Source organism: Salinibaculum salinum (genome assembly GCF_037645885.1).
In the GTDB taxonomy this organism is placed as follows: domain Archaea; phylum Halobacteriota; class Halobacteria; order Halobacteriales; family Haloarculaceae; genus Salinibaculum; species Salinibaculum salinum.
In genome coordinates, this window is sequence record NZ_JBBENW010000022.1 from 1 (window position 1) to 57,671 (window position 57,671).

The 57,671-nt window shown below is 51.3% G+C and carries 46 protein-coding genes, 7 tRNA genes and 8 pseudogenes; 31 read left to right on the forward strand and 30 right to left on the reverse strand.

Going from position 1 to position 57,671, the window contains the following annotated elements; translation table 11 throughout:
* Nucleotides 1-1,087: 1,087 nt before the first annotated feature.
* Complete coding sequence (locus tag WDJ60_RS16095) at nucleotides 1,088-1,402, reverse strand: hypothetical protein (protein ID WP_340101698.1); 315 nt, start codon at nucleotides 1,400-1,402, stop codon at nucleotides 1,088-1,090.
* Nucleotides 1,403-1,493: 91 nt separating this feature from the next.
* On the reverse strand, nucleotides 1,494-2,405 hold the full coding sequence (locus WDJ60_RS16100) for a hypothetical protein (RefSeq protein ID WP_340101700.1): 912 nt from the start codon (nucleotides 2,403-2,405) through the stop codon (nucleotides 1,494-1,496).
* Between the two features lie 2,208 nt (nucleotides 2,406-4,613).
* On the opposite strand from WDJ60_RS16100, the gene WDJ60_RS16105 reads away from it, so the two are divergent.
* Together WDJ60_RS16105 and WDJ60_RS16110 are read left to right on the forward strand one after the other, a co-directional pair.
* Nucleotides 4,614-4,850 (forward strand): hypothetical protein, encoded by a 237-nt coding sequence (locus WDJ60_RS16105; RefSeq protein WP_417750471.1) that lies wholly within the window; start codon nucleotides 4,614-4,616, stop codon nucleotides 4,848-4,850.
* A complete protein-coding gene (locus WDJ60_RS16110; RefSeq protein ID WP_340101703.1) occupies nucleotides 4,847-5,200 on the forward strand; it encodes a type II toxin-antitoxin system PemK/MazF family toxin in 354 nt (117 codons plus the stop codon). The genes WDJ60_RS16105 and WDJ60_RS16110 overlap by 4 nt, the downstream gene beginning before the upstream one ends.
* 235 nt (nucleotides 5,201-5,435) lie before the next feature.
* Here WDJ60_RS16110 and WDJ60_RS16115 read toward each other — a convergent pair whose 3' ends face one another.
* Together WDJ60_RS16115 and WDJ60_RS16120 are read right to left on the reverse strand one after the other, a co-directional pair.
* Complete coding sequence (locus WDJ60_RS16115; RefSeq protein WP_340101705.1) at nucleotides 5,436-5,849, reverse strand: DUF7970 domain-containing protein; 414 nt, start codon at nucleotides 5,847-5,849, stop codon at nucleotides 5,436-5,438.
* Nucleotides 5,846-6,715, reverse strand: a complete 870-nt coding sequence (locus WDJ60_RS16120; protein ID WP_340101706.1) for a ParA family protein — start codon at nucleotides 6,713-6,715, stop codon at nucleotides 5,846-5,848. The genes WDJ60_RS16115 and WDJ60_RS16120 overlap by 4 nt, the downstream gene beginning before the upstream one ends.
* 954 nt (nucleotides 6,716-7,669) lie before the next feature.
* Here WDJ60_RS16120 and WDJ60_RS18860 point away from each other — a divergent pair.
* The 9 genes and pseudogenes from WDJ60_RS18860 to WDJ60_RS16170 all read left to right on the forward strand — a co-directional run.
* Nucleotides 7,670-7,966: pseudogene (locus tag WDJ60_RS18860) on the forward strand (Cdc6/Cdc18 family protein); the annotation flags it as partial.
* 26 nt (nucleotides 7,967-7,992) lie between these two features.
* Nucleotides 7,993-8,928, forward strand: a pseudogene (locus WDJ60_RS16135) (Cdc6/Cdc18 family protein); the annotation flags it as partial.
* A gap of 354 nt (nucleotides 8,929-9,282) precedes the next feature.
* Nucleotides 9,283-11,091, forward strand: coding sequence for an ABC transporter ATP-binding protein (locus WDJ60_RS16140; RefSeq protein ID WP_340101709.1), 1,809 nt, complete (start codon nucleotides 9,283-9,285; stop codon nucleotides 11,089-11,091).
* A 43-nt stretch (nucleotides 11,092-11,134) separates the two neighbouring features.
* Nucleotides 11,135-12,163: an SDR family NAD(P)-dependent oxidoreductase gene (locus WDJ60_RS16145; RefSeq protein WP_340101711.1), complete on the forward strand. Its 1,029-nt coding sequence runs from the start codon at nucleotides 11,135-11,137 to the stop codon at nucleotides 12,161-12,163.
* On the forward strand, nucleotides 12,160-13,104 hold the full coding sequence (locus WDJ60_RS16150; protein WP_340101713.1) for a dTDP-glucose 4,6-dehydratase: 945 nt from the start codon (nucleotides 12,160-12,162) through the stop codon (nucleotides 13,102-13,104). Before WDJ60_RS16145 ends, WDJ60_RS16150 begins: the two co-directional genes overlap by 4 nt.
* Nucleotides 13,105-13,107: 3 nt before the next feature.
* On the forward strand, nucleotides 13,108-14,295 hold the full coding sequence (locus WDJ60_RS16155) for a DegT/DnrJ/EryC1/StrS family aminotransferase (protein WP_340101715.1): 1,188 nt from the start codon (nucleotides 13,108-13,110) through the stop codon (nucleotides 14,293-14,295).
* Nucleotides 14,296-14,334: 39 nt separating this feature from the next.
* Nucleotides 14,335-15,390: an N-acetylneuraminate synthase family protein gene (locus tag WDJ60_RS16160; protein ID WP_340101717.1), complete on the forward strand. Its 1,056-nt coding sequence runs from the start codon at nucleotides 14,335-14,337 to the stop codon at nucleotides 15,388-15,390.
* A gap of 39 nt (nucleotides 15,391-15,429) precedes the next feature.
* On the forward strand, nucleotides 15,430-16,674 hold the full coding sequence (locus WDJ60_RS16165) for a sulfatase family protein (RefSeq protein ID WP_340101719.1): 1,245 nt from the start codon (nucleotides 15,430-15,432) through the stop codon (nucleotides 16,672-16,674).
* Entirely contained in the window at nucleotides 16,671-17,390 is a 720-nt protein-coding gene (locus WDJ60_RS16170) for a WbqC family protein (RefSeq protein WP_340101721.1), read from the forward strand. Before WDJ60_RS16165 ends, WDJ60_RS16170 begins: the two co-directional genes overlap by 4 nt.
* 36 nt (nucleotides 17,391-17,426) lie before the next feature.
* Here the strand turns inward: WDJ60_RS16170 and pseG are convergent, their stop codons facing one another.
* The 4 genes from pseG to WDJ60_RS16190 all read right to left on the reverse strand — a co-directional run bounded on the left by pseG (nucleotide 17,427) and on the right by WDJ60_RS16190 (nucleotide 21,956).
* Nucleotides 17,427-18,419, reverse strand: a complete 993-nt coding sequence (gene pseG, locus WDJ60_RS16175; protein WP_340101723.1) for a UDP-2,4-diacetamido-2,4,6-trideoxy-beta-L-altropyranose hydrolase — start codon at nucleotides 18,417-18,419, stop codon at nucleotides 17,427-17,429.
* Complete coding sequence (locus tag WDJ60_RS16180) at nucleotides 18,419-19,165, reverse strand: glycosyltransferase family protein (protein WP_340101725.1); 747 nt, start codon at nucleotides 19,163-19,165, stop codon at nucleotides 18,419-18,421. The genes pseG and WDJ60_RS16180 overlap by 1 nt, the downstream gene beginning before the upstream one ends.
* 750 nt (nucleotides 19,166-19,915) lie before the next feature.
* Nucleotides 19,916-20,803, reverse strand: coding sequence for a hypothetical protein (locus WDJ60_RS16185; protein ID WP_340101727.1), 888 nt, complete (start codon nucleotides 20,801-20,803; stop codon nucleotides 19,916-19,918).
* A gap of 262 nt (nucleotides 20,804-21,065) precedes the next feature.
* Nucleotides 21,066-21,956 (reverse strand): putative nucleotide-diphospho-sugar transferase, encoded by an 891-nt coding sequence (locus tag WDJ60_RS16190; protein ID WP_340101729.1) that lies wholly within the window; start codon nucleotides 21,954-21,956, stop codon nucleotides 21,066-21,068.
* 208 nt (nucleotides 21,957-22,164) lie between these two features.
* Here WDJ60_RS16190 and WDJ60_RS16195 point away from each other — a divergent pair, with 208 nt between their 5' ends.
* Nucleotides 22,165-23,070 (forward strand): NAD-dependent epimerase/dehydratase family protein, encoded by a 906-nt coding sequence (locus WDJ60_RS16195; RefSeq protein ID WP_340101731.1) that lies wholly within the window; start codon nucleotides 22,165-22,167, stop codon nucleotides 23,068-23,070.
* Nucleotides 23,071-23,104: 34 nt separating this feature from the next.
* The gene (locus WDJ60_RS16200; protein WP_340101733.1) at nucleotides 23,105-24,337 is read left to right on the forward strand and encodes a glycosyltransferase family 61 protein; all 1,233 of its coding nucleotides are present in this window, start codon (nucleotides 23,105-23,107) and stop codon (nucleotides 24,335-24,337) included.
* Between the two features lie 128 nt (nucleotides 24,338-24,465).
* Here the strand turns inward: WDJ60_RS16200 and WDJ60_RS16205 are convergent.
* A pseudogene (locus tag WDJ60_RS16205) lies at nucleotides 24,466-25,112 on the reverse strand (IS630 family transposase); the annotation flags it as partial.
* Between WDJ60_RS16205 and WDJ60_RS16210 the strand changes: the two are divergent.
* From WDJ60_RS16210 to WDJ60_RS16235, 6 genes and pseudogenes are all read left to right on the forward strand, one after another.
* Nucleotides 25,103-25,558: pseudogene (locus WDJ60_RS16210) on the forward strand (IS1595 family transposase); the annotation flags it as partial. The pseudogenes WDJ60_RS16205 and WDJ60_RS16210 sit on opposite strands and share 10 nt — an antisense overlap.
* A 105-nt stretch (nucleotides 25,559-25,663) precedes the next feature.
* Nucleotides 25,664-26,530: a UTP--glucose-1-phosphate uridylyltransferase GalU gene (gene galU, locus WDJ60_RS16215; protein ID WP_340101735.1), complete on the forward strand. Its 867-nt coding sequence runs from the start codon at nucleotides 25,664-25,666 to the stop codon at nucleotides 26,528-26,530.
* Entirely contained in the window at nucleotides 26,527-27,465 is a 939-nt protein-coding gene (locus WDJ60_RS16220; RefSeq protein ID WP_340101737.1) for a UDP-glucuronic acid decarboxylase family protein, read from the forward strand. Before galU ends, WDJ60_RS16220 begins: the two co-directional genes overlap by 4 nt.
* 1,136 nt (nucleotides 27,466-28,601) lie before the next feature.
* Nucleotides 28,602-30,347, forward strand: a complete 1,746-nt coding sequence (locus WDJ60_RS16225) for a hypothetical protein (RefSeq protein WP_340101739.1) — start codon at nucleotides 28,602-28,604, stop codon at nucleotides 30,345-30,347.
* Nucleotides 30,328-31,305 (forward strand): polysaccharide deacetylase family protein, encoded by a 978-nt coding sequence (locus WDJ60_RS16230; protein ID WP_340101741.1) that lies wholly within the window; start codon nucleotides 30,328-30,330, stop codon nucleotides 31,303-31,305. The genes WDJ60_RS16225 and WDJ60_RS16230 overlap by 20 nt, the downstream gene beginning before the upstream one ends.
* 469 nt (nucleotides 31,306-31,774) lie before the next feature.
* Entirely contained in the window at nucleotides 31,775-32,065 is a 291-nt protein-coding gene (locus tag WDJ60_RS16235) for a hypothetical protein (RefSeq protein ID WP_340101743.1), read from the forward strand.
* A gap of 350 nt (nucleotides 32,066-32,415) precedes the next feature.
* Here WDJ60_RS16235 and WDJ60_RS16240 read toward each other — a convergent pair whose 3' ends face one another.
* Complete coding sequence (locus WDJ60_RS16240) at nucleotides 32,416-33,801, reverse strand: hypothetical protein (protein WP_340101745.1); 1,386 nt, start codon at nucleotides 33,799-33,801, stop codon at nucleotides 32,416-32,418.
* Nucleotides 33,802-34,033: 232 nt separating this feature from the next.
* On the opposite strand from WDJ60_RS16240, the gene WDJ60_RS16245 reads away from it, so the two are divergent.
* Together WDJ60_RS16245 and WDJ60_RS16250 are read left to right on the forward strand one after the other, a co-directional pair.
* On the forward strand, nucleotides 34,034-35,071 hold the full coding sequence (locus WDJ60_RS16245) for a glycosyltransferase family 4 protein (protein ID WP_340101747.1): 1,038 nt from the start codon (nucleotides 34,034-34,036) through the stop codon (nucleotides 35,069-35,071).
* Nucleotides 35,072-35,108: 37 nt separating this feature from the next.
* On the forward strand, nucleotides 35,109-36,641 hold the full coding sequence (locus WDJ60_RS16250) for an alkaline phosphatase family protein (RefSeq protein WP_340101749.1): 1,533 nt from the start codon (nucleotides 35,109-35,111) through the stop codon (nucleotides 36,639-36,641).
* On the opposite strand, the gene WDJ60_RS16255 is transcribed toward WDJ60_RS16250, so the two are convergent.
* The 3 genes from WDJ60_RS16255 to WDJ60_RS16265 are packed head-to-tail and all read right to left on the reverse strand — an operon-like array spanning nucleotide 36,642 to nucleotide 38,729.
* Nucleotides 36,642-36,824 carry a hypothetical protein gene (locus tag WDJ60_RS16255; RefSeq protein ID WP_340101751.1) on the reverse strand — a complete coding sequence of 61 codons (183 nt, stop codon included), beginning with the start codon at nucleotides 36,822-36,824 and terminating at the stop codon, nucleotides 36,642-36,644.
* A 25-nt stretch (nucleotides 36,825-36,849) separates the two neighbouring features.
* Nucleotides 36,850-37,614 carry a polysaccharide deacetylase family protein gene (locus WDJ60_RS16260; protein ID WP_340101753.1) on the reverse strand — a complete coding sequence of 255 codons (765 nt, stop codon included), beginning with the start codon at nucleotides 37,612-37,614 and terminating at the stop codon, nucleotides 36,850-36,852.
* Complete coding sequence (locus tag WDJ60_RS16265; protein ID WP_340101755.1) at nucleotides 37,611-38,729, reverse strand: glycosyltransferase family 4 protein; 1,119 nt, start codon at nucleotides 38,727-38,729, stop codon at nucleotides 37,611-37,613. Before WDJ60_RS16265 ends, WDJ60_RS16260 begins: the two co-directional genes overlap by 4 nt.
* A gap of 221 nt (nucleotides 38,730-38,950) precedes the next feature.
* On the opposite strand from WDJ60_RS16265, the gene WDJ60_RS16270 reads away from it, so the two are divergent.
* Entirely contained in the window at nucleotides 38,951-40,057 is a 1,107-nt protein-coding gene (locus WDJ60_RS16270; RefSeq protein WP_340101757.1) for a glycosyltransferase, read from the forward strand.
* An 8-nt stretch (nucleotides 40,058-40,065) separates the two neighbouring features.
* Here WDJ60_RS16270 and WDJ60_RS16275 read toward each other — a convergent pair.
* A pseudogene (locus WDJ60_RS16275) lies at nucleotides 40,066-40,700 on the reverse strand (IS6 family transposase).
* A 66-nt stretch (nucleotides 40,701-40,766) separates the two neighbouring features.
* Nucleotides 40,767-41,013, reverse strand: a pseudogene (locus WDJ60_RS16280) (GDP-mannose 4,6-dehydratase); the annotation flags it as partial.
* Nucleotides 41,014-41,233: 220 nt separating this feature from the next.
* On the opposite strand from WDJ60_RS16280, the gene WDJ60_RS16285 reads away from it, so the two are divergent.
* The 3 genes and pseudogenes from WDJ60_RS16285 to WDJ60_RS16295 all read left to right on the forward strand — a co-directional run bounded on the left by WDJ60_RS16285 (nucleotide 41,234) and on the right by WDJ60_RS16295 (nucleotide 45,476).
* Nucleotides 41,234-41,857: a DUF4330 domain-containing protein gene (locus WDJ60_RS16285; protein ID WP_340101780.1), complete on the forward strand. Its 624-nt coding sequence runs from the start codon at nucleotides 41,234-41,236 to the stop codon at nucleotides 41,855-41,857.
* A gap of 76 nt (nucleotides 41,858-41,933) precedes the next feature.
* Nucleotides 41,934-42,539, forward strand: a pseudogene (locus tag WDJ60_RS16290) (RNA-guided endonuclease InsQ/TnpB family protein); the annotation flags it as partial.
* A gap of 1,431 nt (nucleotides 42,540-43,970) precedes the next feature.
* Nucleotides 43,971-45,476: a Cdc6/Cdc18 family protein gene (locus tag WDJ60_RS16295; protein ID WP_340101759.1), complete on the forward strand. Its 1,506-nt coding sequence runs from the start codon at nucleotides 43,971-43,973 to the stop codon at nucleotides 45,474-45,476.
* A 223-nt stretch (nucleotides 45,477-45,699) separates the two neighbouring features.
* On the opposite strand, the gene WDJ60_RS16300 is transcribed toward WDJ60_RS16295, so the two are convergent.
* The gene (locus tag WDJ60_RS16300) at nucleotides 45,700-46,014 is read right to left on the reverse strand and encodes a DUF6788 family protein (protein ID WP_340101761.1); all 315 of its coding nucleotides are present in this window, start codon (nucleotides 46,012-46,014) and stop codon (nucleotides 45,700-45,702) included.
* A 320-nt stretch (nucleotides 46,015-46,334) separates the two neighbouring features.
* Between WDJ60_RS16300 and WDJ60_RS16305 the strand changes: the two genes are divergently transcribed.
* The gene (locus WDJ60_RS16305) at nucleotides 46,335-46,727 is read left to right on the forward strand and encodes a hypothetical protein (RefSeq protein ID WP_340101763.1); all 393 of its coding nucleotides are present in this window, start codon (nucleotides 46,335-46,337) and stop codon (nucleotides 46,725-46,727) included.
* Between the two features lie 2 nt (nucleotides 46,728-46,729).
* Nucleotides 46,730-47,287: a hypothetical protein gene (locus tag WDJ60_RS16310; protein WP_340101765.1), complete on the forward strand. Its 558-nt coding sequence runs from the start codon at nucleotides 46,730-46,732 to the stop codon at nucleotides 47,285-47,287.
* A 92-nt stretch (nucleotides 47,288-47,379) separates the two neighbouring features.
* Here WDJ60_RS16310 and WDJ60_RS16315 read toward each other — a convergent pair whose 3' ends face one another.
* The 10 genes from WDJ60_RS16315 to WDJ60_RS16360 form a co-directional block, all read right to left on the reverse strand.
* Complete coding sequence (locus WDJ60_RS16315) at nucleotides 47,380-47,673, reverse strand: hypothetical protein (protein WP_340101767.1); 294 nt, start codon at nucleotides 47,671-47,673, stop codon at nucleotides 47,380-47,382.
* Between the two features lie 58 nt (nucleotides 47,674-47,731).
* A tRNA-Gly gene (locus WDJ60_RS16320) sits at nucleotides 47,732-47,804 on the reverse strand.
* Nucleotides 47,805-47,831: 27 nt separating this feature from the next.
* Nucleotides 47,832-49,361 (reverse strand): TROVE domain-containing protein, encoded by a 1,530-nt coding sequence (locus WDJ60_RS16325; protein WP_340101769.1) that lies wholly within the window; start codon nucleotides 49,359-49,361, stop codon nucleotides 47,832-47,834.
* A 113-nt stretch (nucleotides 49,362-49,474) separates the two neighbouring features.
* Nucleotides 49,475-49,606, reverse strand: a tRNA-Arg gene (locus WDJ60_RS16330).
* A gap of 481 nt (nucleotides 49,607-50,087) precedes the next feature.
* A tRNA-Glu gene (locus WDJ60_RS16335) sits at nucleotides 50,088-50,163 on the reverse strand.
* A gap of 208 nt (nucleotides 50,164-50,371) precedes the next feature.
* Nucleotides 50,372-50,512, reverse strand: a complete 141-nt coding sequence (locus tag WDJ60_RS16340) for a hypothetical protein (protein ID WP_340101770.1) — start codon at nucleotides 50,510-50,512, stop codon at nucleotides 50,372-50,374.
* A gap of 2 nt (nucleotides 50,513-50,514) precedes the next feature.
* A tRNA-Ser gene (locus tag WDJ60_RS16345) sits at nucleotides 50,515-50,601 on the reverse strand.
* Between the two features lie 4 nt (nucleotides 50,602-50,605).
* A tRNA-Pro gene (locus WDJ60_RS16350) sits at nucleotides 50,606-50,678 on the reverse strand.
* A gap of 251 nt (nucleotides 50,679-50,929) precedes the next feature.
* Nucleotides 50,930-51,003, reverse strand: a tRNA-Asp gene (locus tag WDJ60_RS16355).
* Nucleotides 51,004-51,006: 3 nt separating this feature from the next.
* Nucleotides 51,007-51,082, reverse strand: a tRNA-Gln gene (locus WDJ60_RS16360).
* Nucleotides 51,083-52,027: 945 nt separating this feature from the next.
* Between WDJ60_RS16360 and WDJ60_RS16365 the strand changes: the two genes are divergently transcribed.
* Both WDJ60_RS16365 and WDJ60_RS16370 read left to right on the forward strand, forming a co-directional pair.
* Nucleotides 52,028-53,320 (forward strand): RNA-guided endonuclease InsQ/TnpB family protein, encoded by a 1,293-nt coding sequence (locus WDJ60_RS16365; protein WP_340101771.1) that lies wholly within the window; start codon nucleotides 52,028-52,030, stop codon nucleotides 53,318-53,320.
* Nucleotides 53,321-53,414: 94 nt separating this feature from the next.
* Nucleotides 53,415-54,431, forward strand: a complete 1,017-nt coding sequence (locus tag WDJ60_RS16370; protein ID WP_340101772.1) for a DUF6036 family nucleotidyltransferase — start codon at nucleotides 53,415-53,417, stop codon at nucleotides 54,429-54,431.
* A gap of 162 nt (nucleotides 54,432-54,593) precedes the next feature.
* On the opposite strand, the pseudogene WDJ60_RS16375 reads toward WDJ60_RS16370, so the two are convergent.
* A pseudogene (locus WDJ60_RS16375) lies at nucleotides 54,594-54,944 on the reverse strand (PadR family transcriptional regulator); the annotation flags it as partial.
* On the opposite strand from WDJ60_RS16375, the gene WDJ60_RS16380 reads away from it, so the two are divergent.
* Both WDJ60_RS16380 and WDJ60_RS16385 read left to right on the forward strand, forming a co-directional pair.
* On the forward strand, nucleotides 54,940-55,137 hold the full coding sequence (locus WDJ60_RS16380; RefSeq protein ID WP_340101781.1) for a hypothetical protein: 198 nt from the start codon (nucleotides 54,940-54,942) through the stop codon (nucleotides 55,135-55,137). The pseudogene WDJ60_RS16375 and the gene WDJ60_RS16380 sit on opposite strands and share 5 nt — an antisense overlap.
* Nucleotides 55,112-55,483, forward strand: coding sequence for a hypothetical protein (locus WDJ60_RS16385; protein ID WP_340101773.1), 372 nt, complete (start codon nucleotides 55,112-55,114; stop codon nucleotides 55,481-55,483). Before WDJ60_RS16380 ends, WDJ60_RS16385 begins: the two co-directional genes overlap by 26 nt.
* A gap of 7 nt (nucleotides 55,484-55,490) precedes the next feature.
* Here the strand turns inward: WDJ60_RS16385 and WDJ60_RS16390 are convergent, their stop codons facing one another.
* The 3 genes from WDJ60_RS16390 to WDJ60_RS16400 all read right to left on the reverse strand — a co-directional run bounded on the left by WDJ60_RS16390 (nucleotide 55,491) and on the right by WDJ60_RS16400 (nucleotide 57,469).
* Nucleotides 55,491-56,657, reverse strand: a complete 1,167-nt coding sequence (locus WDJ60_RS16390) for a hypothetical protein (protein ID WP_340101774.1) — start codon at nucleotides 56,655-56,657, stop codon at nucleotides 55,491-55,493.
* A 331-nt stretch (nucleotides 56,658-56,988) separates the two neighbouring features.
* On the reverse strand, nucleotides 56,989-57,282 hold the full coding sequence (locus tag WDJ60_RS16395) for a type II toxin-antitoxin system RelE family toxin (RefSeq protein ID WP_340101775.1): 294 nt from the start codon (nucleotides 57,280-57,282) through the stop codon (nucleotides 56,989-56,991).
* Nucleotides 57,275-57,469: a hypothetical protein gene (locus WDJ60_RS16400; protein WP_302080722.1), complete on the reverse strand. Its 195-nt coding sequence runs from the start codon at nucleotides 57,467-57,469 to the stop codon at nucleotides 57,275-57,277. Before WDJ60_RS16400 ends, WDJ60_RS16395 begins: the two co-directional genes overlap by 8 nt.
* Nucleotides 57,470-57,671 lie beyond the last annotated feature (202 nt).

The window sequence follows — 57,671 nt, forward strand, 5'->3', positions numbered from 1 at the left end:
ACATTGCGCAGATGACAACGACTCAAACTCGTCGAACACGTGCGTGCACGACAAGAAGTCCGTAATCGGCATCATCCGTGTTCGCTACCGCCTACGTCACGCTCCTACTTCAACGTTCAAAGCTGAGTACACTAAGTGAGCTCATATCTGTGGTGAATGATACGTGCTATATCGACCGTTCACTAAATCTGCTCATTCACCATCCCCGGGAATAGATATTTCTTCACCAGCTCTTCCTATATTGGACCAGAGCGACCCGTCGGCTTGGACGACGAACTCGAATTGTAGGTCATGGGATGGCGCTTCGTCTTTATGCGAGTTGTACGCCAAGAAGGCATCACTACCATGATTTTGGGACTCAGCATGGATATTGTAGAAACCAGAGCCGTCATCTTGTTCTACGATTTGGAGCTCACCTGATGCATGTGCATCGTAGAAGGCTTGTGATTGTACAGCTGAGTCGTTCCGGGGCGCGTACGTAGTCAGAATGCGGATTGGTTCTGTTTCGCCAGTATCAGAGCGCAATACGAGACGTTTGACCGTCGGTGCTGAACCGTCCAGTACATTAGAGCATCCAGCAAGTCCGACAAAGAGCGCCGCACCGCTTGCGCGAAGCACGCTTCTACGTGACAGCGGGGCCATATAATTAGAACCCCGGTCTGTCGTAAGTGTCTTGTGACAAATAGTCACTATTTCTAACCACTGTATTGACCGCTCAGTAAGGTTGCGGACTGAGTAGACTGGTTTGATGATTAATTGCGAGTTCGCAAACTCGCCGTTCGCAAACTCAAAATTACTATTACAAGGATGGACACTGGAAAACTGATGAAAAAGAGCGGTGAACTCGCAATCCATGCGATCTCAAAGAGTATCAGAGACAGTAGAACGGTGATGAGAGTTAGGAGACTTTCAGTGCTGAAGGGGCTATTATTTTCATCTGCCATCATATAGCAGCTATCAGATAATAGACTAAATATATTATGGACTACACTGTTAACTTATCTATCTGTATCGAGGAGATGTCCGTATCTGTGCCGAGAACCGGACACTTGTTCTGTTCAGTAAGCGTGCAGATTGTTCGTGTAGGCTACACAGGTGCAGAGTTTGTTAGCCGAGGCGTGCCCGACGAGACACCGTCAACGACCAATGCCATGCCAGCCACCAGTATCGAGGGAGTGAGGAACAAAAATCCAATACCGAACAGCAGGAAGCCGGTTATAGCGCTAACCAGTGGAATGTCACGCATCAGCCCGGCAAGACCGAGGAATGCGAGGAGAATCACACCTGCGACGAAAAGTAGATCTGGATCTCCCCCGGTCCCTGCAACCAATTGACCCATCCTGTAAGTGAGGCCCATCACGGCAAGAATCGTAACTCCACGAACCGCCTTCTCAAGGGCCATACGATATATGGTCTGTGGACAGCAATTAATGTTCCCCGCTAAGTGCTTCACTTGAATCCAGCGAAGGAGTTGCTGGAGTCATATTATTACGTCATCGTTCGGCTTCGAATGTCGTTGTCTGACGATAATCCTCAATCTCTTCGCCGTGTTCTGCCTCGGCGTGTTCACCGATAGCATCAACCAACTCTTCTGCGGCTTCGTAGTGCAAATTGATGCGACGTTCGATGTTGATCGTATCGCCTTCGACTTTCTCGTAGTGGCGATCCGCACCTTTCCTGTACCCGTCGGGGCCGTAAGTGTCGATGTCGGATTCGATGACGGTCACTTCTTCCAAGCCGACACTCAACGTCATCTCTGTACTACCCGTGTTCTCGTCGAGGAATTGGGCGTAGACGAAAGGAAGTGAGAGGTTGTGCTGCGCATACACTCTGAGCCCTATTATCAACCGTTCTTCGTCCTCGAATTCTTCCTTCGCCTCCTCTACGGGGCCGTCGGTCGGGATGTTTGGCTCGATCGTTTGGAGGATTTGATTGAAGCTGTAGGCACTCGCCATGTAGTTATGGACGTCAGTGTTGACCCGTCGGTCAAACTCTGCTCCTTTGCCGTCTAACCCTTCGTCTCGGAAGGTATCGCAAGCATCGTGGATGCGATCTCTGTTCTCCCATAGGATGGCGAGTGCAGCGTTGAGTTCACCGAAGCCCTCTACTAGTTCTCTAATAACGTGCGTTTGTCTGTGGAGTGATTCTTTCCGTGAACTGGAGAACATGTTCAGGTGGTCATCATCCTCGTTGAGTCGGTTGGCTTCGTAGCTGAGGATTTGCCTGTCGTTCTCCACGGTAATTTCGTACTCGGCTTCGCATCCGGGACAGGAATGTGGGGTGGTGTACAGACCATCTTCCTCTCTAGTGAATCGGTTTGCCTGGATGACGAATTCTGTTCCGCAGTTGTAGCAGGCAATGTCGGCGAGAAGACAGTCTATCAGGCGTTCTAGTTCAGCGTCCATGGTTGTGGTTGAATTACCTGCAATTTAGTTTTGGTTGGTTGACCCGTTTTTATGAGGTACTATATCCGAGTGGCGGACGCCGGTCTCAATAAAACCGTCCGGAATCTCATTTGCGTCCCCTATCTTGCACGGGACTCCGACAATCATCAGAAGCTGATAGGACTTGCAGCGGTCGTTTTGGGAGTTTGGTGAGCGGACGGTTCAGCGTGAGAAAGGTGAATCAAAACGAGGCGTAGCTGCAGTCAAGCTCTAAGTCTTTCACTTGGTTTCTGACAAGATTCGGGTAGATCAACTGGCGTACTGGTACGGGAGTTTCCTCTATCGACCGTTCTCTAAGCGTACGAAGTGAGCGGTGTATTTGAGAGCGTGGTCAATGGGTTGCCCTACGCTTCTTTGATGAGCGTCACTCGGTATGTTTCATTGGTCGTAGAGAGATAGAAGTTAGCTGCGCCAACATCATCACGAATTGCGTGCGCGGTCTCGGGGCTAATCGCCCGTGACATACCCGATTGCGGTGTCTGCATTGCCACCTCCTGCAACTCATCATGTTCCGCAAGGAGTGCTGTGCCGTTTTGTATTACCGGCCCATCGTCACCGGTCTCATTGACAGGGATGACCCGTATCGTGTGGTCAGACGTGGGGGTATCCGATTTCTCTGTTGACGGTGAGGCAGTAAGGCAACCAGACCCCGCCAGCGCAAGCATCACACAACAGATCAAGAGTATTGTGCGGTACGCCATCATATCATTCCACCAGATCTTTCGGTAAGTACTTTCTCTCTGTCAGTTGTTCAGATGTGGGGCCTCTATGCTGTGTGCTTCTCAGCGCTTGATTGTTGTCTGGTCTACTGAAGTCGCCATTGGAGCAGGGTCCCGGCTGGTCAAACAATAGCTTGGGAGTCGTGCTTGCGTACGGTTCCATACCAGTGTAACTTGATCACCAGCGGTGAACGATTCTTCGTCGAAATCTCTTGCAGTAACTGAAAACTCTTCATTGCTGGTGATAGGGAACTCATTTGAGGCGTTAGCTATCGTGTACCGGGTGGGTTCTTCTGACGAGTCGTGTTCTAGCATCAGATACAGCGAAATAGTCCGTTTGCCCGAAGACCGGTCGGAGTCCGGATACTGAACCAGTGGCTGGTCGCCAGTGTACGTCACAGTGAGCGTATTCGTTGTATTATCAGTGGAGAGATTGAGCTCGGGGGGCGGACTCGTAAACGCGAGGTTCTCATTACAGGACGTTCCTGGTGCCCCTGTGATCACCGCACCTCCGATGAGTCCGAGAACGCAGAGGCCGACGACACCAATGAGGACACGAGTTCTATAATCTAACATTTTCCTAAGCGCTACGCTGAATTACGTTGTTAGGTCGATAGATTACGATATAGTACATTATCGGAATCGCAACCACGAAAGTAAGTACTGCGGTCCCTGCCCGTGAGATCGGAACTGACGATGCCGATATCAACCCAAGACTCGTTGCGAAGATACTACTGCCTGCAAACATCGCTGCGACGTGCTCTTTGCGCGACGGTGGGTTCTCCCGATCACTTTCTCGGTAGAAATAAATGAGATAGTACACACCGATTGGCCAGAAGACAACCCACGAAGTTGCCCACAGTAAGGGGTACGAACTGCCGCGTGCCTTGGAATCAACATACAGCCAATAGCCGCCAGACAACCATGCGATAATAAACAACGCGAGGAGAACATAGTAATCCAGATAAACAAAAGTTGACTGCGACATGATTACAAGTCAGTTCACTAAAATAAACATCTTGTGTAAACCGTTAGAGTTCACTATACCGACTGGATTGAAAGCACGCTACGTTTGCTTACTCTCCGACCTTCTATGATAACTTTCTGATATAGTTGTCTTAGATAATTCCGAGATAGATAGTACGAATACATCCCGTGAACGTTTCGTGTCGTTCGTAACTTAACTGGAGCCTGGTAAAGTTGAGACTACACGGGCTATTGCCCTGGCAGAATGTACGATATTGGGCGAACTGCGTCACCGAACCTCTCCTATATCAGGAATTCTTCGTCCATTTCACCGACTCGTTCCGAGCCTGATCGATATACCACAGCTTGACCGCGGACCGACATAGTGCTGCTCACGAGGTCGCTGCTCGACCGATAGAGAGTGTCTGATTAATGGGTAATGGTGGGTAAGGTTGATATGGGCGTGGGCAGTAGTGGGTACGAGATGAAAGTTGACGCCGACAAACTCCAGACGAACGAGACTGATGACCGGGGACGGGTGTATCTCGGCACCGAGTACGCGAACAAGCGCGTCACAGTGGCTGTCGTCGAGGTTGAATCTGAAGCTCCCGACGAGGAGGAACTAGCCGCCGCGTATCGTGAAGCGTCGGAAAGTGCCAGCGACATTGCCGACGAGTGGGGCGGGGCTTCGGACGAGGCGTGGTCGGGACTTGATGAATGAGCGACGACACCGAGATTCGGCGCGGTGATGTCGTTATCGTTCAACTCGATCCTGCCGAAGGGCACGAAATGCGGAAAACACGGCCTGCAGTGGTGGTCCAGAATGATATCGGGAACAGAAACTCTAATACCACAATCGTCGCACCTGCGACGGGAACGTACCGAGGCTATCCCTTTGAGGTACTCGTGGAAGCATCGGACTCACCGTTCGAGAAAGACTCCTCTGTGCGGCTTGATCAAATTCGAGTTGTCTCTGTCGAGAAGCGAATCCATTCGGTGGCTGGCAGTCTCGACGATTCAACAATGGGCGAGATCGACGACGCGCTCAAATTGAGTCTCGGACTCGACTGATCGGCGAAACTCTTTGCGAAGAAATCAGTATCAGATTCGTATGCATTGAGACAGCCAGTCTCAACTACTGCGAGGCATGGGAGAGATGCTACCCAAGTATAATGTAGTAATCTCCAGAAGTATTCACTCATACTTCACACCAGATCTCCGAGAACCAACAAGATACGCCGGTCTTTGGCGGGTAACCCTGCAAAAATTCCATATTCTACTATAGTCTGTTGGTCAGTATATTGGTCTAGTCTGCATTGTAGCCCCACTCACTGAGTTGGTCGTTGATATTCTCAAGATGAGCGAGACCGACAAGGTATGCAGCTTCCCGCAGATCCGCCTTATTCACCGTTTCTCCCATCTGCGACTCAAGTTCAGTCTTCACATCCCGTTCTTTGTCGAGTGTTTCCTGTTGCAGGTGGAGTTGAACAGTCTTCGCCCGTCCGTCGGTGATGCTCGACCGTTGGTAGATCCACGGGAGACCACTCGATGCGGTCGAGGTCGTGGATTCTGTTTCCTCGGTTTCTTCCTGATTTGAGGTCATAGGCGAGCGCTGCTCGGTCTTCTGGGTGCTGTTGCTGGTTTCATTGGCTCCACCTTCCTCATCGTCCTCGTCATCGTCGAGACCACTCGGACTCGCGCCGCTTTTGAACCCCGTCATGCTGGTTCCTCCAGTGCACCAGGCTCTGGCGGCCGTGGAGCGTCGACACCAGCCTGTTCCTCGAGGAAGCGTGCGATCCGATCCAATTGTGCCAACGTTTCGATTTCGTAGTCACGTCGGCGGCTGCGGAATTCCTGAACATACCGAAATGCCGAGCACTGCTGTTTCCAGCAGCCCTCCATCAGCGAGGTCCGGTCGCCGATGACCTCTGGTGCCGGGAACGTGATGTCGTCGATCATTTCTTGCTGATCACGCGTATTCTTTACCCGATTCGGGATTGCTGCGAGGACACCAACCTCAATGTTGAGTTGGTCAGCGAAATTCGTCGCAAGGTCTTCGAGACCCTCGACCGATGCCTGTCCTTTCGCACTCGGCTCAACAGGGATCACAAGGTTTCGGGTTGCATAAATCGCATTATAGAGGTGGTCCGACTCCGTCGCTGGCGGGTCGCAGATGAGGACATCGTACTCATCGGCGATGTCGGCTTCCTGCAGGACTCGGCGCAACTGTGCGTAGATGTTGTACGCATCACCGAGGTCCTCGGCTTTCGCCTGTTCACGCGCGAGATGGTCTGAAAGGTCCGACAGCATGTTGTGCTCCGGGACGATATCGACTCCCTCAGCGCTTCGAACGAGACCGCTGAAGGACCCTCGCGGGCTGTTAACCATGTGTCGGACCAGATTGTCAGCATCGCCATCGGCACGACTCGTGTCGACACCAAACAGTCGTGAGAGGTCGCCATCCTGTGGATCGAGCGGCACGACCAAGACGTCGAGACCTGCCCGAGCGTGTGCGACGGCTAAATTCGCCGTCAGCGAGGTTTTTCCGACGCCGCCAGCCTCCGAATATACCGTGTACGAGAGCATACAGTCACATCTAAGATGCAGGCCTAAGAAACTACGTCAGACAACCAATCTAAGATTCTTACCTAAGACACTTGTCTAAGAAAGACAGGCAAGACAGCTAGGTTAGCTTGTTAGTCCAGACGATGGTCTAGAAGAGCAAACTGACTGAGTGAACCGCCTCGGGGTCAAGCTCCGAGCTTCCCGTGGATTATCTTGTAGGGTCGCTGGGCTCATACCACCTCAGCGTTCACCCTACTCTCTGGTATAAGAACTGTTGTATGACACCCTCTCCTTTAGCAAAAGAGAGGCCAACTGTCCAACTGGACCGTCATCCGTAGCGAGTTGTCGAACACCCGTCTCACAGAGGGATGCGCCACACTCTCGACACTCATACAATAGATCGCCGGATTCGTCACCACAATACCGAAACTCACCCCGACAGTCCACTCTGTAGCAGGTTAGGGAGAACTGTGACGTGTGTATCGCCATTGGCTTACTATGCTATTGGAGCGGTATATTAATAAATATACGTTTCAATATACGAATCATTGGCTCTGACGACAGTGCATTACTCGCACCGACCCAGCGAGAGTTTCTCCGTGGAGAGAAAGACGTCGAATGGGGCCGATTCACGTGGACGAGCACTTCGATTACGGATGCGGGAGCGACTCCAGACTGGACTGCAGGACTTTGGGTACTCCAGCGTGTCATAGAAGTCTTCACACACTATAGTCAGAACGGCAGTCCACGCTGAATACCACGCCCTGAGTGGTCAGCGCAACTGTTGAACCCCGACCAAGAGACACGAATACCGGTAGACTGCACCGTGAAATCGTTCTTAACGATGTCTCCTCACGCGTGTTCAGAACTTATGCAGATCACTCTGGGCGTCGTAGCTTACTCGTCGCCAATTCGACGGACTACCGGAAACCGAACGAGACAACCAGCCCTCGTGACAATCCAGTACACGACCCAGCGCGCCACGAGGACGTCGCCGTTGAGTACGTGAACCTCAAGGAATGCCGGTCGATTTTCAGCGCCGCCAACGAAATCCACCTCGAACTTACGGGGGAGAAAGTCGGCGCCTACGAAGGGCTCGATGGTGCTTTTACTGGCATCTGGGACGCACTGGCAGCCTATCCGGCCTAGGCGGTGCTCATCCTCGACGAGGTCGACCACATTGCACAGGACGGGAACTACGACCCCTGGAAGTTTCTCTACCGACTGTTACGCGGCGAGGGCAAGCTGGCCCGCGACATCCAGCTGTCGGCGTGACTGGTGAGCAACAACCTCCTAAATTCTGTCATGCCTATGTGGACTGTTCGGATTACCAGACATAGGCGAAAGCCGGTCAGGAGATTGCACGAGAACTCGCGGCACATTTGAATGCCGATATCGATATTCCACGGGTTGGTATCGCCGCTACGGACTATCGAGACCTAACGTGGGAGATTCTTGATAAATTCGGAGTTGATTCATTCGACGTCATTCTCGATGAAATCGATAAACTCGATGACGATGAGCTGCTCCGAAGTCTCTCTCGTGCCCGCGAAAGTGGGAAATCGAACACCCACATCGGCGCAATCTGTATCAGTAACAAAATCGAATTTCGCGACCCGCTGAACGAACGTATTGATCCCAGTTTGCAGGATAATGAACTGGTGTTTGATCCCTACGATACCGGGCAGTTGCGTACGATACTCGAAAATCGTACTGATGCCTTCGGAGACGATGTCTTAGAACCAGCAGTTATCCCGAAAGTAGCTGCCTTTGCCGCAAAGGAACATGGTGATGCACGGAAGGCAATCGACACGTTGTACGAAGCGGGGCGGATTGCAGAAAAGAACGGTCCAGAGACGGTCACCGTCGAGCACGTTGATGACGCAGTCCAGCGGGCGGAGGTGAACCGATTCGAGAAGCTAGTGAGTGGGACGACACCCCACGTCAAGCATATCCTGCCCGCAGTAGCGTTGCTCACTGCGAAACATCCAGAGCAGGACTCGTTTCGAACACATCGGATATGCTCCCTCTATACGACTCTCGTCGAACGGGACGGAACGGCGCCACTCTCGGAGGACCGCGTGTATCGCCTTCTCAAAAAACAGTCGTTTCTCGGGATTACCGAATCGAATCATACCGGTGGTGGACAAGGAGAAGGAAGTTATCTCGAACATCGACTCCTTCGGGATCCAGATGTCGTCGTGCAGGCACTTGATGTGGGTGGGGCGGAGTAGATCATCTCATCACTCGGTGTGAGGTGTGTCTGAACGAAGGATGGGTGCCATCGAGAGGCGGAAAGCGCCTACTCGTGGGACTTTCAGGCATTCGGTAGCAGGGTATGGATGACTGTCACGTTTGTGAACACGATGTCTATACAGTCTGGATGCTTCCGGCAGTTCGCTCGCTATGCATGAAACGACACTACGGAGCTGGGTTTGACGAAGAGATCTTAGGGGAACCGGTGAAAGCCCTCGGGCCGTTCGACCCGCCAGGGTGTTGGTGGTTGTGGGTGGTACAGATGGTGGATACGAAGATAGCGTGTCGCTATATCAACGAGTATAAACACCGACAGAGAATTCACTGACGTAATGAGCGAGGCCGAGGATATCCGTCGCCGGGAGCAACTCCGTGCGCTTATTCGAGTTGCAAAATACAGGCCGCGACTTACTGCGGCGATTATTGTTGGCGGTGTCTTTGCTGCGCTACTAGAAGGGGTCGGACTGGGGTTCATTCTGCCGATTGTCGAGATTGTTCAGTCGTCGGGTGATCCGGCGCAGCAGGCTGACGGAATACTGGGAACGTTCGTCTCGGTCTATCAGTTGCTGGGTATTCCGTTTACGCTTGGATTCGTCGTCGTCGGCGTAAGTCTGATACTGACAGTCCGATGGACGCTGACTTTTGTTGTGCGCTGGCTTCGAAGTGCGTTATCGGTCGATTATACACGGGAGTTGCAAACGCGTGCGTTCGACAACGCCCTCGATGCACGGATCGAATATTTCGATAAAGAAGGGTCAGATGACATTCTCAACGCCATCGTGACGCAAGCAGAATACGCGGGTCGAACAATCCAGATTGTTGTTAATTTTTTGGAACAGGGATTCTTGGCGCTGATGTACCTCGTGGTTGCACTGGTTATTGCGCCGTTTCTCACATTGTTTGCCCTTGTTTTTCTCGGAGGGTTCACAGTGCTATTCCGGTACGGCGTAGAATCTGGCTACGATCTCGGTGATAAAGTCGCAGATGCAAACGAACGTGTCCAGCAGGCAGCCCAAGCTGGGACACAGGGAATTCGGGACACGAAGCTATTCGGTCTCAAACAGGAATTGTTCGATGATTTTCTTGGATCAGTGGACCAATACGCTGAGTCGAGTATTACACTCCGACGCAACGAACAAATAATTCAGAACTTCTATAACCTTCTGACTGCGGTTTCAGTTTTCATTCTGATTTATGTCGCGATTACATTTGCGAACCTTTCGCTTGGATCACTTGGTGTGTTCCTGTTTGCAATGTTTCGGTTGGGACCGAAAGCAAGCGGATTGAACTCGAAATTATATAAAATAGAGAATAACCTCCCACATCTGGTTCGAACCCAGGCGTTCATCGACGAGCTAAAAGAAAACAGCGAGCCGACAGCCGATACGGAGCCGGTGCCAGATGAAATACAGACAGTTGAGTTCGATGATGTTCGTTTCTCGTATGAAGGGCAGGAAGACGAAGCACTCTCGGGAGTCTCCTTCGAATTCGAGAAGGGGGAATTCATCGGATTCGTTGGCCAATCTGGGGCCGGAAAATCAACGATTATCTCGATACTCGTGCGGATGTACGAACCCGACGCTGGAGAGATACGAGCGAACGACCGTTCGATTCATGAGATGGACATCGACGAATGGCGGTCGCAGATTGCTGTAGTACGACAGGATCCGTTTATTTTCAACGATACGTTGCGGTATAACCTCACTATCGGGAACCGAGATGTTTCACAGGCAGAACTAGATAATGTTACTCAGATTGCAAAGGTCGATGAGTTCTTCGACGACCTACCAGATGGGTACGAGACACAACTCGGGGATGACGGTGTTCGTTTGTCAGGTGGACAGCGCCAGCGGGTGGCGTTGGCGCGAGCGCTGTTGAAAGATGCCGACGTACTGGTACTCGACGAGGCGACAAGTGATCTGGACTCGAATCTGGAAAAACAGGTTCAAGAGTCGATTGAAAGTATGGAAAGAGATTACGCAATGATTGGAATCGCTCACCGACTGTCGACGGTGAAGAATGCTGATCGGATTTACTCGGTCGATGCTGGTGAAATTGTCGAAACAGGACAACATGAAGAGTTGATTACCAAAGATGGGCAGTACGCCGAACTATATGCTATTCAGTCACAAGGTGGATGACCGTATATGAACCTATTTAAAGTCGCATCCGGACGTTCAACCAATGATAGCTAGTAAAAATGTACTCGTTACCGGCGGAGCCGGATCAGTCGGAACAATACTGATTCGGCGACTTCTCGATCAAGACCCAAATGTCGTTCGTATTCTCGACCAGAGTGAACCGGGATTAGCCGCGCTCAAAAAAGCATTAGATGACGACCGATGCCGATTCCTCTCCGGAAACATTCGTGACAAGGACCGGTTACGCCGGGCTGTCGATGGTATCGATATTGTTATTCATACGGCTGCGATGAAGCACGTCGATATCTGCGAATACAACCCATTCGAAGCAGTCCAGACGAACGTTGTTGGACTGCAGAATCTAATTGAAGCCTCTATTGATGCTGGTGTAGACAGGTTTATTCTCACAAGCAGCGACAAGGCGGTCCATCCCGCAAATACGATGGGAACAACGAAACTTCTCGGAGAAAAGCTCGTTACAGCTGCAAATAAATACAGCGGCGGGCACGATATCCTTCTTGCCTCTGTCCGGTTTGGGAACGTTATTAACTCCTCACACTCCGTTATTCCCGTTTTCAAGGAGCAGATCCAGGAGGGTGGTCCCATTACACTCACAGATCCCAAAATGACCCGGTTTTTCCTCACATATAATGATGTCGCCTCGCTTGTCCTTCAGGCAATGAAACACACTGAGGGAGGTGAGGTCTTTGTACACAAGATGGATGCAATTCGTATCGAAGATTTAGCACAAGCGATGATTGACGTGTTTGGTCCAATGTACGGTCACGACCCCGCAAACATCGAAATCAAGGTAACAGGTCGTCGCGTCGGTGAGACGTTCGACGAAGAGATTCTTACCGAACGGGAAGTCTCACGCACTATCGAGAGCGAGTCACTGTATGCTATCACACCCGAACAGTCTGGCGAAAACGGATATCTGAAGCATGATGGTATCGACGGCTTCGAACCGGTCGAGGATGTCGTCCGTTCTTCGGAGCGTGCGGAAAAGATGAGTCGCGAAGAGATCATTACACTGCTCCAGACAGAGTTTGAGGAGGAACTCCCACAATGACTCAAGAAACCGTAGTGGTGACTGGTGCTGCTGGATTTATCGGCCGATGGGTCGTCGACGAACTGCTTGAACGAGGATATACCGTTCGTGGACTCGATAATCTCTCGAACGGCTCTCGGCGGAACGTCGCCGAATTCGAGTCTCACGACAGATTTGACCTGGTCGTCGGTGATGTCTCGGACGAGGAAACCGTCAGTGAACTTCTCGACGAGGACACCGACGCTTGTATTCACTTGGCAGCGGAAATCGACGTTCAGGAGAGTCTCGATAACCCGCAATCGCACTTCGAAGCAAATCTCGTCGGAACTGAACACGTGCTAGAGGCGTGTCGACAGACCGAGACACGTCTGGGTCTCGTTGGTACCTGCATGGTCTACGATATGGTGGACTCAAAAGAAGGAATCGATGAGTCTCATCCAGTCAAGCCAGCCTCCCCGTACGCTGGTACGAAACTCGCAGCCGAGAACCTCGCCGAGAGTTACTACCACGGGTATGATCTCCCGGTGACAATCCTCCGGCCGTTCAATACCTACGGCCCCTTCCAGAAGACAGGCATGGCCGGCGGAGTGGTCTCGATCTTCACGAGTCGGGACATCGAAGGGAAACCACTGAAGATCTTCGGGGACGGGACTCAGACCCGGGACCTAGTGTACGCGACGGACACCGCGCGGTTCATCGTCGACGCGACGTTCTCTGAGGAGGCCGTCGGAGAAGTTATCAACGCTGGGACCGGGTCGGACATCTCGATCAACGACCTCGCCAAGTTGATCGCAAGTGAGGGCACAGAAATTAAACATGTCGAACACCATCATCCACAGAGTGAGGTGCAGAAACTCCTCGGGAGCTACGAGAAGGCTAACGAGCTGCTTGGCTGGGAGCCGGAAGTATCTCTGGAAGAGGGAGTCGAGCAGTTGCGGGAGTGGTTGCAGGAGGAGTCCTGATCGATGGCTGAGGACACGCCTGCAAAGTACGGCGGGGAACCGATCCGCGAAGACGTGTTAGGCTACGGGAGCCAGAGCATCACAGAGGCCGAGAAGTCGGCAGTACTCGACGCGCTCGAAGGCGACTACATCACGCGCGGCCCGACTGTCGAGGAGTTCGAGGAGCGCGTTGCGGAACTCATCGGTGTCGACCATGCGGTCGCGACGACCTCAGGGACGACAGCCCTCCATCTGGCCGGTCGTGCGGCCGGCTTCGAGGAGGGCGACGAGGTCATCACGACGCCACTAACGTTTGTCTCAACGGCTCACGCCGCAACCTACAGTGGGGCGACGCCCGTCTTCGCGGACATCGATCCACACCGTCGAACGCTCGATCCCGAGGCCGTTCGAGAGCAGATTACCGACGACACGGCTGGGTTGATTCCCATGCACTATGGGGGACATCCGGCCGATATCGAGGGGTTGCTCAACATCGCGGACGAACACGATCTGACGGTCATCTGGGACGCCTGTCACGGCTTTGGAGGGACGTGGCGCGGCGAGCCGTTGGGCGCGCAGCGCGACATGGCGATGTTCAGCTTCCACCCGGTAAAGAATATCACAACCGGGGAAGGCGGGATGGTCGTCACAGACGACGACGAGATTGCACGCCGACTGCGGCGGCTTCGTTCGTTCGACATGGACTACGAGCCCGACGGCCACGAATCAGAACCGTGGTACCAGGTTGTCAAGGGCGTCGGCTACAACTACAACGTCACCGACATTCAGGCCGCGCTGGGGCTGGCACAGCTCAATCGGCTTGGAGAATTCAAAGAACGCCGCGACGAGATTATCGCGCAGTACGACGAAGCACTGGATGGGGTTCTGGGGATACGGACGCCTCCAGAGCCGATTGAGTCCGATCCAATGTATCATCTCTACGCGATTGAGGTGCGAGAGGAGTTCGGATATGATCGTGAAGAGTTCGTAAACGCGATGCATGCAGAAAATATCGGCGTACAGGTACACTATGTGCCCTTGCACTACCACCCGTTCTTCCAAGAGAAGTTCGGCTACGAGCGTGGGATGTTTCCGGAGGCCGAGCACGTGTATGATGGGCTAGTGAGCTTGCCGTTGTATACAGAGATGAATGATGACGACATTGAGGACGTGCTCAATGCAGTCAGGCGATTGCAAGCCTATCACGCGTGAGGGAGAGGTTTTATTCGGACTTCCGTCCGGTATCAAGGTATGGCCGAGTTTCACATCGGAGATCGACCGATTGGTCCAGATGAACCGACCTTCGTTATCGCGGAGGCCGGGTCGAATCATAACGGCGACTTGGAGATCGCGAAGGACCTCATCGACGTGGCTGCCGACGCCGGCGCAGATGCGGTGAAGTTCCAGACGTTCCGTGCCGAGGATCTGTACGTTGACGACCGTGACATGGTCAACGATTCCGACGAATCGACGTACAATCTCCTTGAAAGTCTCGAACACCCCTACGAGTGGATTCCAGAGCTGTACGAGTACTGTAAATCGAACGGTGTGCAGTTCATGTCCTCGCCGTTCGACGAGCGATCAGCACGGGAACTGGCGGAGTATGTCCCGGCGTTCAAAGTAGCTTCGTTTACGCTATCGCATCATCCTTTTCTTCGGGAACTCGCAAAGTTTGGAAAGCCGATCATTATGTCCACCGGAGGTCACGACGTAGATGAGATACGCGAAGCCGTTGCGGTGCTTCGTGAGAACGGTGTCGACAATATCGTTCTCTTACACTGCGTATCCTCGTACCCGACACCGCTTGAGGAGATTAACGTACGAGCCGTTCGGTCGCTTCGAGATGAGTTTGAAACACAAGTGGGGCTGTCTGATCACACCACGGAGCCAACAATTGCACCGGCCGCAGCGACCGCTCTTGGAGGAGCGGTAGTCGAGAAACACTTTACCCTCGATAACGAGATGGAGGGACCGGATCACTCGTTTGCACTTGAACCTGACGAACTAGCTGAAATGATCCAGCAGGTTCGCGGGACCGATCGGGCTTTGGGAACTGGTGAGTTAGGTATTTCGTCCGTTGAGACAGGATCCGTTAGTCGCGCTACTCGTAGTCTTTTCGCCGTACGTGATATCGCGGAAGGTGAAGATATTACTGAAGATGCAGTTCGAGCACTCAGACCGGGAAACTTAGACCGCGAAGGTCTCGCTCCCAAACACATGACAGACATTATCGGGGCGACGGCAATCAACGACATCTCCGAAGGGAATCCAATTGACGTAGATGATGTAGACACTCAGATCCCGTGATTCCACAGAGTTTATACTTCGGATACGATACTCTTTGATATGGGGATGAACACTAAAAAGAACGTCATTTATCTTATTGCCGATTCGCTTCGAGCCGATTATTTAGGCTGCTACGGAAACGATTCCGTCTTGACTTCAGAGATTGATAAGTTAGCTGAAAACGGTGTTCGGTTCGATAATACTGTTTCAGCTGCTCCGTGGACGATTCCATCGGTGAAATCACACGGAACCGGTAAGTATCCCCATGAAATCGGGATTTTCGACTCAGATGTCGACGAAGGGGCAACTATATTCGATCAGTTCAAAGCTGACGGATACAAGACTGCACTCTACTACGACACCGACCGAAGAGATGAACTCTTTTCGGAAAATGTCGATCACTACGACTGGTCGTACGATATCGAAGCTCTACTCGATTTCATTTCAGAAAACAAGGGCGAGCCGTTTTTTATATACAATCTCTACCGGGGGACACACGTCCCATATACGTTGAAATACTCAAGTGAGGCATGGCATCAGGCGAAGGATGAGGTGATGTCCCTTATTCAGGAAGGGGGCGAAGGACTCGAAGAGGCTAAATATCGATATGAGCGCTCCATCGAACGCTTCAGTGAGTGGTACGTCGGCGCAATCATCGATCGGCTTCGTAAAGAGAATATGCTCGAAGACACGGCAATCGTGATTACGGGAGATCACGGGGAGAGTTGGGGAAAACGCTTTGATGATCAGTCAACGGTCGATCTTTTCGACCTTCACGGGACGTTGCTGTACGACGAAGCGCTCAAAGTTCCGTTAGTCCTCTACAACTTCGATATCGATTGTACGGGTTCGGTCTCTGAGATGGTTCGCTCCGTCGATATTCTTCCGACGATATTAGACTCCCTCGACGCCACGCCGTTAAGAGACGATCTGGACGGAGCGTCTCTGCTACCGCAACTCGAACGAAAAGAAGGAGAGTTCCCCGAATACGCGTTTAGCAGTACGACGACGCACGATCAGTTCGGCGGAATCGGTGAAGCGGACGAAGAGTCTGGATCGACATTCAACCGATTCTCTGTCTCTCGTCACGATGGCTGGAAATACATCGTCTCACTCGATCGGGATACCCGAGAACTGTATGATACGACATCTGATCCCGGCGAGGAGTCTAACCTAATCAACGAACGGCAGGATGTCGCAGAGCAGATGGACGAGCAACTTAAGACTCAGTTCGGTAAGCTACTTTCCAACGAGGAGCATTCTGATGAGGTAAAACAACGACTCGAAGATCTTGGGTACCTATGAAAGCAGTTGTCCTGCAACCGATGTATCTCCCCTGGATGGGGTACTTTGGGATGATTGATCAAGCAGACGTTTTCGTATTCTACGATGACGTACAATTCACTAGACGTTCGTGGCAGCGACGCAACAAAATCAAGGTTCCCGAGGGGGATTTCACTTGGCTGACAGTCCCTGTTGAGAAAGACTTCGGTCAAAACATCAACGAGGTACAAGTGAAAGTTGATGAAAACTGGCAAGATAGTCATTGGACATCGATTCACCACTCGTACGCTGGAGCCCCCTATTTTGAGGACTACGCCGCTTCGATCGAATCGATATACAACACTGAGTGGGATTCCCTCGCCGAATTGAATGTTTCGATAATTGAGACTATTTTGGAGTGTCTTCCAGATATTGGGAACGATACAGAGTTCATATTCTCTTCAGAGATATCGGCTGTCGGAAAAAAATCTGATCGGCTAGTAAATATTCTCACAGAAATCGGTGCAGACACCTACATATCGGGCCCCGGTGCAAAGGATTATCTCAAACCACAGATGTTTGAGGAGGAGGGGATTGAGGTATATTGGCACGAGTTCGATCACCCTGAATATCCACAGCGCCATGGTGACTTCGTCTCACATCTGTCAGTAATCGATTTATTGTTCCACGTTGGGGAGCAATCTGGGTCGCTTATTCATGAAGCTGAGCAGGATGCACTCATCCCCGCAACAAACTAGGTGCGTCTTAGCCGTTTTCGGATGTATATCTCTTGGTTAGATTGAATCTTCGTCGAAACGGTTCCAGACTCGTTTCGCCCCGTTTCCGTCAACGACACCAGCCATACGCTCAAAGAATCTTCTTCTCCTTCTATCATCTTCAAACAGTTCTTCGACTTCGGATACAAGTGCGTCGCCGGTAGTAACAATACGGGCGAGCTCATTCCGACGCAGCGCCTCAGCTCGTTGCATCTGATTATCGACTTGTGGGATGCCAACGAATGGGGTTCGCGTGGCGAGCAACTCAAACACGGTCCCGCCTACAGCACTCACCGCAACATCTGCCTGCTGCATGAGTTCTGCCATATTATCAGGAGAATACAGTAGATTAAATCGGGTAGGGAGCGATTCAGCTGCTCGCTCTATTTCCTCCGCATTCGAAAAACCGGGTCCAATAACAACATCAACGGTCCCACTGAAGCTTTGGAAGGCTTCCATAGCGGCGGGAGTTGTGTTTGATACGTCACTCCCACCCATCGTGATCAGTGCTCGAGTCGGTTTCGGTCGCCAGTTAGGCTCTTTACGTGCGATCTTACGAAATTGTTCACGGAGCAGGACATAGTCCGGTCCAAGAAGGAACTCAGGTTTTGTCCCGACCCACTCGTAATCAAGAGTGGGAGCGTGTAGATCACCGTAAACGAGGGTATCGCAACAGACGGTGTGATTCAGATAGTTCTCGCGAACAACGATTTTCGAATCACTCTGAGCAAGCGTACGCTGATATGCAGTGTCCGCCTCAAATAGATCGATAAAGACCGTATCGATAGTGTGTTCCTCAAGCGCTTGTGCTACTTCCATCGAATTATCCACGGTATCGAGCGTTTCCACCGTTATGGAATCAGGTAGCGTGGTTGTGACGGCATCGGGGGTCGTCGTAAGGTAGACGACAGTATCACCTCGGCGAAGACACTCTGCTGCGACAGCACCTGTCCGGATCAGATGCCCAAATCCCATTGATGGGCCGCCATCGGCACGAATTCCGACTTTCATCACACGGTCTTCTGTTCTACATGTTCATTAATCTCTGCAAGTCCGTTTCTATCGATATATTCAATCACCTCAGCAATATCAATTATATCCTCGTACTCCATCTCTCGATACACCCTTTCGAGCAACTGGTAATCTGCCGACTCATCGAGCGTTAGTCGGAGGTCGGTTCTATTCTGGAGCCCCGAATCGTCGAAGATCTCATCAGATTCGAGGTTATACAGGTCGAATTCATCAGAATGTTCTCGGTAATATGGCGTGACGTGCTCTTGATGGCGTGGCTCGTTCGCTTTGTTGCTCATTCGTTCGAACGATTCTGCAGTAAATGCTTCGCAGGTCATACCGCGAGGAAACGTCCGTTCAAGACTAGCACAGACGTAATCGACGTTATCCATCTGAATACGTCCAACAGCTGCATCAATAAATGGAGGCGAAATAAGCGGACAGTCCCCTGTTATCCGAAGGACGATATCCGGATCGTACTCCCGGACAGCACGCTCAAAACGACGGAGAACATTCGACTCGCTGCCGCGGATTACGTCCGCGCAGAAGGTCGGGGCGTACTGTGCGATTACGTCGTCCTGCGATTCGGTAGAGGTTGCCACCACGACGTTGGTCACGCTGTCCGCGTACGCGGTTCGAGTGACGACATGCTTGAGTACTAGCTGGCCGTCGAGTGGGTACATCACCTTGCCTGGGAGGCGGGTAGAGCCTGTTCGAGCCTGAATGATAGCGGTAATCGTAGTCACTATTGACAAGTGATATTCGTAGATAGGTAAATGTGATTATACATTTGCTTTATTGGCCCTGTCTAATTCTATCTTTCCGCAATTGATACACGATCATCTATGTTTTGTTGGATCGATTTCATAGATATAGTATCTAAATAGCAACAGTCAGCGTTTCGTACTTGATTGACTGCCAAATCAAAATAAATGAGAACAATCGACACATACGCACGCTAAAAATAACGACGCTTGTCGATACAGACTCGTGTGATGCCCTTATCGTTCACTGCTCGGCACACTGGCTGCAGACACTCAAACTGGCTGTCGAGTCGCGCTTCACGTCACCGATAAACTGGAGAGTCTCGGTGGCGAAAAATGATATGACGACCAATCACCCCGTAATGTCCTCTGAACAGAGGGCGCTTGGCTCCTGCTGCACCGACTGTTCGCCTACTATGACTACACACCCAACGTACGGTTGGACAGTAAACTATACGGTCAGCGCTGGATAGCCGAGACTGCCTTTTTGGCCATCAAGCGTCGATTCGGGGCCCTGTCTATTCTCGCATGTGAGAGCGTGAACTCTGCGAACTAGGTCAAGACCTCTACATCAATCGTGGATTCGTTTCGGCACAGAACTCACGCTTCAGAATTAGTTAGCCGAGGTCGCTTTGTAAGGTACTGAAACCAAGATAGACAGAATCATCAAGTATACAATTAGAAGGCTTTTTAATATACAATACTCCTCCTATCTAATCCCGTTATTAATTATCAATCGCTGATGGTTCGGAGGTACCGCCACGTTTTTTTAAATGTCGTACCTACTCCGTTTGTTTTGAGACTAGCAACGAAAGCTAATACAAGATTATGTTTTCTGCGGAGGTATCGTTTCAACCGAACCGGATGAATATACCAGACGAATCTGGTGGCCACATCGCCCCACTTAGAGAGTGGGAAGCTAACGTCGTCCCGCCCCGTATGAAGAATTCGTGGATCTTTTGACCGGTTTATTCTCCCCTCTATGTCCGATATGTTGTCCTGGGTAACCGTACCGTAGATATCGTGTAGGATCTTCACCTCACCAGTCACCTGCATCGGCCAGTTGATGAGGCAGTTGTAGACTGTCGAAATTGCTGTGAACCTAACAGGTATCACTGAGAGTGTTTTTCGAAAACTTGGCTGATCATGGATGTGACAATCGGAGTGATAGCTCACCCACGTTTCGAAGAAATTATTCTCAACAAGACTCTTATCGTACAGAATCACCCCAGTGTTGTATTCTGGTATGCCAGCAGGGAGCGAATCGAAGTATTCGAACTCCTTCAGTCGAAGTGCAGCTTCGTTCGGGTCCACAGCAGCTGCCAGGTCAAAGTGATCCAGAACGTCAAATAGTTCGGAGACATCATCTACGAGAAAAACATCTGTGTCAAGGAACAGTGTCCTATCGAACGGTGTTCGTGGGAGGTTCCGTGGCTTGTCCACATAGGAGTACTGTGGCGTCGAATCGATGATCACCTCGTCAAATACATCAGCGTCAACATCACGGTGACTGACCAGCGCAATTGGAAAGTCCATGATCGCTCGCGTTTGGCGAGCTGATTGTATAGCTTCGTTTATGTATTCTTCGCCAGTTGCGACATAGAGTATTCCGTCAGTCATTATATACTACTCCTAGTCTTACCGTCGGTCCACCACTTGCTTGCATCCTTGCTACATGCTGGACTTTCCATTTAGAATCACTCATTGTCTTTTTTATCACATAAATTGATTGTGTCACAAAGCGGTCCAGAGTTTTCTCAAGTACTCTTAATTAAGAGTTCGCAGGTCATTGCTGTTTTGGTCCATCGCCGAAGCAACTCGTCAGTGGATTTCCCCGGCCAGATCGGCTGCTTCTACCGGATAAATAGATTAAAAGGTGATATTACATCAATTCTTTCTTGATTGTATTCAAGATTCCATTGTCACAAACATTCTGTACTCTCTTGTTTAAAAGATATATTGGTCTATGTACAAATGGAGTATAGATGCGGTCAAAAGTATAACGCATGATTGATGAATATTTTCTTGTAATAATAGTTCCGTATTTCGAAGTTGGATAAACAACATGTCCGTGCCGAAGTGAGTAGAGAATCCGCACACCCGTTTTTTTATTCACACGGTCAGCTACTTTTTCTACTTCACTAGAGTCAGAAATTGAGCCACCTACCCCATGAATTATTTTTACTTCTCCTGTGACTTGGACTGGCCAATTAATTAATGTATTATAAACAGGTGAGAGAGCAGTTATTCGAACATCTGACTCGTATAGTGCTTTCCTAAACCCTATTTGATCATTCGGATTCGCAGTAGTACAATATGACACCCAATTTTGCATAAGGTTATTTACCCTCTCATTATTCCGGTAAACAATAACACCCGTATTATATTCTGGGACACTTTCGGGAACATTGTCAAAATGTCTCTCACCTGAATAACGTAGGACGACTTCATTTGGATCTACCGCAGCTGCCAATTCAAATTCATCTAGTAATTCAAATAGTTCCATAATATCAGATAGGACATATGCATCAGTATCTAGAAATAATGTTTTATCAAATGGAGATTTAGATATGTTCCTTGCTTTATCTATGTACGAGTGCTTTGGGTTGTGATCTTTGATAATGTAGTCGAAAATGGGGTGATCTACGTCTTGGTCTGAAACAATCGCTATTGGCAATTCGGTCACTTCACTTGCTTTTTCAGCTGAAACAATAGCTTGTCTCACATATTTGGGACCAGTTGCAATATATAATATTCCGCGATCTGGATGCATACCTATAGTATGAGAATATATCTTAGCTATTTAAATCCACCCAGTACAGATTTGTTGACCCAAATTAGCACGCTGTTTGTTTCGTTGTAGATTTTTGCGACCACCAATGTTTCGAGGGAAATTTCTTCAGACACCGTCTATGTGTTCCGTTAAAATATCGTAGAGAGATTCCGGTTAATTAATGCGAGCTAAAATACTTTATATGAATGTGACAAAACGAGTCCTGGTAACATGCAGTGCCGGATTTCTCGGCAGTCACCTTTGTGAGCGACTATTAAAAGAAGGACACGGAGTGATATGTCTTGATAACTTTGGTAGCGGTCAACGAAGGAATATCGAAGCGTTCGAAGATCATCCATCATTCACAGTCAATGACCGAGATTTTCGAATCCCAGGTTCACTTTCGTCCGTAGATCGGATTTATCATCTTGTATCGAGAGTTTCACCAGATGATTTTACCGATTTTCCGGTCAATATCGTATTAGCAAATACGCAACAAGGTACTTGCCGGTTACTGGATCACACTCGGGCTTGTGATGCACGCATTGTTTTCGCCAGTACGAGTGAAGTCTACGGTAACCCTGAGGCTCATCCGCAACCAGAAACCTACACAGAGAACGTGAATATTCGAGAGATTAGAGGCTACTATGACGAATCCAAGCGGCTCGGGGAGACGCTGACTGGCGCGTATCAGCGAAAATACGATGTTGACGCCCGCACAATACGCATCTTCAATACGTATGGGCCTCAAATGCGTCACGATGACGGGCGAGTAGTTCCACCGTTCATTACTCAAGCACTTCGTGACGACGATCACACCATCTACGGTGATGGCGAGCAGACTCGCAGTTGCTACTACGTAGACGATCTCATCGAGGGGCTTGTCTCACTCACGCACGTTAACAATCCTGAGTATGATGTCTATAATATTGGGGAAGAAAAGAGCAGACAATCAAAGAACTGGCACACAAAGTACTCAATGTTGCGGATACGAACTTTGGTATCACTTATGAACCACTACCTGAAGATGATCCAATACGGCACAGACCGGATATTACCTGTGCGATTACAGGATTTAATCGGGGATCAAAAATCGAGCCACGTGAGGGGTTAGAAAAGACAATCGCTTATTTTGATAATGAGAATAAATGAAGAATAAATTACACACAGCAGGTAGGATTTTGTATGAAGATGGTCCAGTAAGCCTACTGTCATCAGTTCAGGACTTCTTCTCCATTAGGGCGTCCTCATACCCTGCTAATATAATGGCTAGCAGAATTTTTTGGAACGCAATTAACAATACTGAATTTCGGACCCGTATAGCATCTGAAACATTCTCGTATACTGAAGGGGGAGAATTTGAAATTAATGAGAGCAATTCAAAACGGGATCTTCCCGATGAGATTCAGTCGTACTGTAGAACATATTCTGCAAGTCCATTAGTTGCCTCAGTTTTACAAGATGCTATTATAAACGATTCATCAGTCGTGCTAACAAAAGATGGACGATTAATTTCTGAGAGTATCGGGCATAGTAAATATGCTCTGTATAAGCGAATTCGAAGAAAGATCCGGGAAAGCCCTGTGAAATCCATACCAAATCTCAGAACAGACACATATGCCGATCTGATTCCTGAAGCAACCGCCCAAGTTGAATTAGGGTTCTTTATGATACGGAGTGGAAGCTATTTTCATTGGGTAACTGAGTTTCTTCCAAATCTTAGAGCGCTCCAAGTTTATGAAACAACTACAGGTAACACACCTGCTATTCTTGTTGAGAAAGACCCCCCAGATTGGATATTAGAGTACTTTAAAATTGCGGGGTATGAGAATTCTGTGAAGCCATTACCATCTTCGACTATATCCGCTAAACAGCTTATATTACCCCCACGCCGTATTCGAATCGGTCGTAATTATAATCCATGCCCAAGAGATTTAGTTTGGGTTCGTGACTATTTCACCGAGAGAGTCCCTGATATCACTAATAGTTATGGCAGCCGAATTTATATCTCACGTAATGATGCTGAGAATAGACAGGTTGTGAATGAATCGGAACTTGTTAACGAACTTGAGAAACGAGGGTTCGAAAGTATTGAATTATCTGATTTGAGCGTGTCTGAGCAGATAGACATATTTCGAGACGTTGATTTTGTAGTTGGAGCACACGGTGCAGGGTTTACAAATACTATATTTGCTGATTCAACTTCAATCTTCGAGTTATTCCCTGAAAAAGGAGTTCGTCATTTTTATTATTGTCTTGCCCAGCAACTTGATTTTGATTACGATTTTTCTATCTGTCCCCAGACTACTAATGGTGATCTTCTTGTTGACGTTGAGACGGTCGTGGAACGAGTGGATGACTTTGTCAAGGCATCCCGTTAATGTTCGAGTCAGTCTAAAGGGAAAATTCATGTACGCCTTTCTCAGCTTGAGGAGGAATTTAAGCAACTTCGGGAAGAGAACAAATATAGTAGTCATTAGAAATAGTTGCTCATATTTAGAATTGAAAGTTAGTCGAGAGCGGTGTCGGTTGCTGTTGTTAACTCGGTGAGTGGGTCGAAGAGCCGTTGCTGAGTGCTAATTGTAACTGTCTCCAGCACTCTTCGACTGGATTTAGCTCCGGTGGACACGCTGGATAACGTCACGAAGGCGAGGACGTCAGGGGCCGCTAGGTCCGTAACGGCCGAGGCCTGGAAATACGGTGCTCCATCCAACACGACGATCAAATTATCTTCGAATTCCTTGCCTAATGCGAGAATGAAATATTTCGCGTGGGCGGCGGTTACGTACTCTTCGGACTGGGAGAAAAAGCGATCACCGTCCTCGGTGATCGCGCCCAACAAGCACGTCTAATCGCGTTGCCCTGAGAGCTCGACGCTGGGCCGCGTGACGCGTGGTTTCCCCGCGGCACGCGGCTCAACTTGGACGATTTTCCTGGTTTGATTGATGCAGACTACTGTGGCGCCCATTTCCGCTCGCTTTTATTGAGTTCGTTGTGGAACTCCTCTTGTTCGTCTTCGTCGGCTTCGGCGGCTGAGCGTCGTTGTTTTTGATAACTCAGACCCGCTTCTTTCAGCAACCGCCGGCAACTCGGGTGGGAGTACTCAACGCCATACGTTTCGTCAAGAAACTCCTGGACGAGCGCCGGCGTCCACGCGCGGCCACGGAACGTATCACGAGGATAAGCCACAGTTTTCATCCTCGCCGACCGCAGCACTGAAATAGCATACGTTCACCCGGCGAAAGCCGCTGAGGAATTGACGATTCGACTCCTGCTTTTGAACCACAAACGGAGTCGGTGACTGTCTATACTGACGGCTCTTGAGCCTGAGCCACTTGATGGGGAAGATGTCTTCAACCGGCAGTATGTCGTCCACGGCGAGGGTGAAACGCTGACGGAGAGGTTCACGTCAATACCTGCGAGAGCCACGCATCGCTGGCGCGACGATGGCTCTCACCCCATGAGGTATCTCCAAAAACAAATTCATACCCAACCTCAGAGGGTTACAGCTTCGGGAACGCGTCCGCCGCAAACCCGACGACGAAGCTCAAAATCATCCTCGAAACCATGCTACGATGCTACCAACAATCCTCTACCCATGAGCGATGGATAAAACTCGTCAAAGCTAACCAGTAATTGATACATGACTAACAAAACACTCTCACGGTGGTTTTATCTGTTTCAAATAGGAGTTCACAGTTATACAAATGCAGGTTTCCAAGGCAGTTATTCCCGCGGCGGGTTTCGGCACGCGATTCTTGCCAGTCACGAAAGCACAGCCAAAAGAGATGATGCCTGTTTTAGATAAACCAACGATTCAGTATGTTGTCGAAGAAGCAGTCCATGCTGGAATTGATGACATACTTATTATCACAGGTCGCGGAAAGCAAGCGATTGAGCGTCACTTCGACAAATCCTACGAGCTTGAAGAAGAACTGGAGGCGGATGGCAAGACTGATCGACTTGAGACGGTACAAGAAATTGCAGATCTTGCCGACATCCACTACGTACGACAAAAGGAGCGAGATGGGCTAGGAGATGCAGTACTATATGCACGAAAGCATGTAGGCGATGAACCATTCGCCTTGTTACTCGGCGACACGATTATCAAGACAAACCCGCCGTGTACTGAATCACTCATTTCACGTGCTGAGGAACACAGTTGCTCTGTGGTCTCCTTAGAGCGTGTACCGTGGAATGAGGTGTCAAAATATGGTGTTGCTGACATTGGTGAGGCTGCAGAATCAGGCCCTTCTTTCCCGGTCGATGATTTCGTTGAGAAACCATCTCAAAACACAGCTCCATCCAATCTTGCGATTACGGGACGGTATATTCTCACTCCAGCAATATTTGACCGTCTAGAAGAAACGGAACCCGGTGTTGGCGGCGAACTGCAGTTAACTGACGCGATCCAAAAACTAGAGCAGGTTCGAGGAGTTGAACTCAAAGGCTCACGTTATGATATTGGTAACATCCCAAGCTGGCTCCAAGCAAATATCGGAATGGCACTGGACCATGACGATGGTGATATGAATGCTGCCGTGAATGGACTTATTGAGGACTACTCACAATGAGTCGAATACTGGTTACCGGTGCTGCTGGATTTCTCGGGAGCCACCTATGTGACGCACTATTAGCAGACGGGCACGAAGTTATTGGGATGGACAACCACGTAAGCGGTCGACCAGAAAATCTTGAAGAGGTATTTTATCACGATAGATTTGTTTTTTATGAGCACGATGTCACTGAATTTATCCACATCTCCGGCGAGATAGATGCTGTAATGCATCTCGCGAGCCTAGCGTCTCCGGTATTCTATCGTGAACACCCAATTAAGACGCTAAAGGTTGGTGCCTTGGGAACCCACAAAACGCTTGGATTAGCTAAAGAGAAAGATGCCACGTACTTTTTTACATCTACAAGTGAAGTCTATGGAGATCCTGAGGTACATCCTCAATCTGAAGATTACCGTGGTAATGTTGATCCATATGGTCCACGGTCATGCTATGACGAATCGAAACGATACGGAGAAGCGCTCATCCGCGCCTATCGGGATCAACACGATCTGGATGTCCGTATAGCACGTATCTTCAATACGTATGGAACGCGAATGCGTCTCGATGATGGGCGCGTCATTCCGAATTTCATGAAACAAGCACTTACGGGAAAAGATCTGACTGTGTTCGGCGATGGTTCTCAGACCCGCAGTTTTTGTCATGTTGAGGATCTGGTTGATGGACTACTAACTTTACTTGAGTCAAATATCGACACACCAGTCAATATTGGAAACCCAGACGAACGAACGATCCTAGAACTTGCCGAGCTAATTATTGAAGTCACCAATAGTGACAGCGAGGTCACGTTTGAACCGCTTCCTCCTCAAGACCCAGAGGTCCGACGTCCAGACATTTCTAAGGCGAAGAACAAACTCAATTGGAAACCAAAGATTGACTTATATGAGGGGTTGAATAGTGTAGTTCCCTATTTCGAAGAACGAGCATCGCTATAACAGTATTTTTCGGTGGGTACTGCCAGAAATTCAACCCTGTTCAGGCATCGTTGAGCAATTTTAACTGATGACCTGATTGCTTGTGTGTAGACTTTGGTATCATGTCATCAGCAGAGGGAGCAAACACAAGAAACTGATCGTGTCCCAAAGCGGTCTAGAGAGGATGTCATAGAGCTCCTGTCACATCCTGATATCGTGCTCCCCAGATTGTCTCCGCATTCGAAATTGGTAATTACGACGGCGATCGCGTCACGTGCATCGCGGTCTCCTCGTGCAAGGTTCTTGGTGTTTTTCTGTTCAATTTTTAATTTTGTTCAGTAATCCAATCGGCCTTGGCCAGATTGGCGAGCGTTGCACCAACGTTTCGTCGAGTCTGTCGTAGGTGGTGAAGTAGTTGCTTCCAGCTTCGAGTGCAGCGCTACTGCCAGCGTACTTCTGTGCGAGTTCGTCGAAGTCCGCGTTGGCGACGCGGACCTCTTGGTGACTTCGCCTTACCCTTCAAGGACAGCGACTTGCGCCTCTTATTTGTGGACGTCGATACCGAGGTAGTGATTGGTGGTTGAGGTCATGGTGTCCTCTGGAGTCTTGAATGCGTGAAGCAGAACGACATCGCTGCGGGCTTGCAGCCACGGCCGACCTGGGTCGGCCGGGCCGCGCTCCCAATTCACCTCAAGCTTCAGGTTCTGTCCTTGTGTGGACACTTGGACCCAGCTTCGCCGCAGGCGAGAGCGAACACTCGCTGGCTTTAGACGCAGATACAATTCGATAGCCAATGGGACAATCTTTCCCACAGTTTCTATCACCAGTTTAACCTATCACTCGCAGAGTACCCCGCGAACGAGGACGAGATAATCGCTGCTGGAACCGTCCTACGGTTGCATGAGTCTCTCTGAGAAGTTCCAAGCCCGTCACAAACAATAGGGTAAAGCAAAGCTCTACTTGCCCACATAGATATCGTCCTAAAATCATCGAAGGTGTTATACTATCACCAATGTTTTGATCATGCATGTACTGTTCTCAGCCATATCGATTCATTGATAGCGTATTGTACTCCCTGTTTATTGCCGCTCAATCCTCTTCACCCTGCGTGCGAGAATAATCGCACATATAATATGCGCATTTATTACTAAAATACAATGGTTGATTCCAACGATGACAAAGAATCCATTCTAGTTATACAGACACAGGAGAATACGCCTGACCAGCCCAAGAAAAATATATTCGTTATCGAAACTGTTCTGAATGAGATTACACTCGAAGAATATTATGGTTTCGAATCGTCATTAAGATCAATCACTACCGATGACGAAAACGCACTTCCCATTTATAGATTATTCAGATTCTGGATACTTAATGGACATTTCTCCGAAAAGGTACTCCCACTCCCCTATTATATTTATTTGATAGGGGAACTCCAATCAAGAGTTGAAGATAATAATGTCTCTAAGATAGAGGTACATGAATCTGTTGAGGATAGTGTAAGACCTGCTATTGTTGATGTTTATGAGAATATAGACATAGACACAAATCCAGAGATTAATGTCGAACCAAAATACTCCAACTGGAGGAATATTGGGAAAATTAGAAATAAGGTAAAATCATTCATTGGTATGATACTAGTTTTATTTGACCAAATTATATATCGTATTTTAGACAGGAAAAGTAAGGCAGTGACGAATACAATTTTTGTTCCATCTCTCACTCGTTTTCGAAGTGTTAAGCCGGTATTAGATGAGATGACTACTCAATTTGATATAGTCACAGATCAGTCGCTTTTATCTCGATTTATCCATAATAATTCAAAACCTCATACTGAGTGCTTTTCTTGGGGATATGCGCGACAGTACGTCTCTATGTTTTGTATACTAGAACAAGCCAAATACATATATGATTACACTCATAAAGAATTAATAGTTGATAAAACAGAGAATGAGTTGAAAAGCGAAATTGGTAGGAAATGTGATCTGAGCCCAAATAACGTCGTTAGCCATATTTTTGGTGAAATTTATCGTTATAACCAATCAAAAAGCATTCTTGGATACTTCATATATAAACAAGTATTGCAGAAATCAAAAGCGCAAAACATCGTGGTCGGAACAGGCTATAATCCGCGTGCAGAGGCCATCTGGCTAGCAGCTCAGGAAGAAGGAGTAAGTGCTTATGATCTACCCCATACAGCCACATTAGAACCGCCACAAACGGGTATTTTTACAGATTATACTTTCGCAACTGGCAAATTTGCTCGCGAATATATCGATAACTATAATATAAATCAAACGAATCATACTGAAGTTCTCGAAACTGGCCGCCCATACTTAGAAAGTTTAAATAAAAGTGTGAGTGAGTGTGAGAATAATGTGACTCAACCACTTCAAATAATAATTGCAACACAGCCATTCAGTATTAGAGAACGATCTGAATTCATTCGAAAGTGTATACTAGGTATAAACGCTCTAGAGTTAGATGCGAAAACTAGAATCAAAATTCATCCATCTGAATCTAAAGAATTTTATGAAAAATTGCTAGATGATGAAAAAGACATTCAAATAGTAGACGGTGATATCTGGAAAGAATTACAGACGGCAGATATAATTCTCACGGTGAATTCTAATGTGGGTTTAGAATCAATTATAGCTGGATCTCTCTCAATATCCATTAGGCTCTCAAAAAAATGGCCATTGCCATACGCAAATGAAGGACCAGTGCCAATCTTAGATGATGATGTAAGTATCAGGTGCTTTTTTCGACAGTTGGATATTGAAAGAATAAGGGAGATTACAAATATGCAACAGTCATTTATTGAGCGGGAATATATTATTTCGGAAGCATCTAAAAATATAGCTAATCACATCGAAAGTAAAAGTGAAGAAAGAATCAATTAAAAATATAACAATTCTGAATACAATGTCTGGCTGTATCACAATTAGTATCGAATTAGAGTTAGGGTGGGGAATGCATGACAAGTGCAAGTACGGACATTTATCGAAGGATAGGACTGCAGAGACTGAGGCCCTTGACAACTTACTCCACCTAACTGACAAGTATAACATACCACTAACGTTTGACGTCGTGGGTCATTTATTTCATGAAGATTGTGATGGTGAACATACAGGACCACATCCATCGAGATGGTGGAATGAAGATCCGGGGTCGAACCAACAATCGGACCCACTGTTCTATGCTCCAGACTTGATCAGTGAAATCCGGTCACAAGAAGTAGAGCACGAGATTGCTACTCACACATATTCTCACCTGTTAGCTGATGACTTGCCATCAAACACATTGGATGATGAACTTGAAAAAGTACGTAATCTCCATTCAAGCTTCGATCTTTCTCCACCAACGTCTATTGTCATGCCCCGGCATCAGGCGCCCGATTATTCTGTGCTCTCAGACCATGGTATCAACGTAATTCGTAAACCGATAGAGGGCTATAGTCAATCAGATTTGAATCCATTTTGCAAGTTCTGGTGGATACTAACACGAAGACATCCTGAGTCAACGCTACAGCAAAACCAAGGGATTCTGGAAACGACAGCGACCCCGCATCCGTCTTTGACCTCTCAAATTCTACCAACTGGACAGTCATCCGCTCATCCCGCCTTCTCAGTAATTCCTCTGAAATTGCGTCAGTTCATACATAAAAGATATTTAATTGATACCATAGATAGAGCAGTTCAGAATGATTCCCATGTTCACCTTTGGACCCACGTTTATAATATGGCAAATGGCGCTCAATGGCCCCCACTCCAAGCAGGATTGTCGTATCTTGGAAAACAAATCAAAAAAGATATGATTGATATAAGTGTCATGAGGGATCTTAGATATAAAGATCCTTAGATCCGGTATAAGATTGTTAATCATCCAGATTACTTACATTGGTCCATATTTTAGCAGCGGTGCAAAACGGTTCTCATAACGTGATGGTAGACTTGGCGACATCGTTTCCTCAGTGGTGACTAGCGAGCGCAACAGCCAAGCAAAGACAGAGAACGAGAAAGACGTGTGCTTTGACCGAACTTGTCCTCGAACTCGCAGGGTCCGAGGACAAGATCCTTACAGACACCAATCACTATTTCCACCCGTGAAGCTGTGGATACGCCTTGTCGAGTTGTTTCTGACAGAAACAAACTGTGACGCTATGCTGTTTGCTTCGTTCTTTGACCCGATACTTGATGTCGAGCGGGTCATCCGTGTTCCGTAGATTGTACGGTGCAATCGGCACGACCGCCTGTGCCAGTAGGTGGTCGTGCCACTCCAGTATGTTGAACTCTAATCACCGATCATCCAGCGTGGTGTGTCGACAGCGATGCGCGTCATACGTGATGCGCATCACCGTCTCCCGACCGACCTTCTTTGCGGAGTGAATGCTATTGTGATGGGAATGTTGTTAGCTGCGGTCACGATACACCAGCCGTACCGTCGTAATAGTCGTCTTCAGTGTGATCGTAGTTCCAGTCAGCGTCGTCACGATGATCACGGGAATGTCCGTGCGATCAATGCGGAAGAGTTTGCCGAGCAGATCCCGCTCGGCAAGCTCATACGCCAATTTGATGAAAATGTCTTCTACGACGAGAGCGAAATCAGTGATAAGCCATGAGAGCATCCACCGGGACAGTGGGCGCTTGAACCCGCACTGACGCTAAACATCTTCGTTGCGGAGTTCCCGCGCCATGGGCCGTAATCCGTAGATGTCGTTGTAGAAGCTGTGAAGGACGCTTTCGGCAGTTCTGGCGGCTTATGGATCCGTGTTCGCCCCCTCGAATCGTGGGCAAACACGGGATAGTTCGTGAGAAATAAGAGGTCAAGGTATTCGAACAGTGCAGTCGTCTCTGTCTTCAGTGTATTGAAGACTTGTTCGACCGTAACGCTGTCTGGTAGGACGGATATGGTCGTAGACACATAATATTTATATCACCTTCCTTGTCAGGATTTCTTCACCACCGGATCTTATCTGGTTGTTCCGTTATTTAATTGGTGGCTCATACACTGTAAGCTGAGAGCAATAAAGGTCCAATAATAGAACGAAAATGGGAAAACAAATAGAGTTACTCTAACTGAAAAACCACCCAGCATAATCACCAATAAGATGAATAAAATAGATTCCGTATTAATCTTAGTATACTCAATGGAACCTGAAAGACCGTGTAGTACCCTGAGATTCATGAAAATGAATAAAAAGAGACCTCCGATCCCGATTTGAATGAGCATACGGAAGTAAGAACTGTCAATAGGATGGGTTTGAGCAAATTGGGTTTGTATAGTTCCGACGCCAGATAATAACTCTAGTCCGTAGAACTGAACCCCGGATACCCAAGTATTGAACCTCGGATTACCTTGTTCAATAAGTCGATTCAGAACCAGAACTATTTGATCGAAATTGGTGAGAAAGCCAGTCAAAAATACCAGTCCCCCAAGAATCAGCGGAACAGTCTGCCGTTTAATTACAATTAATAACAGGATAGCTATCGCAAGGAATACAATGTCGTCACGTGATCGAGTTAACATTAGTAAAATAGCGGATATTGTAAATAGTCCTGCATACACAAGACGACGTGGAACTTGTTCCCGTATTGAACCCCGGAAGGTGAATGAAAACGAAATAATACTTGTGAATAGCATTATCATAGCAAGATTATTTGGGTTTCCAGTGAACGACTGAAGACGTGACCCGTCAAATGCAGAAAGGCCAGACTTAGTCTTGAAGATATCTTCACGAATCCACGCCGGGTCAAGTAGAAATTGAGGATCAAAAAATACGTGATACGATGCAACAAGTGCGGTGATTCCCCCTCCGATAGCGAAACATATCAGAAGGCGGTTTATTTCACGCTTTGAAAGATCGATACTCAACAGTGGTATCCCGACTAGAAGAAACACTTCAATATAGGGACGGAGAGATATTGGATAGTCCCTTAGACCTGCTTGTAACAGTCCAATAACGGCGATAGCAAAAAATCCGATCAGGGACGGAGTCAATCTGATCGCGAATTTGTCAGACCGAGTTGCTGAAATCAGCCAATGAAAGAAAAATACAATCATGAGAACTTCTTTGAATAGTGTCGCTACATGTATTGTTGTTCCAGCAAGAGAAATTGCAGGCCACTCGATCCATTTTAAAAACACCCATAGCGGCAGTAGCGCTATGAATACGCTTAATGCGCACACACAGTCGTAACTAACGAGAGCAGCCCAGCCAATTATAATGAGGGCAACTACAGCCACTCCTAATATGATTGGACTTACAAAAAACAGACCGAGACATAATCCGAGACAAATCGGAATCCACCACTGCGGTTTTTCCAAGAGAATTGGTTTAGAAATTTCAAACACCATCAACCACCGCTATTAAAACCATACATACTCGAGAGATGGGCTACCATCCATTTGTTATCAATCTGTTTCATTCGGGTGGGTATAAACGTTGGCAAGACTTATGCGAAATCTCGGTTCATTACTAGAGTTATCCAGACTAAGCCGGAAGTGAAGGAACCGTCCACGACCCTTAACTCAATCACACAATACGACCGAAACCAGTAATTGTAACGAACAGAAAACCTGAATAGAGATGAGTGATCCTGGGCCACTTGCCGTCTTCACCGGTGCTGCGACTTCAGTGAACGTCAGTCACATGTTGGACGACATTGCGTCAATGGTTCCAGGAGTCCACCACCTCGTTGCGACTGACACGCCCGTTTCGAATGACACCGAATACCGGGAATTCGGCACGAACAACCCAAGCTCGGTCCAAGGTCAATTCCGTGCCCTCACAAAATATCTCGACGCACATACCCCACGCATCCTCCTCCAGATCACCGATCCACCATTACACGGAACGATTGCGGGACTAGTCGCACAGCGATATGATGTACCCTTTGTCTACCGATACAGTGGCGACCGATTCTACGAATATCGCGTCGCGAAAGGCCGCGAACAACTCACTGCGTTCGCACTCGGTGCCATTCTCGGTCGAGTTCCTATCCGACTCGCAACGCGTCACATCGCACTCGGACCGACCGGAAAACGGCGACTAATTGCTCGAGGCGTTCCCCCTGAACGGATCACTGTTCTCCCGCCAACTATCGACCCTGCCCGGTTCGACGACCCTAGTCCAGTCCCTCTCGACATTCCGGATAACTACAAACTCATCCTGTTCGTCGGCCGTCTCTCACGCCTCAAAGGGACAGAGACACTTGAACGCATCATTCCGGCGGTGTTAGATCGACGTAATGATTTGCAGTTCGTCTGCGTCGGTAGCGTCGAAAGAGAACTCAACGTTCCAGCAAGCGTTCGCGACCACGTGATGACGATCGGAAAGGTGTCGCCGGACACTGTCTCCGACTACATGGCCGCGGCAGATCTCCTCGTTCACCCAACGCTTACTGAAGGTGTCCCCCGTGTCTTGCTCGAGTCACTCGCCGCTGAGACACCGGTTCTCGCCAGGGACGTTGGGGATATCGCGTCAGTGACAGAGAACACGTTCGACTCAGACAAGGAATTCGAGAATAGACTTGTAGATCTCGAATCGATCCCACTCGACGACATCTCACCATTCACTCCTGAACAGTTAGAATCTACCTATCGGGACTTTTTCGAAGACTGGTAACAGATGACTTTTACCGAATCGAAAGAATAACGAACTAATGTCTGACCATCCTACCGTCGTCTTCGGCCTCGACGGAGCGCATTTCGAGTTACTCGATCCCTGGATCGAAGCTGGCCACCTCCCGAACATTGACCGGGCACTCGATACCGGCGTCAGTGCGGATCTGAAGTCCGTCCTGCCACCAGTAACCTCGCCGAACTGGAAAGCCTATGCGACGGGCAAGAACCCTGGAAAGATCGGCATCTTCTGGTGGGAGAACATCGACGTCGAGAATCAGCGGGTCCACTACCCGTCCGACCGCAAACACGCGAACACTGAATTCTGGGAGCTCATTGCCGAGGACAAACCTGTCGGTGTGCTCGGAGTTCCGACAACCTATCCCCCAAAAGAGATCGACGAATTCCTCATTGCCGGCCCACCGGACGGGAAAAACGCTGGCTACGCACATCCGCCCGAACTGGAATCAAGACTCGACGAGAAGTTCGACTACCGCGTTCGAAAACACAATCGACTCGATGGTGACAGAGAGGCCGCCGCAGAGGAGATCCTTGAGCTGATTGACAGTCGGTTCACCGTCGCGGAAACGTTACGTGAAGAGTACGACATCTCGTTCCTCCAAGTGACGACGTTTTACATCAACTCCCTACAACACTACCTCTGGGACGACGAGTACACGCTCCGGGGATGGCAGATTATTGACGAGCACCTCGGGCGGTACCTCAACGCAGAGTACAACGTCGTCCTCATGAGTGACCACGGATCAAACCCGATCCGGACAGCATTTCATATTAACTCTTGGCTAGAGACGAACGGGTACCTCAAAACGAACACTGACGTTGCGGACACATTCTATCGCCTCGGGATTAACAAAGACCGGCTCATACAGATGACAAACAAGTTCGGGCTCACTGAGTTCGCCAAACACGTCACTCCCCGAAAGGTACTCCAATATCTACCGGACAATAGCGGGGCGGTGAACAAAGAAGGAAAGACAGACGCAGTAGACTGGGAAGAAACCAACGCGATCGCCAGCGGACAGGGCCCAATCTATCTGACTGCCAAACATGGAACTGACGAATATAACCGAATCAGAAATCAATTACAGGCCGAACTCGAATCAGTGTCAGATCCCGACGGCCATCCAGTTACTGACGCAGTCTACAAAGGCGAAGAGGTTTACTCAGGAAGCTACGTGGATGAAGCACCGGATCTAGTGATTGATCAGGCCAAAGGCGTCCACATCCCGGGTGGAATCGGTCGCGAAGCGGTGTTCACCAAGCCAACAGACGACGGATGGCACGCCGAAAATAAGCGCCAAGGCCTGTTCGTCGCGTCGGGACCGGACTTCACCACCGGAACACACGATCCGATGTCGATTCTGGATCTCGCCCCGACGTTGCTACATCTCCACGACCGGCCGGTGCCAACAGACATGGACGGGACCGTACAACAGTCAGTATTCGCTACCGACAGCAAGCTGGCAAACAGAGACGTCAAACGGGCAAACGTCTCCGAGAGAGACCGAGAACGAGCTAGAATCCGTGCTATCGCACGAGATGTCGACCTATGATCACAGGTATCCCAGATCCTCGAGACGGTCACGAACGTCGTCATCCTCCTCTCCCTCCAGTTCGTCGAGAACGGTCGTAACCATGACCGTGGCATACTCCGCGGGGGTATCAAACTTGTGTTGTTTCGCTCGCGTTTCGAGCCGCTCGTACACGTCGTCGTCGAGGTCGACCGTGAGTTCCATGTTCGTGTCGTCGTCTTTGAGAGAGTTAGTGGTTCTGTTCGTTGGATCGAACAGCCAACTCGTCTAAAGACACCGGCTCGGTGAACTCGCCAACTCTAGCCAAGTACCGCTCGATACGTCGCCTCACGGGAGAATCAGAGAGGTCATAGTCGTGAAATCCAACCATGAGATACGATGGATTAGCAGCCAAGATTTGCCAAGTCGCAGCGTAACAGGCAAGACTTCGGGGTGTACTCCTAAGGAGCGCGTCAATCGAGAGTGGCAATGTTTCGACATCCCACGGGAGGAAGCGACTCCGGAGGAGCCGAGAACCATACACTGAGAGCGGGAATTCAATCAAGCCGTGAGTCCGATATGGTTCGCGATGTTCGATCGGTCGGTGGGATGCGTCATACTCAAAACCGGTTGCAGCCAAAGCCCGGAGAAGTGCTTCAGAGAACGACCACCGTCCAGCCCGGAAAAGTCGCGGACGGTCCCCAAGATGCGACTCAAAGACATCGATTCCCTTATAAAGAAAAGATTCAATCGCTTCCTGACGATACTTTCCGAGCCATATGTCGTCCCCGCCCAGCCGTTCAGGGTGGATGTGAAGACCCACCGCGTGGCCGTCGGCAATCCACTGTTTGACGGTTGATGTTTTCTCTCGGATCACATCGGGCGTGACGAACAGCGACGCGGGAAGTGCCAGGTCCGAGAGCGTCTGGGCGAGCAACTCGACGGTGTGGTAAGATCCGGACTCGACATCTCCCTCGACATCAACGGTAATAAGAAAGGGTGTTCGATCGGTCACGCCTCGATTGCCCCTAGGATTTGGTCCGCAAACCGCTCCATTGAATACTGTTTTAGTGTTTTTTCATCAAGTTCACATGTTTCTCCGAACGACGTTGACTGAATTTCATCACCCAATCCTTCTGCAGGAGCGAGACGAAGGCGAGGGTGGTCGACTTCAGGAAGGATACCGACGGGCGTCGCAAAGACGGTACAGCCGAATGTAAGGCCTTCAAAGGCAACAGTTGGATAGACCTCAGTATGAGAGGGCAACAGTAGCCCGTCAGCCACCGCGATAACCGACAGCGTCTCCTCGTGGGAGAGTTGTCCACACATCTTCACCTGTTCCTGTACCGCCTGGTTCTCGATCGTACGCTGTACAGTTTCCCACTCCGGTCCGTCGCCGATGATCACCAGCCGATACGACGGTGGAAGTTGCGAGAAGATTTCGATCACCCCCGGAACATTCTTTTCCTCGCTCAACCGCCCGGCAAACACGAGAAGACGTTCGTCAGGGCCGGCGTATTCCGAGCGGACATCGGCCTCTTGGGCGCGACCATATCCATCTCGGATCCGATCTTCGTTGAGTATCCCATGGATCAACTGTACGTCCTTCCCTGAATACTCCTCAATCAAATCTCGAATCCTAGGAAGCCTACAGAATACAGATTCTGCTAAACCATACGTAAAATTGAGGCGTTCGAGAGAAATTTTGAGATGAGAATTCGCTTCTGGACGCATCGATGGCGTATAGCCGATATAAGAAAGACTTGGAATATCATGTTGGCGTCCGAATTCTGAGGCAATCCAGTGGAGCGTATTCGATGCAGAGTAGACGGCATCGAATTCGCGATCACGCGACCACCATTGTAACCAAGCGTACAGTACACCTGTATGAACGACGCGTGTTGCGGTTGCCACCGACGACGCTGGTGGAAGCGACGACGGCCGAGCGGGAAAGGGACGGGTAATCTCGATACCGTCTACAATTTCAGAAGTTCGAGTTTCTGGCTTTCGTGGGGTGACTACAGAAACGTGATGGCCTCTGCGAGTGGCAATTTGAGCGAACCGCAATCCCTCGTGTGCCCCGCCACTCACACTCGGATAGAAATCCTCAGTAAGCATGAGAAGATGCATACATGTAGCTACTTCTGGGATGTATTTGAGTTTTCTGAATTGTTCGAATAGATTTCTAATATGTTCTGAATTAAGAGAGAGTTCCGGTCTTAGTGTTGTCACTACGACGGACGGAGGTTTTGTAGAACACCTGTCAACCCCCAATCAAGAGGACACCGAACCTGTTTTTAGCCTGCTTTGTAAAAGGTATACATAATCACCGCCGAGATCTACTTCTAAATATGAATGTTCTTCAAGTGAATAAGTTCTACTACCCAGAGGTGGGCGGCATCGAAAATGTCGTCCAAAACATTGCTGAGGGACTCTCTAATTCGCATATAACACGTGTTTTGGCCGCACGTCCGAGAGGGTTGGGAAGCAGTGACCGACATAACGGAGTCAATGTCACAAAGGTGTCAAGCCTTGGAGTCACTATGTCGGTTCCACTTGCACCAACATTTCCCGTGCAACTACGGGTTGCATCTCGAAATACCGATATTGTCCACCACCATCTTCCAAATCCTCTTTCAACTGTTTCACAACTAATCGTCGGAACCGATGACGCAGCAGTTATTGCGACATATCACAGCGATATTGTTCGACAAACAACTGCACTCAAAGTATATCGTCCTGTTCTCGATCGGTTTCTAACCTGCGTTGACCGTATTCTTGTCACATCTGAGCCCCTACTCAACCACTCAACAATACTCAAACAATATAAAGAAAAATGTGACGTCGTCCCTCTCTCAGTTGATCTCGATACTATAGATGCCGAGAATACGCAACCACTTGATGTGGATACTACTGGCCCAGTTATCCTATTCGTTGGGCGGCTCAACTACTACAAAGGAGTTGAATATCTTGTTGATGCCATGGAGCAGATTGATGCAACGTTGCTCGTCGCTGGAGACGGAAACAAGAGAGCGGAGCTTGAGCAGCGTGCACGCAAGCAGGGTGTCGCCGACAGAATTCACTTCCTTGGATACGTCCCTGATGCACAACTCGCACGCACCTATCGAACTGCCGATCTTTTTGTCCTTCCTTCTATCGAACCTAGTGAGGCATTCGGAATCGTTCAGCTTGAGGCGATGGCTCGAGGCCTTCCAGTGGTAAATACGTCGCTTCCAACAGGAGTACCGTGGGTAAGTCAGGACGGGAAAACAGGGCTCACTGTCCCGCCTCGTGATAGTGATGCTTTAGCGGAAGCAGTGAACACTCTCCTTGAAGATGATGCTCAGCGTCGCCGCTACGGTGAACAAGCGCGAAAGCGGGTTGAACAACGTTTTACCCGAGATCGGATGCTAACCAAGATTCAGAAGATCTACAACCAGGTCACAGATGAACAATAGGGTAGTGTTTAGTTTGGAGCATTGTGCCAGCGAGCGAAGCACTGCAGCCAGTTTTCGGCTGTTTCCGGTTCGACGTGGCTGAAGCAATTCGAAAACGACGAGGTTCGTCGTTTCAGCTCTCGAAAAATCCGTTCGACAGCATTCCGATTTCCGTGGCGACGCATCTGAAATCGGAGGCCAGTTCGGGAAAGCGCAGTTTGGAGATGTTTCGCGCCGTCAACGAGAAAGACGGAAGTTTCGACATCGTGTTTTTGGCGTAATTCGCGCAGGAAAATCTCGGTGAGGGCGGTGGTAGTCGTTGAAAACAACCGGACGTGAAGCAGGTCGTTCGTTGCTGGATCGGCGGCAGCGTACAGCCAGAATTGCTGGTCATTGATGCGAATCACGGTTTCGTCGAGCGCGATCTGATTCAGAGATTTTCCAGATTTGGGCTGTAGATCGGCTTTCTGCACCCAATCGTGGACGGCTTTTCGACTGCGTTGGACACCCAGACTGTCGAGTAATTCGACGGTATTCGACAGCGAAAGACCCGCAACGTGGGCTTGAATACCCAGCGCCATCGCTGGCTCGGGTGTCCGCTCGCGGTCCACAAAGTCCAAACCAATCCAGCTCTATGTCCGCTGAGGCGGTTGATTTCTGGCATAGGCACCAAGAAATCCGTCCACCTCACTTTTCACGCTTAACTAAACACGCCCGCCTGTGCAGCCTATTGGTAAATGTACTCCACATCGCCGACCAGTTCCTCGACGAGCACAGCGTCCCGAACATCACCCTTGACAAGTAGGTACACCAGCGGCGGCTGCATCCCGACACACCTCGACAGTGTAGTCCTTGATTTGCGTATCGTAGAATGGGACGAAGTTAACGAGGACGACAACGTCGTGGCCATTGCGGACGAATCACTCGACGAGGTGGCCGCCGATAAAGCCCGCGCCGCCAGTGACGAGTATGCGCATTGGATGTCCAGAGTCACGGGTCGGTAAAAAGTCTCCCACGTTCGGCGTCGCCGAGTGGTCAGATCAGACTGGCCCGATAATGAATGATCATGTTGGGCCGTCAGGTCGGGGTACGTGACGCCTCTGTGAGGACCACTATCACCCTACATTGCGTTCAGACGCATTCAAATTCCTATATTTTTTATTCCTTGAAATCCGCGAGTCTGCAAGGGTCAAACCAATGGGCAGGGTACTTGATGAACACGGGAGATTGTTCGGCAGAATCAATATTATTGACTGTATGGTCGTCTTGTTTGGTGTAGCTGTGGTAACGGCCGGGTTGACGCTTGTCAGTGAATCAGTCATACCCCCGATCGCTACAGTCTTCGTCGGACTCTTAGTGCTTGCTGGCCTCAGTGCGTGGGATATTGAACCCAACGGGATCGAGACTAAAGACGAAACGCAGCGGCAAACACTCCGATTGCGGGTCACCGAAATCGATCCAGCGGTTGCGAAAGCGATCACTCCTGGCGAGACAACGATCGAGGAAGACTTAGCGGTGACCGACGTCAGGTATGGGCCCGCGTCAGTCGTCGTCGAAACCGACGACGGAACGCTGGTCGAGCAAGAACACCCTCACCTCTGTACGGCAACTCTCGTCGCCACTATTCAGTCCAGTGACCGACGCGAAGACGGCTTTCGCGGTGATCGACTCTTCGTGGGCTGCGAGCTTCGTCTCGATCTCGAAAAAGTCCGCGTCGATACCACGATCGTCGCTCTCGGTGACGACGCAACTGAGCCCACCGAGGTTGAATCAGCGGCAGCGGTATTTGACGATCCTGCGATGGTCTCTGCCTCCGAGTGAGCGTCGTCACTTCGAAGACGACATCACTTCAGCGGGCCTCGTCCCGTTCTTCCCACGCCGGTCGTGGTGTCGGCGACGGGAGTTTGAGAAGGTCCGTGCTGGACTCCAACAAACCGGGACGCGAAGCGCCCACCGGACGCTCGAACAGTCCAGTGGTCGGGAATTTCGTTACGTCAGAGACGTGCTTCACCGAGCGTCGAACGCCATTATCGCGGAAGCACTCCGATACGAGTGCGACATGATAGCGTTCGAGGATTTAACCCATATCCGCGACCGAACGGGTGCATCGTGGGGCCACAAGTGGGCGTTACGAACGCTCTACGAACAAGTGGAATACAAAGCTGAAGCCGAAGGTATCTCGGTGAAACAAGTTGGTTCGGCGTACACATCGAAGCGGTGCGCCGAGTGTGGATTCACGGCAGACGAGAATCGGTCGACTCGCAACGACTTCCAGTGCGTGAAGTGCAGGTCGGAAGCGAACGCAGATTACAACGCGGCTAAAAATATCGGACTGCGGTATGTCCGTCGGGGCCAACAGTCGTCCCGGCGGACGGGCAACAGTCAGCTTGCCCTGAAGTCTGGAACAGTGACACCGAGTGGCGGATTCACCGCCCACTCGGATGGGTTTGAGGCCGAGGACACGGACAAGCCCCACCCTCAACGAGCGAACCCGTCAGGGTGAGCGAAGTAGGCTGGGGTAGTTGACTGCTGAAATCTGCAACCCGATCGACCTTTAGAATGGTAACGAACCCCCTCATACGAAGGTCACAAACATCTAACCTCCGCCGCTTCTGTGGCTTCCCAAGAGACAATTACCCATCTTACCAAACAATCCAGAGAGTTTGACATCCTCCTCCGCGTGAACGCGGAGGAATCCCGAGCGGTGAGAGTTTCAGGTTCGCAACCATGAGTCCGATTTCTTCTTCGGGAACCCGTTTAACCCATCACGAAACGGTGGCTGACTGGCGGTGCCAAACCGCCGTTACTCCTATCCTCAATGCCGCTGACTCTCATCTGTTATTTTTGCCAGCAGGGAGTCGCTGACACTTCGACGGACTTGGAGTTACCTTTGGGCTTGCTCGACCAACAGGCACAGACGAACGCTTCTGGCATTCGCGTTCACCGTGTAGGTATTTCGGATATTGTCTCATTAGCGGCGGCGAGGCCGCCTCCGAAGGCCGTTCGGAATCGCTCCGTTCCGACCTGACCTTACCCTCTAATACGAACTGACACCACTTGAAACTGCGGACTTTGGAAACTCGGGGATACCACCGAACCGTGGTTCGTGTAGAGTTCTGTCGGATTCGTCCTGCGGCTAGAGTGGTCTGCACAACGTTTGCATGTTCAGTATCCACTAGATTTCCAGGAACGGGTGCTACTGATCCGAAATCGTCACATTGGATGTTCAGAAGTGACGCTGACCACTCAAGCCGCAGGTATTCTCCTCGAATCTATATAAGATGCGGAGAGCGAACACCCGAGAACCTCCGGAGTTAGAATCTTCATGAATCAAAGGAGTACCCCCTCCCCCCACTATTTCATACCAATCAGGACAACAGGCCAGCCCGAATTGAAGAGAAGGTTAAGTGGGATACTGTAGTAGGAGATAGTACAGCACAGATTCTCAAGAGAGAGGAGGAGCCAGTAATAAGCCCAGAGCTGCCTGGCAGATGACGATATCATAACGGCCTGCTTCACTTCGAGATAGGGATGTTACTAACGTGTTATATATATCTAGGGTAATAGGTAGTATCTAGTAGTAGTAGAGCAACCTCATTCTCATTCGTGTTTTGGAGATTAAACCTCTATACAACGTATTCAACCTGTTTCCATCATCATAGCTCTCTCTACATTCTCTCAGTCTGTCCTTGTTCTACGTATCTCTTTTATTCGTATTAGAGAGGGGCTGTATTTTACCGGGTATAGGATGGGTTGTTTGGTATGAAAAAGTGGGGGGAGGGGTTGGTATTCTTCTGGTTCTTCTGCTGTGGGACCATCTGTCCTTAGGCAGGAGATGTCGGCCGCTGTAAGCCTGGTATGAAAAAGTGGGGTATGGTATGAATGGTATGAAACGGCGGGGTTTAAGTGATAAGAGTATGAATTATTCTCCTAGATGACGTTCACGCGAACCACAGATTCCCCATTTGAGGATTCTCAGGTTCTTGCAGAGGATTATATTCCGGATGAAGTTCTGGGGCGTGATGAGGAACTTGATCAAATTAGTGAAGTGCTGCAACAGATTGTTGATAATGAACAGCCAGTCAATGCATTCATTTACGGGATTAGTGGAACGGGGAAGACTGTCTCAATCAAGTACAAGCAGCGAGAACTCGAAAACGCTCTTGGCCGGTACGACGACGTCCACGCGACGTTTGTGTATCAAAATTGTGAATCGCTGAGTAGCTCCTACCAGGCTGCTATCGCGATCGCGAACTCCTTTCTTGAAGACTCGGAGTACGAGTATCTCCACGATGAGTTAGATTTCGACCGGAAAAAACTCCCCAGCTCCGGGCTTCCGAAGGAACACGTGTACGACATTCTCTTCGAGATCTTTGATCTTCTCACGTACAAGCATACGACCTATCGCAGTGAACTCCAAACTGCACTCGAAGATAGCACCTTGACGGACGATGTGGCTGCTTCTGACCTCATTGAGGCTCAATCGTCGTCAGGCGAGGATAACTCCGAGATGGTCGACATTTTGAATACGCTTCACGGGGAGTATGATATCCAGCCACCAACTGCCGTGACGGATTATGTGACTGTCATTCTCGACGAAGTTGACCGTATTGGGACCCGGGATGAACTCCTGTATGAAATTCCCCGCAGTCGGACGAATAACCGTGTTGAGAACATACTTCCTGCAGTCATTGGCATCAGCAACGACGTCGGCTATAAGGACAGTATCCAATCAAAAACTGACTCGTCGCTTCGGCTGAAGGAGATTACGTTCAAAAAATACGACGTTGAGCAACTAAAAGAGATTCTGACCCAGCGAGCAGAAGCCGCCTTCAAAGAAGATGCATACGAGGAAGAAATCACTCCACTCGCTTCGGCATTTGCTCGCAAACAGGGTGGTGACGCTCGTTACGGCATTGACCTACTCCAGAAAGCGGGCATGAAGGCCAAAAAAGAGGATGCGAGCGTTGTCACTGAAGCTCATGTCCGCCAGGCCCACGAGGAGAAAGAACGCGATCGCGTCTACGAGGTGACGAACGACCTCAGTGATCAAGAAAAAGTCGTCTTAGCAGCGGTGATGTACCACGACCTTCGAGGAGAAACGCCGATTTCTCGAGGCGATATGTATCCGACATACAAACGATATTCTGGCTCTCTTTTGGACAATTCCAACGTCCCGCGACGGGTCGCAGATTATCTGAAAAAGATGTCACAGTTAGGCCTGCTTGAACGTCGCGATGCGTACAAAGGACCTGGTGAATCCGGATTCGAATATTCGCTTGACAAGGTCGACTACAATATGATTATCAAAGTCTTAGGCGAGGCAGAACCAGCGGGTGGCTCTCTTGGTCTTCTCCCCGATGAATTAGTCGCAGCATTTGAGCAGTCCGCGCAAACCGACGGCGAAATCAAACAAGCCCGTTTTGAGTCATTCAATTAGAATCGGACGTGCTGACCTCTTTCGAAATCCGCTTGGTATGAAAAAGTGGGGGGGGGGGGGTGATTCGGTTTGGAAGTACCCAGTTTGGTATGAAAAAGTGGGGGTGGGTCGGTGCTTGAAGAAATCTGTTGTAGCGGTTGGGTCCTCAATCGTAGCTCCACTTGAGAGACAATATACTCTCCAGAAGAACAGCGGACACAGTGGGGTGAAGACATGCGGTGAATCAATTGACCGGACCTTTATATTTTGACTTGATCTTGTCACCTTCTCGCCACTGCCAGTAGTAGTAGCGATTGTCGTTGATCTCTTTGATCGTGATCGTGGCCTTTGACGGGACGTCTTCCGGGAGGTCGTCAGGGCGTTCGTCGAGTTCGTCTTCGGCCGAGTCCTCTTCGAGGCGGGCCTCGCGAGCTTTGTGCTCAGCTAATTCTTCAGCGTAGCGTGCAGCGTGTCGGAGCTGTTCTGGAGAGTATCCATTGAGTGTATCGACGATGTCTGTTGGGAGTTCCGCCGGTGGCGTCGGTGGCTCGTAGGACATCAGCTGTCGCCTCGCGTTAACCAACAATTTGCCGAGTAGCAAAATTCTGTTGGTTAATCATGTTGCCCTCCTCAGTTCCTGAAAAGTATGAATGGCATCCTCCGCGCTGTGAACGGCGTGGTATTGCGCCTGCTCCGCCTATACTGATATTGTTTTTGTAATTAACTGGAGTTCCCGTACCGGGAAGCTGCGCTGAACGGTGCAGAGAACTTCGCTAGCAGAGCGGTCCTGCCCGAAATACCATTTCACGATGGGGTCACTCGATCCGGTCGCTTGAACGGCGAGGAAACTAAGTATGTGTAGATCCTACACATAAATTGATGGCTGAAGAGAAAACCCGCGTCGATTTCAACGCCCCGAAATCCCTCGTCGAGCGCGCCGATAGCGTCGTTGATATCCTCGATATCTCTCGTACCCGCCTCCTAATCGATGCACTCGAGGACGAACTCGAAGAGCTCGCAAACGACGAGGAGTTCCGCCGGCGACTGAGCGACGCCTACTACAACGGTCGCGTCGACTACGATACCGTCGAAGCAATCCTCGGGCGTGAAGAGGCGATGCGATTGAAGCTTCTCCGGGAGTCGATTGACCGGACGCCCGCCATCCCTACACTCAAGGATGGGCTCCCGAGTGACGAGGCCTTCTACGACGGCGAGGTCTCCAAATGGACGGACTCCGAGTCGGCTGATTCCAATGACGAGTCGCGTGCCTGACAATGTCGGAGCGCGCCGTTGCCGTCGTCGATACGAACGTCCTGTTGAATCTCGCCACGCCAGTCGTCGACGGGCGACCGAAGGCTCCCTCTGGCGGGGACCCGCTCAAAACACTCCTTACCGCGTACGACATCCACATCCCAGCGAGCGTTCTCGGCGAGGTCACCGATGCCACGGGGGATGATGACCTTCTGTCTGCTGCCGCCGATCTCGTCCTCCAGGCTGCCCATCATGTAACGACACACGACGTCGACGACCGAGCCGACGAGCCACTCGACTACGGGCTTGATCAGGGAGAGGCCGAGGGTGTCTGGCTAGCCAACGAGTTGGAAGCAGACCTCTTCATCACCGACGAATTCAACACGACCAATTACCTCTTCACCAATCTCGCTCTCGACGACCGGAACACGCTCTTCACGACACCGCACATCCTCTGTACGCTCGCCACTCACGAGATTCTGCCCGTGGAATACGTCGATGCTGCGCTCAGCTACTACGTCGAAACCAAAGGCTGGGATACACAGTATGTTGCCCAGCTACGGCAACATCATTTCGAATGATGAGACGAAATCGGCCATCGAGGTGATTTAACCAACGATGTGGCTGATCAGTCAGCGTATGTTGGTTAATAGCGAGTGAGGAATTCCGGACACTATCCAATCCGTCTGACTAACTCAAGTCCCGAGACATCAGCCAGTCTGTTTCTGATCTCCTCCTCGCCAATCGCCGTTGCCCACCGGACCGTAATTTCGACGGTGATGAGTGTTGCCGAAAGCCGTGGCTCGATACTGTTCAGTTCGTCAATCGTTACGTCGTCGATAGTCTCTGTCCGCGAGAGGCGCTTCTCAGCGTCAGTGACGAGGTCCCCATCTGCGCCGCAGGGGATTCGAATCGTCACGATGGCAATTGTCGTCGATTCTGGGTCGGTGGTATTGGGTACTGCCATATTATCCGCTCCGTTGAGGCGCGTTTCATGGGCCGATGTTCTACAACTGTACTCCGAGTGCGCGAGGGACGATTCGAACGCCCGTCTCGGTCGTGGCACGACCGCGTGTTTCCGAACTCCACCACTCGCGCATCCTCAAAGAAAAGATACAGACAGCGCTAGAACGACTCGAACGCCTCGATCTCATCGATGACCTGCTTCGGATTCTCGGCGTGTTCGATGAACGAGAGGACGTTCTCCGACCACCCCGAGATGTTGAAGACGTTCTCGTAGCCTTCTGGCGTCACCAGGTCGCCGTAGGCCGCGAGATCGACGAGATACAGTGCGGTGTCCGCAGACACCTCGTCTCGATACGCATCGAACGCGTCTTTGACCGTCTGGGAATCGCGGGCTGTGAACGGCGTGTTGTCCCAGATTTGCATATCGGTGAAGACGACGATCCGTTCAACAGCATCCCCTCGGTCGTGGAGGTGCTTGATCGCCTTCCAGCCGTTCGTCGAGTTCCCGACGTCCTCGTCGATCGCCAACACCGCCGCTTGGCGCTGTAGTACTGGCGTGTCGACGTGCATCGGAACTGTCTGGAAGTCGTCGCCGAACCCGCCGACGTCGGCACCTTGGTCAGCCAGGATCGCACCGAACAACGCACCGATCTCTTTCAGTCGGAGCGTGCTGTTCGCGGACAGCGGCTGATCCATCGATCCCGACAGGTCGACCGCGACAAAGGTATCGCCGAATCCGCCAGGCACCGTCTCGACCGCGACATCAATTGCGTCTTCGAGCCACTGCTCGACCGTCGGTGCCTGAACATCTGCGTCTTGCAGCGCGGTGTAGGCCTGGTAGTACCGGAACGGGTACAGCGGCGCGTGTCGGACTGCCTCCAGGTCGAGGTGATTCACGACGGTGTCCTCCGGAACGCCGGCTTCGAGCATGTTACGGAGGTTCCGGATCGACGCGAAGATGGGCAGCGTGTACTCGTCGTCCTCGATGAGCAGTTCCCAGGCATCTTGGGTGTTCCCGCGCTCGGAGATGACCGTCTCCCACGTGTTCGGCGCCGGCAGCGGGTCAACGTCGGGATAGTCGTCGAGGCCGCCACGCATGAACCGCTCGAAGAGCGCTTCCTGCTCGGCGTCGACGGGCGTGGGATGGACGCGGTTGAACACGTCGTGCAGCGTCACCTCACGTCGCGACAGCTCGTACTTGCCCAGTGTGTAGGCGTCGGCCATCTCAACCAGCGCATCCTCGACCCCGCGCCGAAGCGGCCACGGAGCAGTCCCGCCGACCAGCTGATCGTGGACCGCGAGCGCGGTGGCCGTCTCGTCCATCCGCTGGATGATCGCCGGCGCCCACTCCCGGATGAGCGACTCAGGGGAGTCGTCCTTGAACCGGTCGTCGTTGGCTGACAGCACGAGCAGCACTTGCGGGATGTCCCGCAAGTAGAGTTCCTGCCGCGCATAGGACGCGAGCTTCAGGACGAACTCCGGGTTGTCGTTTGCGGCGGCATCGAACTGGCGAACGACAGCAGCGAGCTGCTCGTCATCGGATTCATAGAACGAGCCTTCCAGCAGTTGGTTGGTTGTGCGCTTGTACAGTGCGAGTCGGGGGTCGGCAGGCTCGAACGCTTCTCCACCTTCGTAGTTGGTGGTCCGCGTTGCCTCCGCGACCGTTTGCTTGGGGTTGTTGAATTCCATACTATCACTCGGAGCCGCAACAGGCGACTCCGATCGCAGCTGCCCACTCGCTCTGTGAGCAGCGAGTATTGGGAGAGAAACTTCCCGAACCAGCCTCACTTCGCTCGGCTGGACGTTCCCGGCACGATTCGAACGTGCGACACCCGGCTTCGAAGGCCGGTGTCCTCGTGCGGGTCGAAGACCCGAACGAGGGCTCGTCAGAGTCTCGCTCTGACGGTGCTCTATCCTGACTGAGCTACGGGAACAGGAGTGGCCGGGGAACTGCTGGAGCCGGAACAGCGTGCTACCAGGTTACACCACGGTGGATCACGTAAGTTCCACCGCCGGGATTCGAACCCGGATCTCCGGCTCCTGAGGCGAAGCAAGGCTCCAACTCGTCGGCCACGAAATGAGTAACGGCGACCGGAAAACCGTCGGAGCGGGACCGGTGTCGAGAGTACCCTCGTACTCTCTTTGTCCGGGATGTTCTCGATGGACTGCGCCACCGACAGGATTTGAACCTGCGAGTTCCTAGCGAAGCAACGCTCCGACTCGACGGTCGCCACGTGCGGTTGGGGAACCGGCGGTGCGACGGGCTATGACTCCCGGTGTGTGCCTGGCGGGCTGAAGGAACGCACCACCTCGACGACCACACGCTTGGGGAAAGCCGACCGTGACAGCGTCACAGATCCGTGGCTGCCCGCTAGATCAGACACGGGAAAACGCTGTCAGAGCCAGCCCCCCGAGTGCTCCCGAGGGGAATTGAACCCCTGGCCTCCACCTTGAAGGGGTGGCGTCTCTCGCCAACGGAGACTCCGGGAGCATGAACGCTATGGGACTCGTGGTTCCGAGCGCCTAGGGAAGGAATTGAACCTTCCACGATCAGGGTAACAGCCCGACACCACCACCAGGGGGGTCTCCCAGGCATCGAGAGGGCCCGACGGGATTCGAACCGGGGGCCCATATTTCAGAACCTCGTCTTGGAAGTGAGTGAGTGTGCCAGTGCCGGTAACCGCAGGGACGGATGGCGGTCACCTCGTTCCGTGGAAGTACGCGCCGTCACCGGTGACGCAGATTCTCACGCTTCCAATCGTGTCGATGGATGTTGTCTCACCGAGCGGGATGTGACGGAACGCTTCCTCCTCGCAGGCAGGGCAGACATTTGTTGTCATGACGCCGCGACCCGGATTCGAACCGGGAGACCGAAAGCAGACGGCCACGGCGTAGCAGGCCGCTGGGTTCACCAATACCCAGTCGCGGCGTACTGAGCCGACGAGGATTCGAACCTCGGTCCTGTGCGCCCAAGGCACAGATCGTCGTCCACTGGACCATCGGCTCACGGGACTGCCGAGCGTTCGGCAGTTGATTATCTATCTGTACGACTGTTTCCAACTGCGCAACCGCGACCGAGTGGTCGTGATCGCGCGTCTCATCGCGGGGACGTGCTTCGGGATCTCCCGGGAATACCGCACCGGCTCATGTAGGTTGTAGACCCTGCTGGGCCCAGCACCGCGGGAACAATCCAACTGATCGCACCAACGGGCTGCCTACCTCGATGGGTATCCCCACGTGGCCACGCCACGCATCCACGCCGACGCCGGGATTCGAACCCGGATCACGACCGCGACAGGACCGTATGCTCGCCGGATTACACCACGTCAGCATGTCGCCCCGGCCGGAATCGAACCGGCGACCTCCGGATTCAAAGTCCGGCGTCCCTCGCCAGCGGAGACTCCGGGGCTCGGCGTAGCCGCAGCTATCGCTGCGGGGATGTTGGCTAACGACTTCCGTGCGCTCAGCGCGGACGGAGTCCGTTCGCCTCTGTATCGGAACGAACGGAAACCAATCAGCCGCGAGCCTGGCATCCCGCACTCGCATCAAGCTGTGTACTGAGCGAGTACTGGGCAAAGGCAGGCGGCAATCCCGTGTTCCCCGACCCCTGACGGGTAGTCCGTATGGGGGCCGAGTTATGCGGGTGAGAGTGTCCGGGCGTCGCCGGATTGCGTCGAACTCTCGTATTCGAAGTCGACGTGACTCCGGCGATTTGCGCCCGGTCTCTTCGCACGCTGATCTTGTAGGCACTCGCCGAACACAGGACCCGCGGCTAAGCGAGAACGAGCACGCCGCGGAGTGTGGCGAGTGATGATCATTGTGTTGAACTCTCCCAGTTTGAGGGGTGTATCGGACGTCAGCTTTGAGTATCGTGGCAATTGTATTAAAATTATCCGGGGTGTGTTACCAACACTCACAGTAGTGGATATCCCAATATCGCAATCCGGTTTTGACGCCCCGACCTGAGCGCCAAGGGCCTGTATTCCATCCTCACCGATATACTTATAAATAAATCGGAGAGCTTGGAATCTATGAGAGGAGCGGAGTTACGGGTTATCTACTGTTTGCGCGATCAATCCTACTCGGTTGGCGAGTTAGCCTATGCAATTGACAAAAGCCAGAGCTGGACGTCAGAGGTCGTTGGCGACCTCAAAAACGACCATTCTGTGGACGAACCGACGGCGTCCAATTGGCCACCACGTACGAAGCATCACAGCGGTAACAGCGCGGAAGCCCACCGGCTTTAGCCGTGGGAAGAAGCGCGTAGGCTCTGCGAAGCAACCCACCGACTACGGCAAGCCTGACTCCCCAACGCAGTAATAAAAATTAATAAAGAGTAGCTACTACTGTGAAGTATGGCGTGGGAGGTAACTCGAACGGTGCGGGTTCGACTTGACGTGCCCGACGACCGCAAGAGCGACCTCCACGCCACTAACACCAAATTCCAGTACTGCGCGAACCGCACCGCAGAGTGGGCGTGGCGGTATCCCGACAACGCCTGTGTGACCAGCAAGAGCAAAGCCGAGGCCGCCATTTACGACGAACTCCGCCACGATACGGATGGCTTGCACGCGAACCTTGTCCAGAAAGCTATCAAACGTGCCACCGACGACATTGGCAACTGCGTTGACCGGCTTGCAGACGGTGAAAACACAAGCAAGCCCGAATACGACACGTTCAGTATCGTCTACGACAAGCGAGCGGCTACCTACTACCGCGACAGAGTGAGCCTCGCCACCGTTAACGGCAGAGTCGAATGTGAGTACGACCTTCCCGACGACCCCGAAGGCACCCCACACGGCGAGTATTTGCTGAACGAGGACTACTCTTTTTCAACCAGTACCGTCCACTACAACAGCGAAGCCGACGAGTTCTACCTGCACGCGGCGATGGAACGAGAGATAGACGCGAACAATCCTGAGAAAGCCGAGGATTCGAGAGTCCTCGGCGTGGACTGCAACGTCGACGACCATATCGCCGTGACTTCGACAGGGCGGTTCGTCGGCAGTGCCGACTACCTCAACCACCAGCGCCGCGAGTTCGAGAAACGGCGTGCCAGCCTGCAACAGGCCAGCACGCGAAGCGCCCATCTGACCTATCAGCGTATCGGTGACAGGTTCGGACGCTGGAGCGAGGACTACCTGCATCGGTGTTCCAACGAGATTGTTGCAGAGGCCGAACGCCACGGCTGTACACACATCGCATTCGAGGACCTAGCGCAGATTCGCGAACGCATCAGCGACGGCAAGAAATTCCAGCAGTGGGCGTTCCGCGAACTGCAAGAGCAGGTTACCTACAAAGCCGACGAACACGGCATCATGGTGGAGTCAGTCGAACCATCCTACACCAGTCAGCAATGCTCGAAGTGTGGCTGTACGCTCGAAGAAAACCGTAATGGGCAACGCTTCGCTTGCTTGGACTGTTCGTACTCGGTGAACGCCGACTACAACGCCGCAAAGAATGTTGCGCGGAAACTCGCGTTGAAACTCCAGCGAGGGCAGAAGTCCCCCGCTGGAGGGGCGTTCTGTCAGTACGCCCTGAAGTCGGGGATAATGACCGTGAACGCTACTGACGTAGCGTCCGACAGGTATGTGTCGGCAGAACGGGAGTCCACCGACAAGCCAACGGCTTCAGCCGTTGGTAGCTGACCCAGCGAAGACCTACGTATATCAAGGTGATCGGTCGCTGGGACTTGAAGGGATTCTGATCCATGCGGTGACCGGCGCTGAGACCAAGAAATAGATGGCGATGGCTGGCGTGTTCTATCTGACGCACCGCGCGACCCTCGACGCCAGCGACCTGTGGCGGCTCGCAAACAGGTGGGAGTGTGTCGAGAAATGGGCAGATCTCTTTGCATACATCGATCAGCGAGAAGTCCACCACGAGGAGCTCTTTCTCCCGTGGGAGGAATTCATCGATCTCGCGAACGACTATGGGGTCTATCCGCGGGGCCAACATCCGGAAGATAGCCTTCGACGGGGGCTCCAAGAGCTTGGAGACCATCTGGAGACGCCTGTCGACGTGTATCTTCTTGGGGGTGGCAACCTCATTCTGCGTGGGTTGAAGGATTCGACGAAAGACGTCGACCTCGTCGTTGAGGACGGACAGACGTTCTTGGCAATCGCCGAATCGCTCCAGGACCTGGGATACGAGGAGCGTAGTGACTTGGAAGCGGCATACAACCAGCTTGATCCCAGTCTCGTGCTCGAGAAGGAGGGCTTTCCGCGCTGGGATATTTTCGTGGAAGCGGTCGCTGGCCAACCCCAGCTGACGCCGGCGATGATCGAGCGGTGCGACCAATCATTCGAGTACGGCAATCTTCACGTACATCTGCTCTCACTGACCGACATCTTCGTGTTCAAATCGATCACGGAGCGCGAAGGCGATCTCGAAGACGTCGCACTGATCGCCAGGCAAGCCGATCTCGACTGGGAGAGCATCTTCCAAGAGATCAAGACTCAGGAAGAGCGTACTGGCCAATTCTTCTCGTTTGCTGTGCTCGATACGCTCGATGTCCTCGATGAGCGGCACAATATTGTTGCGCCAATCACGGACCGGCTCGTCTCGTACTGTCTTGAGAACGCGTTGCTCGTCTCGCTGGACGCCCCGAAAACAATCGAAGATCTCCGAGAAGAGCTGGATTTTCCCGATCACCGGATTTACAATAAACTCCGGAAACTGGAAGAAGTCGGACAGATCTCCGTCGATCGTAGCGGTCGGCTCAATACGTACCAGCGAGCTGAACCAACTGACCGTTAACGCTGCACCAAGATTATACTCGATGGGCGAGTCGACGACATATGGACTTGGAGGGGACCGTCGATGATCTCGCCGAAGAACTCGATCTGGAGCGGAGGGACTACGCCCGTGAGGTCGGTCAGTCAGTGGCTGATCTCCGGAACTAACGACAGACTATCGCTCCTAATCTGGACGGGGTGCGTTCTCGTACTTGACCATCTTCTCGGGTTTGTCAGCGATGGTGACGTAGATCTGCAGGAGCGTCTCCTCGGCGGCGAGAAGGTTGTGTTCCGCCAGGAACTCCCGACCCTCTTCGGTAAGACCGTAGAATTTCCAGGGGTAGCCCTGCCGGCGCTGGTCGTCGTCCAGGGCGACCTCCTTGACGATGCTGGCGTCGATGAGCTTCTGAATGTGCTTGTAGACGGTGGCATCGCTCACGCTGGGATTGAGCTCCTCGAGTTCGTACATCGAGGGCAACTGGTCGGGGTGCTGGAGGACATTATTGATCAGCGTGAACCGCGTTTGTTGGGTGACCCGCGACGACCTCCCGAAGCCCGGGCCGAACCCACCAGTCCCGTCGTGGGAGGAGTACGACCAGCTCCGCGAGGCCGTTGAGGAGTATCTAGACCACCAACCCGACGATCCGGCCTGGAACGATATCTGGCGGGCACTCGGCGCGATCATGGGCGAGTACCAGCGCGATGCCCAAGGCCTTCGGCGTCGATAAGCGCGCCGAGATGGCCTGCGTGCACCGCCTCATCACTGGCGAGGACGAATGCCCACACTCGCCGCTCGAAGCTGACGACAACCCTGACGGCCCACCGCACGCGCCGCCTGCGTCCGACCACGCCACGCTCTGGCTCGACGGAGGTGAGCCAGCGCTGTACTCGATGCACGTCTATCCGGGCAACATCGAGCGCCTGGAGAGCGAAGAGGCGCCGCACAACCAGTGGTTCGACCTCTTCAAGTTCGCCCAGCAATGGGGACTCGAAGTCTCGGTGCTGCCGAAGTCGTGGTGCAATCTCGGGTCGACTGTCCACATCGTCTTCTACCCGCCAGAGCGGTATCGATAGCCGAGAACTACCCTTCTAGTGTTGGATGCTCGTACAGATCATCCTCAACCAAAAAGTCCTGATGCAGTGTGAGGAGTTCCTCCTTGGCTTCCTCGACGAGTGCAGCGGGCTCAGAAGCTCTACATTCGGTAACAAAAATCGCTTTCTTGTAATCGGTATCTCCAGCCTGGACAGTGTTCTCCCCGCCATTAGCTAGCCAAGCCCGCATCTCGATAGGGTCGGACGTGGTGGCTATCCCCAGTTTCCACTGGTTGAAACTGTTCATCGAAGCCCACAGTTCTAGGTCTCTCTCCGTCGCATACTCGACGAGGTCGTCCATTCGCTCGACCACGTACCTGCGATGGGCTTCGACTTCGCGAAGGTTGAATACGATACCGACGTGGACACTGTGTGTTTCCGTATCGACGACGACTGTCAGATACGATCTCGTCCGCTTCCAGTCATCTTCGCGAGAGTCGACGACAAACGGGACGTCGAGGCGCTTGGGGACCAGACGTTTCCACTGAGATGGCTCCGCATCTTTCGTCGTCGACGTGTGGATCTTCCCAGGGTTCTCGACCTCCGTATCAACCAGTTCCTGCCGGAGGTCCCTGATGAAGTAGCGATACTGCAACTTGTCGTGGTGGTCGAAGCCGGTGAATGGGTGCATATCTTCTGCCTCGAAGAGATCCTGGAGCATTTTCAAAATCGGTCGGTGCGCTGGCGCTACCTCGGATGGTTCAATCTGGCTGATCCGCCGTGCGACTGTGTTCCATCCCATCCAAGTGAGTGGCTCGTCCTCAAATTGGTCGAGAAGTCCCGGCGGAGTAGTGTGTGGCGTGATCGTCACTAACCGAACGTCCCGTCCGTCGGCATTGGCCCGCAACTTCTCGAGTTCGCCCCTAAGTTGGTCACTCTTGAGTGAATCACCGTACTTCGACTCGTATCCAACGAGTGTCTCGTCGTCTCCGACGACCCAGTCAATCTCTCGGTCGGGTCCGGTATCAGTATTGTACGGAAGTGGTGCATTCTGATGGGCGACGACTCGGGCCTCGTCAGAGAATGAGAACTCGGGCTCGCCGTGGATACGATTGAGCAACTCCGGCCCTTCCTCCAAGCTGTAATAGAGGAACCCAGCGAACTGCTGGTTCAATCGTTCTTCGTATCCACTCGGGGAAACGAACGGGTATCCCATCAGATTGTCACGACTCACCGACTCTTGAATAAAGTTAGGTCAGTCTCTCAATTGGTCCGCGACTTGTACTATTTGACTAACCAACACTGCAGACTTCCAATACAATTTGTTGGTTAGCGACGGTAGTCCTCAGATGAATTGCTGGACTGCCTTACCGTGTCATAGAAAACTTCGCAAGCTCTGTTTATCCGATTTTTGTCAAAGCTGGCGTGCAAGATGCAACGCGCGAGTCTTGCATAGAGTCATCCTTCGATTGCGAGTGGTTGGATTGGTCGGTACAGTCCATAGAGAAACCTAGATGCCCCCGTCCTGTCACGGACACAGGTCAGCCCTAGAAGCCATAGCGGTCGTGGGCCTCGTCAATTGGAAGAATTTCGAGTACACGAACCTCTGACTCATCTTCTACTATTGTATAGAAGGCTGTGTACGTCCGGGAGATATGCATCCGATAGCGGTCTCGGCGGCCATCAATTGGGAGTTTCTCCTTGTCTCCGCGGCCCCGGCCGGGATACGGATTTGTAGCGAGATAACCCAGCTTCTCTTTGCAAACACGTGTTGTCTTTTCGTCGGCGGCTTCGAGGAAGGCACGTGCATCGTCGCCCAACAGGACGTCGTATTCAGACATCTTCAAGAGCGGTCAGATCCTCAGTATCGGCTGCTTCGACATCTCGGAACCGATTTTCGAGTTCTTCGCGGCGGCGCTGTCGAGCGAGTTCTTGGAGCAGCTCGTCGTAAGTCTGTCCCGGTTCCTTGAGCTCGTGTAGCTCCTTGTGGGTCTTTTCTGTGACTGGAATTCGTTTGTCGGCCGACATTGTCCTGTCAGTACTTACAGTCCTAGTAGTATTAACAGTGTCGATGACTGCTTTCACATCGCCACCCGGTTTGTATGCACGCGCACTGACCAAGTGGTTCAGTGACGACTAGTTGAAAGAAACCACAGTGCTGTGCTGACTTCACGCTCTGTATCTTGCAGACCATTTCAAATATCATATTCATCTGGAGGTTTCCACAACG

Coding starts and splice junctions, on each gene's coding strand:
- WDJ60_RS16100 (WP_340101700.1), bottom strand. CDS start 2,405: ATGGACGCTGAACTAGAACGCCTGATAGACTGTCTTCTCGCCGACATT.
- WDJ60_RS16120 (WP_340101706.1), bottom strand. CDS start 6,715: ATGCTCTCGTACACGGTATATTCGGAGGCTGGCGGCGTCGGAAAAACC.
- WDJ60_RS16315 (WP_340101767.1), bottom strand. CDS start 47,673: ATGGCAGTACCCAATACCACCGACCCAGAATCGACGACAATTGCCATC.
- WDJ60_RS16385 (WP_340101773.1), top strand. CDS start 55,112: ATGCCCAAGGCCTTCGGCGTCGATAAGCGCGCCGAGATGGCCTGCGTG.
- WDJ60_RS16245 (WP_340101747.1), top strand. CDS start 34,034: ATGAGTGATCCTGGGCCACTTGCCGTCTTCACCGGTGCTGCGACTTCA.
- WDJ60_RS16325 (WP_340101769.1), bottom strand. CDS start 49,361: ATGGAATTCAACAACCCCAAGCAAACGGTCGCGGAGGCAACGCGGACC.
- WDJ60_RS16235 (WP_340101743.1), top strand. CDS start 31,775: ATGCGCGTCATACGTGATGCGCATCACCGTCTCCCGACCGACCTTCTT.
- WDJ60_RS16240 (WP_340101745.1), bottom strand. CDS start 33,801: ATGGTGTTTGAAATTTCTAAACCAATTCTCTTGGAAAAACCGCAGTGG.
- galU (WP_340101735.1), top strand. CDS start 25,664: ATGCAGGTTTCCAAGGCAGTTATTCCCGCGGCGGGTTTCGGCACGCGA.
- WDJ60_RS16220 (WP_340101737.1), top strand. CDS start 26,527: ATGAGTCGAATACTGGTTACCGGTGCTGCTGGATTTCTCGGGAGCCAC.
- WDJ60_RS16265 (WP_340101755.1), bottom strand. CDS start 38,729: ATGCATCTTCTCATGCTTACTGAGGATTTCTATCCGAGTGTGAGTGGC.
- WDJ60_RS16190 (WP_340101729.1), bottom strand. CDS start 21,956: ATGCATCCAGATCGCGGAATATTATATATTGCAACTGGTCCCAAATAT.
- WDJ60_RS16270 (WP_340101757.1), top strand. CDS start 38,951: ATGAATGTTCTTCAAGTGAATAAGTTCTACTACCCAGAGGTGGGCGGC.
- WDJ60_RS16370 (WP_340101772.1), top strand. CDS start 53,415: ATGGCGATGGCTGGCGTGTTCTATCTGACGCACCGCGCGACCCTCGAC.
- WDJ60_RS16255 (WP_340101751.1), bottom strand. CDS start 36,824: ATGGAACTCACGGTCGACCTCGACGACGACGTGTACGAGCGGCTCGAA.
- WDJ60_RS16115 (WP_340101705.1), bottom strand. CDS start 5,849: ATGACGGGGTTCAAAAGCGGCGCGAGTCCGAGTGGTCTCGACGATGAC.
- WDJ60_RS16390 (WP_340101774.1), bottom strand. CDS start 56,657: ATGGGATACCCGTTCGTTTCCCCGAGTGGATACGAAGAACGATTGAAC.
- WDJ60_RS16305 (WP_340101763.1), top strand. CDS start 46,335: ATGGCTGAAGAGAAAACCCGCGTCGATTTCAACGCCCCGAAATCCCTC.
- WDJ60_RS16250 (WP_340101749.1), top strand. CDS start 35,109: ATGTCTGACCATCCTACCGTCGTCTTCGGCCTCGACGGAGCGCATTTC.
- WDJ60_RS16225 (WP_340101739.1), top strand. CDS start 28,602: ATGGTTGATTCCAACGATGACAAAGAATCCATTCTAGTTATACAGACA.
- WDJ60_RS16155 (WP_340101715.1), top strand. CDS start 13,108: ATGGCTGAGGACACGCCTGCAAAGTACGGCGGGGAACCGATCCGCGAA.
- WDJ60_RS16150 (WP_340101713.1), top strand. CDS start 12,160: ATGACTCAAGAAACCGTAGTGGTGACTGGTGCTGCTGGATTTATCGGC.
- WDJ60_RS16110 (WP_340101703.1), top strand. CDS start 4,847: ATGAGCGACGACACCGAGATTCGGCGCGGTGATGTCGTTATCGTTCAA.
- WDJ60_RS16105 (WP_417750471.1), top strand. CDS start 4,614: ATGAAAGTTGACGCCGACAAACTCCAGACGAACGAGACTGATGACCGG.
- WDJ60_RS16170 (WP_340101721.1), top strand. CDS start 16,671: ATGAAAGCAGTTGTCCTGCAACCGATGTATCTCCCCTGGATGGGGTAC.
- WDJ60_RS16200 (WP_340101733.1), top strand. CDS start 23,105: ATGAAGAATAAATTACACACAGCAGGTAGGATTTTGTATGAAGATGGT.
- WDJ60_RS16185 (WP_340101727.1), bottom strand. CDS start 20,803: ATGACTGACGGAATACTCTATGTCGCAACTGGCGAAGAATACATAAAC.
- WDJ60_RS16145 (WP_340101711.1), top strand. CDS start 11,135: ATGATAGCTAGTAAAAATGTACTCGTTACCGGCGGAGCCGGATCAGTC.
- WDJ60_RS16300 (WP_340101761.1), bottom strand. CDS start 46,014: ATGTCCTACGAGCCACCGACGCCACCGGCGGAACTCCCAACAGACATC.
- pseG (WP_340101723.1), bottom strand. CDS start 18,419: ATGAAAGTCGGAATTCGTGCCGATGGCGGCCCATCAATGGGATTTGGG.
- WDJ60_RS16365 (WP_340101771.1), top strand. CDS start 52,028: ATGGCGTGGGAGGTAACTCGAACGGTGCGGGTTCGACTTGACGTGCCC.
- WDJ60_RS16295 (WP_340101759.1), top strand. CDS start 43,971: ATGACGTTCACGCGAACCACAGATTCCCCATTTGAGGATTCTCAGGTT.
- WDJ60_RS16165 (WP_340101719.1), top strand. CDS start 15,430: ATGGGGATGAACACTAAAAAGAACGTCATTTATCTTATTGCCGATTCG.
- WDJ60_RS16400 (WP_302080722.1), bottom strand. CDS start 57,469: ATGTCGGCCGACAAACGAATTCCAGTCACAGAAAAGACCCACAAGGAG.
- WDJ60_RS16285 (WP_340101780.1), top strand. CDS start 41,234: ATGGGCAGGGTACTTGATGAACACGGGAGATTGTTCGGCAGAATCAAT.
- WDJ60_RS16310 (WP_340101765.1), top strand. CDS start 46,730: ATGTCGGAGCGCGCCGTTGCCGTCGTCGATACGAACGTCCTGTTGAAT.
- WDJ60_RS16160 (WP_340101717.1), top strand. CDS start 14,335: ATGGCCGAGTTTCACATCGGAGATCGACCGATTGGTCCAGATGAACCG.
- WDJ60_RS16140 (WP_340101709.1), top strand. CDS start 9,283: ATGAGCGAGGCCGAGGATATCCGTCGCCGGGAGCAACTCCGTGCGCTT.
- WDJ60_RS16340 (WP_340101770.1), bottom strand. CDS start 50,512: ATGACAACAAATGTCTGCCCTGCCTGCGAGGAGGAAGCGTTCCGTCAC.
- WDJ60_RS16095 (WP_340101698.1), bottom strand. CDS start 1,402: ATGGCCCTTGAGAAGGCGGTTCGTGGAGTTACGATTCTTGCCGTGATG.
- WDJ60_RS16395 (WP_340101775.1), bottom strand. CDS start 57,282: ATGTCTGAATACGACGTCCTGTTGGGCGACGATGCACGTGCCTTCCTC.